Below are 54467 nucleotides of genomic sequence, written 5' to 3' on the forward strand. Positions count from 1 at the left end.
AGGTTCGGCATCAGACGCCGCACCCGCCGCAGGTAGAACATCCCCAGCCGGGGCCCCAGCGGCTTGCCCGCCTGAGCCAGCAGCGAGCCCATCACCACATACCCCGAGATCACGAAGAAGATGTCCACCCCCGTGAAGCCTCCGGGCAGCCATCTCTTGTTCAGGTGGAACACCAGCACCGCCAGCATCGCCGCTCCCCGCAGCGCGTCGATGTCCGGCCGGTAGGCGAAGCCTCCTCCCTTCCCGACGGCTCCGCTCGCTGGGCCGCTCGCCGCCGCGGCGACTCCGGTGCTGGTCACGGCGGGGGCCAGAGCCATCAGCGGCCTCCCGGGACCAGGCCCGCCTGCGCCAGGAACCGCTCGAACGGCTCCGCCAGCGAACGGCTGCCGCTGACGCTCAGGTGGTGGTTGTCGGCGAACAGGGGGGTGCCGTCGGGCCGGCGATCCAGCACCCGGCCATCCGCCCCCACCAGGTAGGGGGTGGGGTCGAACACATGGACATTGGGCAGGCCCGCCTCCGCCGCCTCCAGGGTGGCGCGCACCGTCCGCTGCATCGCCGCCGTCACGGCCGGCTCGGGCGCGCAGCTCACGGCCGGTCCACCGGTGGAGCGGCGACACTCCAGGGGCTTGCGGGCCAGCATCGGACTGTCCACCACCAGCACCAGCTGAATGCCGCGGGCGGCGAGCCGCTGGGCGTAGGCCCGCAGGTTGGCCACGTGGCGCGCCCGGGCCTGGGCGGGGGTGAGGCGGCGGTCGCCGTCCATCACCTGGGCCTCGCTGGGGGTGCCGGCGGGGGTCATATCGCCCACGTAGTAGTTGAGCCAGGAGGAGAGCACCACCACATCGCCGCGCTTGAGGCGCTCCAGGGAGCGCTCCATCTCACCCGCCACGAAATCGCGGCAGGGGCCATAGCTCTTGTTGCCCCAGCTCATCAGCAGGCTGGGATCGGTGAAGCAGGCCATCTGATACGTGAAGCTGATCCGCTGGCCGGTGCGGGCCGTCACCGTATCCAGCATCGGCAGCAGGTGCAGGGCATGGGAATCGCCCAGCAGGAAGATCTCGCCGGCACCGGGACGGCCGGGGCGGCCGCAGCGCTCGAAATCGATGCGGGTGGTGTCGTTGTAGGGCTGTCCGTACACGAGGCTGCAGCCGCTGCCGATGCCCGTGCCGGGGATCTGCAGGTTCTGGATCCGCTCGCTGCGGGGCACGGGATCGCGGTCGGTGCCCCGGAACAGGCGGTCTCGCAGGCCGTTCTGCAGAGCGTCGATGCCGACCCAGAGCCCCGCCACCGCCAGCACCGCCAGAGCTGTCTCCCACCACCACTTCAGTGGATGCCGCCGCACCGGCTGCTCCACCAGCCCGTACGCCGCCACCGCCAGCACCACGCTCCCCACCACCGCCGACCCGTACTGCCACCACGTCTCCATCCCCCACGTCCACCGCAGCAGCACGATCACCGGCCAGTGCCACAGGTACAGCGAATACGACAGCAGTCCGCACGTCAGCAGAAACCGCTCCAGCCACCGACCCGGCAGGAATCTGCCCCCCTCTCCGGGGCCCGCCTGCAGCACCAGCAGCGTCCCCACCACCGCCGGCAGCACACCCGGCACCGGGAACCCCTCCCGCTCCGACGTCATCACCACCGCCCACAGCAGCAGCGCCGCCCCCGCCAGCCGCGGCCAGCGGCCCTGCAGCCAGCTCGCCCCCACCAGCCCCCGCCGCTGCGCCACCAGCAGCAGCGAACCGATCGTCAGTTCCCACAGGCGGCTCGGCATCAGGAAAAACGCCGCCATCGGCGCGCTCTGCGTCCACCACCAGCTCGCCGCAAACGACAGCACGATCAGCGCCGCCAGCAGCGGCACGCTGCGCCGCACCCCGTAGCCGATCCCCACCATCAGCAGCGGATACACCAGGTAGAACTGCTGCTCCACACCCAGCGACCAGGTGTGCAGGAACGGGTTCAGATCCGCATCCCGCGCGAAGTAATCGATCTGGCCCATCAGGAAGTTGTTCGACCACCCGAACAACGCCTTGAGGGCCACGTTGAAATACGGCCCGTTCTCCAGCGGCGGGATCAGCATCGCCACCCCAAGGCTCGTCACCCCCAGGCACACCAGCAGGTTCGGCATCAGACGCCGCACCCGCCGCAGGTAGAACATCCCCAGCCGGGGCCCCAGCGGCTTGCCCGCCTGAGCCAGCAGCGAGCCCATCACCACATACCCCGAGATCACGAAGAAGATGTCCACCCCCGTGAAGCCTCCGGGCAGCCATCTCTTGTTCAGGTGGAACACCAGCACCGCCAGCATCGCCGCTCCCCGCAGCGCGTCGATGTCCGGCCGGTAGGCGAAGCCTCCTCCCTTCCCGACGGCTCCGCTCGCTGGGCCGCTCGCCGCCGCGGCGACTCCGGTGCTGGTCACGGCGGCGATCAAACCGGCCCCCCTGTGTGGAGGGAAATGTACCGACCGGCAGCCGCCGCCGGGTTCAGCCGGCGGTCAGCGCTGCAACCGGGCTGGCCACCAGACCCGCCAGCCACTCCAGCAGGGCCCGGTTGACCTGGTCGGGCACCTCGTCGTGGGGGCAGTGGCCGGCTTCGAGCACCACTTCGGTGGTGCGGGCCGGCGCGTGGCGCTGGAAACTGGCCCGGCGGCCGGCGGCATCGATCCAGGGGTCGCGGATGCCCCAGAGCAGGAGCAGCGGCGCCGTGAGCTCGGCGAACAGTTCGTCGAGGGGCTGGCCGCGGGGGATGTCGAAGACGGTGCGGAAGACGCCGAAGGCGCCGGGGTCGCGGGAGGGGCGCAGGATCGCCTCCACCAGGGCGTCATCGACGTTGGTGCGGTCGATGTAAACCTGATTCAGGGTGCGGCGCACGGTGGCGGGGCGGCGCATGTTCTCGAACAGCAGGCGCTGCAGCACCGGGCTGCGCAGCAGGGCCGCTCCGATGGTGCGGCGGGCGATGGCCCCCCAGCCCCGCGGCGGCGCCTGCTCGTCGCTGAAGGGCCCGGCGGCATTGAGCAGGGCCACGCCGGCGGCCCGCTCGCCGAGGGCGGCCCCGGCGGCGAGGGCGGCGAAACCGCCGAGGGAGTTGCCCACCAGCACGGTGGGACGCCCGATGTGCTCCTCCACGTAGGCGCAGAGCTGGTCGCGCCAGAGGGCACCGCCATAGGAGAGACCGGCGGGCTTGGCGCTGCGGCCGAAGCCGAGCAGATCGATGGCGTGGACCTCATGGGTCCGGGCCAGCACGGGGATGTTGAACCGCCAGTGGTCGGTGGAGGCGCCGAAGCCGTGCACCAGCAGGATCGCCGGCCCGGTGGGCTGCTCTGGAGCCGCCCGCAGGGCATGCACCCGGTGGCCCAGGAACGACCAGGAGGTCTCGGGTGACGAAGCCATGAACGCAGCGGTGGCGCAATGAGGGACGATGCTAGGAAGCGCGGCCAGTGCGCGGCCCTGCCCCCTGCGCCTGCCGCCATGCCCGACGCCTTCAGCCTCTCCGACCTGAGCCCGTTGCTGCCGGGGATCGCCCTGTGGGCCCTGGCCCTCTATCTGCCGCTGAGCGTTCCCCTCGCCCGGCTGGAGCAGGCGCTGGCCGACGCCTCTCTGGAGGAGGGGCTGCAGCAGCTGGTGCTGGTGGGCGGCAGCCTGCTGCTGGCCCTGGCGGTGGGCCTGGGGGTGGAGCTGCTGCTCAGCTGGGCCCTGGGCCCGGGCTGGGCCGGCAGCCTGGGCCTGATCGCCGTGCTTGGCGGCCTGTCGATCGGCCTGGCGGCCCGACGGGACGACGACCGCAGGTCCTGAGGCGGGGCGGGGATCAGGCGGCCTGCTCGGCCGGGGTCTCCGCCGGGTCGGCGGGAACCTCGACGCCGCTGAGGGCCAGCCGCAGCAGCAGGGGCGCCAGGAAGGTGGTGCCGATCACCATCAGCAGGATGGCCGCCTCCAGGGGCGCCGAGAGGATGCCGGCCTGGCTGCCCAGCCCCAGGAAGATCAGGCCCACCTCACCGCGGGGCATCATCCCCAGGCCCACCACCAGACGGTTGGTCTTCTCCCTGCTGAGATAGCTCCAGCCGGCGGCCACCTTGCCGGCGATCGCCACCACCAGCAGGAACAGGGCGACCACCAACCCTTCCCGGTTGTCGGGATTGAGGGGATTCATCACCGACAGGTCGAGGGAACTGCCGATCAGCACGAAGAAGACGGTGGCGAACAGGGCCGCCAGGGGCTTCACCGACTGCTGGATGGCTTCGGTGTGCTTGGAGGCGCTGAGGATCAGACCGGCGGCGAAGGCCCCGAGGGCCGCCTCGAGGCCGATCGCCTCGGCGACGAAGCAGCACAGACCCAGCACCACGAAGCCGGCCACCGCCACCTCCCCCGGTGCCCTGAGCCGGTCGAGGACCCAGTCGAAGACGGGGGCGGCCGTGCGGCTCAGGAACAGGGCCACCGCCACGAACACCGCCGCCGCCAGCACCAGCTTCAGGATCGGACCGGCGGAGAGCACCCCGTCGCCGGCCAGGGCCACCACCACCGCCAGGATGACGATGCCGAAGATGTCGTCGAGCACGGCGGCGCCGATGACGGTCTGGCCCTCCCGGGTGCGGAGGAATCCGAGTTCCCCGAAGACGCTGGCGGTGATGCCGATGCTGGTGGCGGTCATCGAGGCGCCCGCGAACACCGCCGGAAACAGGGGCACATGGAACAGGAGATAGAGCCCCGCCGTGCCCATGGCGAATGGCAGCACCACCCCGGTGAGGGCCACGGTGGTGGCCTGGCGGCCCACGGCCATCAGTTCGTCGAGTTCGCTCTCCAGGCCCGTGAGGAACAGCAGGGCGTAAAGACCGAGCCTGGCGGTGGCCTCCAGGGAGGGGAAGCTCTCGGCATAGATCGTGGCCACGGCCTCCGGGCTGACCCCGGCACAGGCGCCGATCAGCTCGAGCATGCCCTGGTTGAGCTGGGCGTGGACCTCCGGCGGCAGGATCAGGTGCAGACCGGTGACGCCGACCAGAACGCCCGCCAGCAGTTCCCCGAGGATGGTGGGCAGACCGAGCCGCACCATCAGCTCCGCCAGGGCCCGGGCCGCCAGAAAGATGACCAGGTAGCGCCCCACCTGGAGCAGGGTTTCCACCGTCTCGATCTGGGTGTTGCCGACCTCGAGCAGCAGGCTGGGCGCGACCATGAAGGGATGCACGGGCCCTCGGACGCTAGGGGCGTTGGTGTTGATCACGTGTGCCGTTGCTGATCTCCCAACAGGCCGCTCAGGAGGAATGGCAACCACCGCTACGGTCTTGGGACGCACGGCAAGACCTGTGCCCGAGGGACCACCGCGCGCCGACCGCCATGACCGACCAGCAACCCCGCAACCTGAGCCTGCCGACGCCCGGGTGCTTCGCGGACCCCGATCGCAGCGGCCTGACGGCGACGGACGTGTTCGAGGGCATGACCGAGCACCTCTTCTACACGCTCGGCAAGCTGGCCCCCAGCGCCAGCCGCCACGACCTCTACATGGCGCTCAGCTACGCCGTGCGTGACCGGCTGATGACCCGCTACCTGGCGGGCATCGAGGCCATCGGCGCCAACCCCAAGCGGATCGTCGCCTACCTCTCGGCCGAATTCCTGATCGGTCCGCAGCTGGGCAACAACCTGCTGATGCTGGGCATCCAGAAGGAGGCCGCCGAAGCCCTGCGCCAGTTCGGCATCAACGACATCGAGGAGATCCTCGACGTGGAGGAGGAGCCGGGACTGGGCAATGGCGGCCTGGGTCGTCTGGCCGCCTGCTTCCTCGAATCCCTCGCCACCCTCGAGATCCCGGCCACCGGCTACGGCATCCGCTACGAGTTCGGCATCTTCGACCAGCTGATCCGCGACGGCTGGCAGGTGGAGATCACCGACAAGTGGCTCAAGGCCGGCTGGCCCTGGGAGATTCCCCACCCCGACCAGGCCTGTTTCGTGGGGTTCGGTGGCCACACCGAGAGCTACCGCGACCAGCACGGCGCCTACCGGGTGCGCTGGATTCCCGCCGAGCACGCCATCGGCGTCCCGCACGATGTGCCGGTGCTCGGCTACCGGGTGAACACCTGCGACCGGCTGCGCCTCTGGCGCGCCGATGCCACCGAATCCTTCGACTTCTACGCCTTCAACAGCGGCGACTACTACGGCGCCGTGGAGGAGAAGGTGGGCTCCGAGACCCTCTGCAAGGTGCTCTACCCCAACGACGGCACCGCCAAGGGCCGCCAGCTGCGCCTCAAGCAGCAGCACTTCTTCGTCAGCTGCTCGCTGCAGGACATGATCCGCAGCCTCGATGCCCGCGGCATTCCCGTCCAGGAGTTCCCCGAGCACTGGGCCATCCAGCTCAACGACACCCACCCCTCCATCGCCGTCGCCGAGCTGATGCGGCTCCTGCTCGACGACAAGCACCTGGAGTGGGACAGCGCCTGGGCCATCACCACCGCCTGTCTCTCCTACACCAACCACACCCTCCTGCCCGAGGCCCTGGAAAAGTGGGGCCTCGATCTGTTCGGCTCCCTGCTGCCCCGCCACCTCGAACTGATCTTCGAGATCAACCGCCGCTTCCTCCAGCAGGTGCGCCTCAAGTACCCCGGCAACGACGCCGTGCTGCGCCGCCTCTCGATCATCGATGAGGCCGGCGACAAGGCCGTCCGCATGGCCCACCTCGCCACCATCGGCTCCCACCACGTCAACGGGGTCGCCGCCCTCCACAGCGCCCTGGTCAAGCAGGACCTCTTCCCCGAGTTCGCCGCCCTCTGGCCCGAGAAGTTCACCAACGTCACCAACGGCGTCACCCCCCGGCGCTGGGTGGCCCTGGCCAATCCCCAGCTCTCGGCCCTGCTGGATGCCTCGATCGGCGACGGCTGGGTGCGCAACCTGGACGAACTGCGCCAGCTGGAGCGCTACGCCGACGACAGCGGCTTCCTGGAGCACTGGGGAGCCACCAAGCTGTCGGTGAAGCGCCATCTCACCCACTACATCCATCGCCACACGGGCGTCCTGGTGGATCCCGCCTCGATGTTCGACGTGCAGGTGAAGCGCATCCACGAGTACAAGCGCCAGCACCTCAATGCCCTCCAGGTGATCGCCCAGTACCTGCGCATCAAGAACGGCCTGACCGACGGCATGGCGCCCCGCACCGTGATCTTCGGGGGCAAGGCCGCCCCCGGCTACGCCATGGCCAAGCTGATCATCCGTTTCATCAACGGCATCGCCGACGTGGTCAACGCCGACCCCGACATGGACGGCCGCCTGCGCGTCATCTTCCTCGCCGACTACAACGTCAAGCTCGGGGAGCGCGTCTACCCCGCCGCCGACCTCTCCGAGCAGATCTCCACCGCCGGCCTCGAGGCCTCCGGCACCGGCAACATGAAATTCATGATGAACGGCGCCCTCACCATCGGCACCCTCGATGGCGCCAACGTCGAGATCCGTGAGCAGGTGGGCGACGACAACTTCTTCCTGTTCGGCCGCACCACCGAGGGCATCGCCGAACTCAAGGCGCAGGGCTACCGGCCCTGGGAGCTGGTCAGCGCCACCCCGGAGCTGCCGGAGGTGCTGCACCTGATCGAGAGCGGCCACTTCAGCAACGGTGACAAGGAGCTGTTCCGTCCCCTGCTGGAGAACCTCACCGGCCGCGACCCCTTCTTCGTGCTGGCCGACTTCGCCGCCTACCTGAAGGCCCAGCAGGACGTGAGCGACGCCTGGAGCGACCGTCCGCGCTGGAACCGGATGTCGCTGCTGAACACCGCCCGCAGCGGCCTGTTCTCCTCCGATCGCTCGATCCGGGAGTACTGCGAGCGGATCTGGCAGGCGGAGGAGTTCCCCGTGACCATCACCTGCGAGATCGATGAGGCGCCGGCCAAGGGCCGCCGTCTGCCGGCGGCGCCCTGAGGCTGGCCCGGTGAGGCTGGCCTGAGGCGGACCGGGGGGCTTCAGCCGCCCCGGTGATCGGGCAGATCCGGGGTCTGGTGCAGCAGGCGGTTGAGGCGCAGCCGGTCGGCGTTGAGGGGGTCGGGGGCGAGCTCACCGGCCACCTCCCGGAAGGTCTGCTCGACGGGCTCGGGCACCCGCACATCGAAGATGCGCTCCATCAGGGCCTCGATGGAGAAGAGGTGGGCGTTGATGTTCTCCAGGTCGGCCATGGCCTGCTGAATCGCCTCTTGCTCCGCGGGCACCTCGGCACCGGCCTCGGCCGAGGCGGCGTCCGGAGCTGCGGGGGTGGGGGGGGCGTCGCCGTCGCCGTGCTGCTTCTGGAGCTCCTCGAGCACCCGGCCGGCGAGAGTGCGGAACGACTGCAGCGCCGCCCAGTTGAGCTCCTGCTGCTGACGCAGGCTGGGATTTTCTCGGATCAGCCGGTCGTGTTCCCGATAGAACCGCTGGCAATCAGGACATTGGCAGGGCTCTTCTGGCACCGCGTCCCTTCTTTCATTCAATCGTCATCATGGCACCGACCGGGAGCAGAGGGGCAAAGAGCGGCGCAGGAGGGAAACCGCTCAGGCGGCCATCGGGTCCTGATCGGGCTGGTCGCCGTCCTCGTGGAGCAACGGCAGGGGAATCTCGATCGAGCTGACCACCTGGATCACATCGCGCAGGCGCATCGAATCGGCGAACCAGCCCATGGCCTGCTCCACATCGCCTCGACGCTCGGCATCGCCGGCCTGCTCCTCATGGGCATCGGCCAGCAGGGCCAGCCAGCAGAGGCAGCGGGCCTGCACCACCGAGAGATCGAGATCGTCGGGGTGGCTGTGGGCGATGGATTCACTCTCCTGCTGCACCAGCAACCGCAGGCGCAGGTCGTGAAGCTGGGTCATCCACTGCTGACGACTGGGGCCACGCTAGCGGGAGCGTTCATTTTGGGAAGCCCACCAGCGGTAGCGCTCGTTACGGGCACGGCGAAGCGTCAGTTGCCGGCGTAGGCGATGCCCGCCTCCACCTCGGCGATGGCCTGGTTCACCAGGGTGATCGCTTGGTCGCGGTGGCCACCTTTGTTAGGGGTCGCCATCTGCAGGGACGACCGGGCGTTGAACAGCGCATTGAGGGCGTTCTGCATGTTGGGCTGCTGGGCGACGGCGACACCCGAGGCAACGACCGCACCGGCAAGGAAGGCGACGGTGGTGGCCAGCCAGGGGAAAAACCGGGAATACGAGACCATGGCCTTAACAATGTCTCAAGAAAATCTAGGCGGGCCATGGGTCTCCGTACGGCTTCCTGGCCGGGGAACGGGGCTGGCGGGACTCGAACCCACGACCTACGGTTTAGGAAACCGTCGCTCTATCCGGCTGAGCTACAGCCCCCTAGAACCAATTATGTAGTGTGCCGGGATCCGGTACGGCAAGCCGTGGCGCCCCGTGCCCTTGCCAGAGCGGAAGACAGGACCGCGGGCCTAGGCCAACACCCAGCCTCCATCCGCGAACACCTGGCCCGCTCGCATCGAAGGATCCTCCAAGGCTGTCGGTTATGGCAGCGACATCATCAAGAGTTCCGTCGTCGTCTTCCCTACCGGCTTCGCCCGCACTGCTGGCGGCATCAATCGGTTCGACGGATATCCGCACACCTTGATCCCTGCGGTAGAGCCCACCTCGGCTGACTTGATCTCGAGGCTGTTCGTCGACAACCTGCCCAACAACTTCACCCCAGGTTTCAGAGAAACCGTCACCCAGCAGTTCGCGGATGAGTCCGTCCCCGACCCTTTGGCCGTCTTGGGCGCTGCCGCCGCCTTCGGTATCTCCCTTAAGTTGTGTAGCCGTCCCAGAAAGGAGGCCACCCAGGCTTTCTCTGTCATCAGCCTGGTCTGCCTCGGCTTGGGTCTGGCCACGCTGGTGTTCAGTTGCCTACCGGTGCGCCTGATGGAACCGGCCTGGCAGCTGCAGCTCTCCGGCGGATTTACGGCGGCGGGCTTCTCAATCCTCATCGGCACGCTTCTGATCTGCACGGCCGGCGCCTTGCCCACCTCTCCCAAGCCCATTCACGCCAACGTCAAGATGTTGTGTGAAATCTGCACATGAGTGGCGATTCCCTACCTGGTGCTGATACTGGTTGAGCTCGAAGCGGGAATGTAGGTGCTGCAGCAGGAATCGAGCCAGGAGGGCCTGACCCCGGCCGCCTGGAAGACGTTCAAGAGGCAGCTGGAGGCCAGCAGCCACGAGCAGGAGCAGCGCGACTTGCTCGGCAATCTCAACCTGCCCAACAACCTCACCCCCAAGCTCGGCCAGCCCTTCCCCGCGTTCGTGGAACGCTTCATTGTCGCAACGGATTCCCGCTTCCATGCCCCCGCCCACGACACCGACCAGACCAACTCCGGGCGCCTGCAGAGCTTCATCAGCGAAGGGGCGATCAACAATCTCAAGTCGCTACTATTCGCCGTTGAATTCGCGGCCTTGGCCCGAGGGCTTGGGGGTGGGCCCACCCTGCTGGAGGAGGCCCGGGTGTTGTTCGGCAACAAGCCCCGCCGCCGCGGTCGCCTGCCGTGAAGCCCCGGGGGTCGCTGCCTACAGTGGCCCCGGAAAGCAGGCGAGGTGATCGCGATCGGTGCGGTGCGGCCTTCGGGCCGGTGCCGCGGCCGGTTGAGGAAAGTCCGGGCTCCCCAATGGCCAGGCCTGCTGGGTAACGCCCAGTGCGGGTGACCGTGAGGACAGTGCCACAGAAACACACCGCCGATGGCCCGGGCTTGCCCGGCGCACAGGCAAGGGTGCAAAGGTGCGGTAAGAGCGCACCAGCGGCATCGAGAGGTGCCGGCTCGGTAAACCCCGGCTGGGAGCAAGGCCCAGGGACAGCGGTTGGCCATCTTCCCCGTCCCGATTCCCATGCGCCGCTCGAGGCCGCCGGTGACGGCGGTCCCAGACAGATGATCACCCCCCCAGCCGGCGGCGGACCGCCGGCTGGGGAGAACAGAACCCGGCTTACGTCCTGCTTTCCCCCCTTGCCCCGCGATGACTCCCCAGCGCCGCCAGCAGCTTCTGGCCTTTCTGGAGAGCCTCGGCTTGGGCGCCGCCACTGGTCTGATCCCGTCGGATCCGGCCGCTGCGGAGGCGGCCCTCGAGACCCTCGATGAGGCCCTCACCCACAGCTCCACCGGCCTGCCCCGCCACCACGACCGACTGGAGTTCCTCGGCGACGCGGTGCTGCGGCTGGCGGCCGCCGAGTTCCTGCATCGCGAGCACCCGGCCCTGGGTGTGGGCGACACCTCCGCCCTGCGGGCCCAGCTGGTGTCCGACCGCTGGCTGAGCGAGCTGGCCCGCAGCATCGCCCTGGAGCCCGTGCTGCTCATGGGGCCGATGGCCGCTGGCGACCGGGCCGGCCGCTCCACCGTGCTGGCCGAATGCGCCGAGGCCCTGGTGGGCGCCGTCTACACGGTGGGGGGCGGTCCCCAGGGCGGACTGGTGGCCGTGCAGCAGTGGCTGGCCCCCCACTGGCGGGGCAGCGCCGCCGAACTGCTGGCCGACCCGGCACGCCACAACTGGAAGTCGGTGCTGCAGGAGTGGAGCCAGGGCCAGGGGAAGGGCCTGCCCACCTACCACTGCCTGGAGCGCAGCCGGGTGCATGGGGACCCGGAACGCTTCGAATGCCGGGTGGAGGTGGCCGATCTCAGAGGGGAGGGCCGGGGACGCTCCCGCCGGGAGGCGGAGCAGCAGGCGGCCCGGGCGGCCCTGGCGGCCCTCGCCCTCAGGCCTGCTCCAGGGTGCTGAGGGGCACGGTCACGAGCTTGTCCCAGTTGCCGCCCTCGAACAGCACGGCGGCCATCGCCCCGCTGATGCGCTGCACGAAGCCCTGGTAGCCGTTGTAGATGGAGCGGGGATCGCGCACCACCACGGTGGAACCGGGCAGGATCGGGCTGCTGGCCATGGCGGATGCCCCTGGGGGGACCATCAAGTGGCCCCATTATCGATGCCCGGGCGCCCCGGTGGAGCCCCTGACGGGTGCCCGCGGGCACCGCACCGGGCCGTGACGCGATGATGCCCGGCGACGGAAGCGATCAGGCCGTGGCCGACACCAGCGACGAGGGGCCAGGGGCCGACCCGGGCGAGCTCATGGCCGTGGGGAAGGTGGTGGCGGCCCAGGGCATGGGCGGCGACGTGCGCCTGCTGCCCCTGAGCGACTTTCCCGAACGCTTCACCCGGCCCGGTCCCCGCTGGCTGCAGGCCCCCGGTGGCGCCCCCCGGCCGGTGAGGCTGCTGGCCGGCAGGCCCGTGCCGGGCAAAACCCTGTTCGTGCTGCGCCTCGAGGGGATCGGCGACCGCAACGCCGCCGAAGCCCTGGTGGGGCAGCACCTGCTGGTGTCGGCCGCCGACCGGCCCACCCTGGGGCCGGGGGAATTCCACCTCCTCGATCTGGTGGGACTCCAGGTGCGGCTGCTCGAGGATCCCCAGGCGACGATCGGCACCGTGACCGACCTGATCCACGGGGGCAACGATCTGCTGGAGGTGGAGCTCAGCGACGGCGGCCGGCGGCTGCTGATCCCCTTCGTGGAGGCGATCGTGCCGGAGGTGAACCTGGCGGAGGGCTGGATCGGCCTGACGCCGCCGCCCGGACTGCTGGAGCTCTGAAACCGTCCGGGGTGCACCCCGACGCTGACGGCCGGGGCCGGCTCCGGTTGAATGGGCCCGTCTGATGGTCCTGCGGGACAGCTGCCGCCGTGATGGCTACCCCCTCCCTGGTCCCGGTGATTCTCTGCGGCGGCACCGGCACCCGCCTCTGGCCCCTGTCCCGGGCCAGCTATCCGAAGCAGTACTGGCCCCTGGCCGGCAGCAGCGAGGACACCCTCCTGCAGCAGACCCACCAGCGCCTCCAGGGGCTGCCGGACCTGGCGCCGCCGTTGCTGATCTGCAACGAGGACCATCGCTTCATCGTGGCCGAGCAGATGCGCCAGATCGGCGTGGAGCCGGCGGCGATCCTGCTGGAGCCGGTGGGACGCAACACCGCCCCGGCGGTGGCGGTGGCGGCCCTGCAGGCCACCGCCCGGGGTGAGGACCCCCTGCTGCTGATCCTGGCGGCCGATCACGTCATCCGCCGGGCCGCCGACTTCCGCGCCACCGTGGCCGCCGGCATGGCCGCCGCCACCGCCGGCCAGCTGGTCAGCTTCGGCATCGTCCCCACCAGCCCCGAGACGGGCTACGGCTACATCGAGGCCGCCGAACCCCTGGCCGCCACGCCCGTACCGATCGCCCGCTTCGTGGAGAAGCCCGACCGGGCCACCGCCGAGGCCTTCCTGGCCACCGGCCGCTTCACCTGGAACAGCGGCATGTTCCTGTTCCGCGCCAGCGCCATCCTGGCCGAGCTGGATCGTTTCGTGCCAGAGGTGGTGAGCGCCTGCCGCACCGCCCTGGAGCATGACAGCGCCGACCTGGAGTTCCTGCGGCTGGAGCGGGAGGCCTTCGCCAACGGCCCCAGCATCGCCATCGACGTGGCGGTGATGGAGCGGACCGACCGCGGCGTGGTGCTGCCCCTCGATGCCGAGTGGAGCGATGTGGGCAGCTGGGGGGCCCTGTGGGAGACCTCGGAGCAGGACCCGGAAGGGAACGTGCTGCGGGGTCGGGTGATCAGCGAGGGCAGCCGCAACTGCTACCTGCGCAGCGAGCACCGCCTGGTGGTGGGGCTGGGGGTCGAGGATCTGGTGGTGGTCGAGACCGACGACGTGGTGCTCGTGGCCCACCGCGACCGGGCCCAGGAGGTCAAAGGCATCGTCGGCCGGCTGGAGCGGGACGGGGCCCCGGAAAGCCGGGCCCACCGCCGCATCTACCGCCCCTGGGGCCACTACGACGGGGTGGTGGAAGGGGAGCGCTGGCAGGTCAAGAAGATCTCGGTGAAGCCCGGCGCCAGCCTGTCCCTGCAGATGCACCATCACCGGGCCGAGCACTGGGTGGTGGTGCGGGGCACCGCCGTGGTGGAGAAGGACGGGGTGGAGGAGCTGGTGGGCGAGAACCAGAGCACCTACATCCCCCTCGGCGCCCGGCACCGCCTCACCAACCCCGGCAAGATCCCCATGGAGCTGATCGAGGTGCAGAGCGGCCCCTATCTCGGCGAAGACGACATCGTGCGGTTCGACGACCGTTACGGTCGCAGCGACTCCCCTCCTGTGGGCTGAGGGCGTCGTCCTGGGGCGGCGAGCCCGCCGCAGGGGGTCACAGGCCCGGCACCCTCACTCGACGGTGACGCTCTTGGCCAGGTTCCTGGGCTGATCGACGTCCAGGCCCCGGTGGGCGGCGATGTGGTAACTGAGCAGTTGCATCGGGATCACCGTCAGCAGGGGGCTGAGCAGTTCGTCCACCTCCGGCAGGGGCAGCAGCACGTCGAACAGCTCGGTGTCCGGGCAGGCGGGTGCCACGCCGATCAGCTGGGCGTCGCGGGCCTTGGCCTCCTGGGCGTTGGAGAGCACCTTCTCGAAGACGGTGCCCGGCACGGCGATCGACACCACCGGAACGCGGGCGTCGAGCAGGGCGATCGGGCCGTGCTTCATCTCCCCCGCCGGGTAGCCCTCGGCGTGGATGTAGCTGATCTCCTTGAGTTTCAGGGCCCCCTCCATGGCGATCGGGTAGTTGATGCCCCGCCCCAGGAAGATCACGTCCTGGGTATCGGCGAACAGGTGGGCCAGCTCGGCGCAGCAGCGGTCGTGGTCGTCGACCAGGCGCTGCAGCACGGCGGGCAGGGCGCGCAGCTGCTCCGCCAGCTCCCGCAGCTGGGCGGGGGTGCGGCCGCCGCCAAGGGGATGGGCCGTGCCGCCGCGCCGTTCGGCGAAGGCCAGGGCCAGGCCGTAGAAGGCCAGCAGCTGGCCGAGGAAGGTCTTGGTGGCGGCCACCCCCACCTCGATGCCGGCGCCGATGTCGAGCAGGTGGGGCACGAGGCGGCCCAGGGAGCTCTCCGGGCGGTTGGTGATGCCCAGCAGCCGGGGGGCGTAGGCCGGATCGGCGATCAGGAAGCGCCGGTCCTGCTCCATCGCCAGGGCGGCGAGGGTGTCGGCCGTCTCGCCGGACTGGGTGACGCCGATGGTGAGCGTGTGGGGCTCCAGCGGCGGCGGGGCATAGCGGAACTCACTGGCGTAGAACACCGAGGTGGGCAGGCCCGCCAGCTGCTCCAGCAGATGGGCCCCCACCTGGGCCGCATGGCGGCTGGTGCCGCAGGCGAGGATCTGGATCCGCTCCACCCCCTCGTAGACGGACTCGTCGAGGGGCAGGGCCACCAGGGCCCCCTCCGGCAGATGGCGGGCCACCCACAGGGCCACGGTTTCGGGTTGCTCGTGGATCTCCTTGTGCATGAAGTGGCGGAAGCTGCGCTTGTCCGCCACGTGCTCGGTGCCCACCAGCAGCGTCGGGTTGCGCTGCACCCGGGCTCCCTGCCCGTCGTAGAGCTCGATCCCCAGCGGCGTAAGCAGGGCCACCTCGCCGTCCTCCATGGGCAGGATCGTGCGGGTGAAGCCGGCCAGGGCGGGAGTGTCGCTGGCGCAGAGAAACTCCCCCTCCCCCAGGCCGATCAGCAGCGGTGCCTGCCGCCGGGCCACCACCACGGCCCCGGGCACCGCCGCCCAGACCACCGCCAGGGCATAGGCCCCGTGCAGCAGGGGCAGCACGTGCTGCAGGGCCTCCAGCAGCAGCGCCGGTGAGGCACCGGCCCCCTCGGCCTGCCGCTGCCGCAGCCGGCGGGCGATCAGGTGGGGGATCACCTCGGTGTCGGTGTCCGAGCGGAATGCCACCCCCTCGGCCTGCAGCTCCTCCCGGAGGCTGCGGTGGTTCTCGATGATGCCGTTCTGGACCACGGCCAGCTGGCCGCTGCCGTCGAGGTGGGGATGGGCGTTGCGCTCCTCCGGCTTGCCATGGGTGGCCCAGCGGGTGTGGCCGATGCCGCACTGGCCCGGGGCGCCCCGCTCCTCGAAGCGGGCCGTGAGGTTGACCAGCTTGCCCTCGGCCTTGAGGCAGTGCAGGCCGGCCCCGTCAACGGTGGCGATGCCGGCGGAGTCGTAGCCGCGGTACTCCAGCTGGCGCAGGCCCTCCAGCAGCTGGGGGGCCGCCTCCCGCGAGCCGATCAGGGCAACGATGCCGCACATAGAGAGTTAGGCCAAAAAAAAGCCCGGCGCAGGCGCCGGGCATGAGCTTATGGGAGGGATGCGACAGCGCCGGGCTCAGTAGGCCAGGCCCATGGAGCGGCTGGTCTCGTCGCCGAGGTAGACGCGGATGCTCAGGAAGTCGGTGGGGCAGGCGGTTTCGCAGCGCTTGCAGCCGACGCAGTCTTCGGTGCGGGGCGAGGAAGCGATCTGGCCGGCCTTGCAGCCGTCCCAGGGAACCATCTCGAGAACGTCGAGGGGGCAGGCACGGACGCACTGGGTGCAACCGATGCAGGTGTCGTAGATCTTGACGGCGTGGGACATGCCAGGGCCGGGAACGAACGGCGAGGTGCCCAAAGTACCCACACCGTTCCGGCGCAGGGCGACAGCGGCCGCCGGCCGTCACCCTTGTTCATACGCGGAAAGGGCCCGAACGGGGCGACCCGTAGGATGCTGCCTCCCTCACAGCAGCCATGTCCCAGGAAGCGATCTTCGAGAAAGTCCGGTCGATCGTTGCCGAACAGCTCAGCGTGGAGGCTGACGAGGTCAAGCCGGAATCCAATTTCCAGAACGACCTGGGGGCCGATTCCCTCGACACCGTCGAGCTGGTGATGGCCCTGGAGGAAGCCTTCGACATCGAGATCCCCGACGAGTCGGCCGAAGGGATCACCACGGTGGGTGACGCCGTCAAATACATCCAAGAGAAGCAGGCCTGAGGCGTCCATGGTGGAGGGTCTCCGCCGCGTCGTCGTCACCGGCCTCGGCGCGGTCACACCGATCGGCAACAACGTCGCGGATTACTGGGAGGGGCTGATCAGCGGCCGCAATGGGGTGGCGCCGATCACCCTCTTCGATGCCTCCCGCCATGCCTGCCGTTTCGCGGCCGAAGTCAAGGACTTCGACACGGCCGGCTGGCTGGAGCCGAAGGAGTCGAAGCGCTGGGATCGCTTCTGCCAGTTCGGGGTGGTTGCGGCCAAGCAGGCGGTGGCCGATGCCGGCCTGACCATCGACGACGGCAACGCCCAGCGCATCGGGGTCGCCATCGGCTCCGGCGTGGGGGGGCTGCTGATGATGGAAACCCAGGCCCACGTGCTGGCCGACCGCGGTCCCGACCGGGTCAGCCCGTTCTGCGTGCCGATGATGATTCCCAACATGGCCACCGGGCTGGCGGCCATCGCCATCGGCGCCCGGGGGCCCAGCAGCGCCGTGGCCACCGCCTGCGCCGCCGGCTCCAACGCCATCGGCGATGCCTTCCGTCTCATCCAGCTGGGCCTGGCGGACGCCATGGTCTGCGGCGGCGCCGAGTCGGCGATCACCCCCCTGGGGGTGGCCGGCTTCGCCAGCGCCCGGGCCCTGTCGTTCCGCAACGATGATCCGGCGACGGCCAGCCGCCCCTTCGACGCCGAGCGCAACGGCTTCGTGATCGGCGAGGGGGCCGGCGTGCTGGTGCTCGAGAGCCTCGAGCACGCCACGGCCCGGGGCGCCCGGGTGCTGGGGGAGATCGTCGGCTACGGCATGACCTGCGACGCGTACCACTACACCCTCCCGTCTCCCGGCGGCGTGGGGGCGGCGGAGGCCATCCGCCTGGCCCTGGCCGATGCCCGACTGGAGCCGGAGGCGGTGGATTACGTCAATGCCCACGGCACCAGCACCCAGGCCAACGACAGCAACGAGACCGCCGCCATCAAGTCGGCGCTCGGGGCCCACGCCATGACCATCCCGGTCAGTTCCACCAAGTCGATGACCGGCCACCTGCTGGGCGGCAGCGGCGGCATCGAGGCCATCGCCGCGGTGCTGGCGGTGGCCCACAACCTGGTACCGCCTACGATCAACTACAGCACGCCCGATCCCGCCTGCGATCTGGATGTGGTGCCCAACCAGGCCCGGGAACACAACGTCAACGTCGTGCTTTCCAACTCCTTCGGATTCGGCGGCCACAACGTCTGCCTCGCCTTCCGCCGGATGACCTGACCACCCGGCGCGCCAGAGCGCACCGGGCCACCCATCCCAGGAACACCTCTCCTCCTCCCCGTACTCCCCCGTCAAGCCATGGTCGCCGCCCCCACCACCCAGGTCGATCGCCACGTAGAGACGCTCTGCATCAACAGCATCCGCTTCCTGGCGGTCGACGCGATCAACAAGTCCAACTCGGGGCACCCCGGCCTGCCGATGGGCTGCGCACCGATGGCCTTCTCCCTCTGGGACAAGGTGCTGCGCCACAACCCCAAGAATCCGCAGTGGTTCAACCGCGACCGCTTCGTGCTCTCGGCCGGCCACGGCTGCATGCTGCTGTACGCGCTGCTGCACCTCACCGGCTACGACAGCGTGACCCTGGAGGACATCAAGCAGTTCCGCCAGTGGGGCTCCCGCACCCCCGGCCACCCGGAAACCTTCGAGACCCCCGGCGTCGAGGTGACCACCGGGCCCCTGGGGCAGGGCATCTCCAACGCCGTGGGCCTGGCGATCGCCGAAGCCCACCTGGCGGCGAAGTTCAACAAGCCCGACGCCACCATCGTCGACCACTACACCTACGTGCTGATGGGTGACGGCTGCAACCAGGAGGGCGTCGCCAGCGAGGCCGCCTCCCTGGCCGGCCACCTGGGCCTGGGCAAGCTGATCGCCCTCTACGACGACAACCACATCACCATCGACGGCAACACCGGCGTGTCCTTCACCGAGGACGTGCTGAAGCGCTACGAGGCCTACGGCTGGCATGTGCAGCACGTCGAGGACGGCAACACCGACGTGGCGGCCATCACCCGGGCGATCGAGGCGGCCAAGGCGGTCACCGACCGTCCCAGCCTGATCAAGGTCACCACCACCATCGGCTACGGCTCCCCCAACAAGGCCAACACCGCCGGCGTGCACGGGGCCGCCCTCGGGGCCGAGGAGGCCGAGCTCACCCGCCAGCAGCTGGAGTGGAGCTACGGCGCCTTCGAGGTGCCCGAGCCCGCCTATGAGCACTGGCGCCAGGCCATCCAGCGCGGTGCCGCCGCCGAAGCCTCCTGGAACGAGAGCCTGGCCGCCTACCGCAGCCGCTACCCCGCCGAGGCGGCCGAATTCGAGCGGATGCTGCGCGGTGAGCTGCCCGAGGGCTGGGATGCGTCCCTGCCGGTGTTCACCCCCGACGACAAGGGCCTGGCCACCCGCCAGCACTCCTACAACGCCCTCAACGCCTTCGGCCCCAGCCTGCCCGAGCTGATCGGCGGCTCCGCCGACCTCACCCACTCCAACCTCACCGACATCAAGGGCGAGGCCAGCTTCCAGAAGGGCCATGAGGCCAACCGCTACCTCCACTTCGGGGTGCGGGAGCACGCCATGGCGGCCGTGCTCAACGGCATCGCTTACCACAACAGCGGCCTGATCCCCTACGGCGGCACCTTCCTGGTGTTCGCCGGCTACATGATCGGCGCCATGCGCCTGTCGGCCCTCTCCCAGCTGGGCGTGATCTACGTGCTCACCCACGATTCGATCGGCCTGGGCGAAGACGGCCCCACCCACCAGCCGGTGGAGACCCTCGCCAACCTGCGCGCCATCCCCAACCTGCTGGTGATCCGCCCCGGCGACGGCAATGAGACGGTGGGGGCCTACAAGGTCGCCGTCACCAACCGCAAGCGCCCCACGGTGCTGGCCCTGAGCCGCCAGGCCATGGTCAACCAGGCCAATTCCGCCGCCGAGAAGGTGGCCAAGGGTGGCTACATCCTCAACGACTGCAGCGGCACCCCGGACCTGATCCTGATCGGCACCGGCACCGAGCTCGACCTGTGCGTCAAGGCCGCCGCCCAGCTCACCGCCGAAGGCAAGGCGGTGCGGGTGGTGTCGATGCCCTGTGTGGAGCTGTTCGAGGAGCAGGACGCCGCCTACCGCGAGTCGGTGCTGCCCGCCGCCGTGCGCAAGCGTGTGGTGGTGGAGGCCTCCAGCTCCTTCGGCTGGCACAAGTACACCGGCTTCGACGGCGCCAGCGTCTCGATCGACAGCTTCGGTGCCTCGGCCCCCGGCGGCGTCTGCCTCGAGAAGTTCGGCTTCACCGTCGACAACGTGGTGGCCACCGCCAAGGCCCTGGGCTGAGCCCGGCCCGCGGGGGCCGGCTTGAGACCGCCCCCGACCCGCTGTTTCTCATCGTTGCCGGGCCTGCGGGCCCGGCTTTTTCATGGTCGGCCGTCCCCCCTCAGGCGGCCCGGTTGGGCACGTTGTGGCGGCTGCGCTCCACCACCAGGGGCAGGCGCAGGGTGCGCTGGTTGATGAAGCCGATGTATTCGCCCAGGATGCCGAGGGCGAACATCATGGCGCCGGCGAAGAACAACGCCGAGACCGACAGCATGGCCACACCGAACTGGAAGCTGTTCCAGAAGATCAGCTTGCTGACCATCACCACGAACGACAGCAGGATGGAAAGCGCCCCGAGGGACAGGCCGGCGGTGGTGATCAGCCGCATCGGCTTGCGGGAGGAGGTGACGATGCCGAGGACGCCGAAATCCACCAGGAACGACAGCGACGCGGAGCTGCTGCCGCCCTTGCGGTCGGCGCTCACGTAGGGAATGGTGGACCATTTGAAGCCGATGGCGCACACCAGGCCCTTGATGAAGGGATAGGAGTCGATCGACTGGCGCAGGGCCAGGATCACGGAGCGGTCGTAGATGCCGAAACCGGTGGTATCGCGCACCATCGGGTAATCGGAAAGCCAGGAGAGGGTGGCGTAGTAGATCTTCTTGCAGAGGAAGAGGATCGGGCTCTCATGGCTGGAGCGCCGCACGGCGAAGATCACCTGGTCGTCGCCCTTCTTCCAGCCGTTGATCAGCTCCGCCACCAGCTCGGGGGGATCCTGCAGATCCGACATCAGAAACACATTGGCGTCGGCATCGGGCGCGAGCAGGGCATTGGCCGAGGAGCGCACGAAGCCGAAGTTCGAGACATTGCGGATCAGGCCAACGCGGGAATCCCTTGCCGCCAGGCCCTCGATCAGCTGCACCGTGTGGTCGGTGGAGCAGTTATCGGCAAAAACGATCGAGAAAACGTCGTCGGGAAACTGCTCAAGAACCTTGGCGAGCCTCACATAGAGCGCTTCGATATTGGAGGACTCGTTGTAACACGGAATGCAGATGGCGATATGATGCGGCGATCTCGTCATGGGCCAATGTTGTCAAAAAGCATGCTGCAGGCAGTGTATCTTTTAGCTGCCGTTCTTGCGGCATGCCTGGGCCAATTCATCTTGCGGATCCGTCCACCGGCGGAAGGTGTCCGCACCGGCGCGCTCTATCTGGCGGCCTCGCTTGTTTGCTATGGCGCCTCCTTCGGAATCACCGCCCTGGTGCTGCCCGGAGTCGATCGGAAGCTGGCGGTGCTGGTGCTGAGCCTGCAGTATCCGCTGCTGTATGTGTTCTTCTCGCTGAAGGATGCGGCCGCAGTGGCTCCGGCCAACATCCTGGCCATCACCGTGGGCTATGGGATCGTGGCCCTTGGAATGGCAGGCCGCTAGCTGGATCCTGCAAAGGCCACAGGGCTGCTGATCAGCCGGGACACATAGATGGCCGTCTCCCCCCTGGACCTGTTTCCAGGCCGGTCGTGATCGCTCAGGGAAAACTCCAGTGTTTCGCCGGAGCGCACCGCCAGGCCGTCGGCGAAGGGGAAAGGGGCAATGCGGTTGTCCTGCAGTCGTCGTTTGTCCACATCCGTCGAACAGACAGGGGCGGAAGCAGACGGGGACTGAACACAGAGGCGCAGCACTCCATGGTTGACCCGGTTGTTGGTGCCGATCAGCAGACCGACGGCCTCCATCCTCTGATCCTTCTGTGGAACGACGGGAAAGCGCATCGTCTGCCCGATCTTCAACGGCATGGGCTGGAGGTGCTTTGGCAGCACATCACTGGCTTTGGTGTTCATCGGCGTGAAGTGCATCACGCCGGCGCAGAGTCTGTCGATCTGGGGCCGACCCAGCTGGAAGCTCCAGATCGGGCCCGCGAAGATCTGCAGCTCCATCGGCAGCTTGCCGGGCACCCTGCACTGCTGCTCAAGCTGATCGGTGTAGCTGATCGGCGCCTCGCGGCGCGCGACGTTGTTGTGATAGAAGACGATCGAAAGGATCAGCCAGGAGGCCATGATCCTGGAGGCCGTTCCCTGGCGGGTTGTGCGATCGCGCACCAGAAGAACAAAGGCCGTGAGCAGGATCGTGAGGAACAGCACGGTGTTCCAGAAGAAGAAGCGCCCGCCGGCATCCTCCACGGTCAACGCGACGATGGGAGCCCCCCGGCGCACCGCCACCAGCAGGCTGGAGAAGGAGAGCACCATGGTGGAGAACATGGCCAGATAGAGCAGCGCCGGCTGCCGCATCCGGCGACTCACCACCCGCACCGCCAGCACGACAACGGCCACCAGCCCCGCCACCAGCAGCAGTTGCAGCGGCTCCGGCAGCACCCGCAGGTACCAGCCTGGCTTGTAGCCGCCGAACAGGGGACTGACCAGGTGGATGGTGAACCAGTCGAGCAACACATCCGGCCGTGCCAGCAACGTGCTGATCGCCTGGGCGGTGGAGAGCTCGTAGCTGTAGGTGAGCTGGGAGAGATAGAGCTGCACGGAGGAGAGCAGCACCGGCACGGTGAGCCAGACCGGGGCCAGCGAGACACGTCGCCGCTTCAGCAGCACGAAGGCCAGCAGGGGCAGGCCGTAGAGGGCGGCGAAGGGGCCCGTGAACACCGCCACCAGGCCATAGAGGAACAGGAGCAGCTGGAAGCCCGGCCAGAGCCGGATCGGCGGCGCCCCACGGCCCTGCAGCAGGCGCCCATAGACCGCGTAGGCGATCAGGATGAAGCCGAGGGGGAAGAAGATGTAGGCGTTGGGCAGGTTGAGATAGGTTTCCTGGCCATAGGGATAGAAGACATAGGGGATATAGGAGAACCGCAGGATCCTGCCGAAGAACCCCAACCGGATCAGGCCCTCCATGCAGACGAGGGGCAGCAGGTAGCTGGCCCAGGCCACCGCCAGGAAAAACTGCGGGTAGTCCAGCGGCGAGAGGTTGCTGACGGCGAACAGGGCCACCAGGCGCTGAAGCAGGTGGCTGTAGCCGGCGTAGGTCTTGAAGATGGAGTGGACGCCTGAATCAATCGCCGTCTGCAGAAAGATCGATCCGTCTTCCGCATAGAGGAGCGGCTCCAGGGAGATGGAGGGCCGCCTCAGGAAATAGAACAGGGCGCAGAGGCCGATGAAGCCGGCGGAGACGAGGAGGGGGCGCAGCTTCTGCAGGGCAGCGGGCATGGTTCGGTTCACCCTTGCCTCAGCCCATCAGGTGGGTGTCGGTCCAGGCGAGCATGCGGCTGACCCCGTCGCGGCAGGAGATGGCCGGCGACCAGCCGAGCAGGCGCCGGGCCTTGGTGATATCGGCGATGAAGCAGTCCTGGTCGCTGGCGCGGCGGGGGGTGGGGGTGAACACCAGCGGCGGAATGGCCAGCAGCTCGGCGAGCAGGGCGAACAGCTCCAGCAGGCTGAGGGAGTTGGCGGCACCGCCGCCGATGTTGAAGATCTCGCCGGTCATCCGCTGCCGGTGCTCGAAGGCGGCCCGGTAGAGGCGGATCAGGTCGTCGGCGTGGAGCACGTCACGCACCTGCTTGCCGGTGCCGGCGATGGTGAAGGGTTCGGGGGCCAGGCCCGCCTGATGGGCACGCTTCTGCTCGATCGCCTTCTGGCAGAACCAGCCCACCCAGCCCTGGTCGAAGGAAGCGAACTGGCGGCCGCCGAAGATCGAGGAGTGGCGGAACACCACCGTTTTCAGGCCGTAGACCCGGGCCCAGTCGCGCACGTACTGATCCGCCGCCCCCTTGGAGCAGCCGTAGGGGGTGGAGAAGTCCAGCCCCAGGGACTCATCGAGGCCGTCGGGATGGTCGGGAAGGCGGTAGCGGGTGGGGGTCTCCTCGTAGCGGAGCCCTTCGAGATCGCCGTAGACCTTGTTGGTGCTGCTGTAGGCGATCAGGGCCTCCGGGGAGAGGGCCCGGGCGGCCTCAAGCACGGCGAAGGTGCCGAGCACGTTGGTCTGCAGGTCGCGGGCGGGATCGGTCAGGGAGGTGGTCATGGCCACCTGGCCGCCCACATGGCAGATGTAGTCGAAGGGGGCGTGGCGGCGGAACACGGCCAGCACGGCCTCGGCCTCGGCCAGGTCGGCCTGGATGAAATGGAAGCGGCCCGGGGCGGCCTGCTGCTCCAGCCAGGCCAGGTTGGCCGCCGAACCGCGCCGGAACAGGGCATCCACCACGATCACCTCGGCCCCTTCCTGCAGGTAGGAGGCGGCGAGGTTCGATCCCAGAAAGCCGCAACCGCCGGTGATCAGGACCTTCATCGACATCAGGGCAGAGGGGGCGCGGGGAGCCTCAAACCAGCCAGGTCCGGAACGTATCGCTCGATCTGATCGGGGCGGTCGGGAAGCACACCGGGGCGCAATCTACCGGTCGCCCCCAGGCGCTCCCATTCCGCTTCGGCGAAGGCCAGCAGGCTGGTGGCGGCGCCCGAGCCGATGTTCACCACCAGGGGCGCGCCGGCGGCCACATCGGGCCGCGCGCAGGCCGCCAGCAGGTGGTCGGACACCTCGGCGACGGGGATGAAATCGCTGACCTGGCGGCCGGAGGTCATCGGGAAGTCGTCGCCGGAGCGGGCCGCACGGCGCAGGGAGGGCCAGAAGTTGCCCTCGAACTGGCCCTCGCCGTAGGCCGAGAAGATGCGGCCGTAGAACAGCTCCAGCCCCTCGGCGATGGCGAAGGCCCGCAGCAGCTGGAAGGCGGCCGCCTTGCTGGCGCCGTAGGGGCTCAGGGGTTCCAGGGGGGCATCGGGGGGAATGGCATCCAAACGGCGGGCGGCGTTGCCGTACTCGTGGCTGCTGCCGGCCACGACGCAGCGGCGCACGCCCGCTGCCGCTGCCCGCTCCAGCAGCCGCAGGCTGCCGGCCACATTGGCCTGCACCAGCTCCTCCCAGCTGGCGGGCTTGGGACTCACCCCGGCCGAGGCCAGGTGCAGCACCGCCTCCACGCCCTCCAGCGCCGGGGCCTCCAGGCTGGCCAGATCGCCCTGGCACCATTCGGGCTCACCGGGCAGGGGGATCACCGGAGCGGAGGCGGGGCTGCGGCGCAGGGCCCGCACCTGGTGGCCCGCCGCCAGGGCCGCCGCCAGCACATGGGAGCCGATGAAGCCGGTGCCGCCGGTGAGGAACAGCCTCATCGGCTGCGGCAGAAGTCGAGGATCACCTCGATCTCCTTCGCCAGCATCGGAGCGGTGAGGCCGGGGTAGGTGCCCAGGAACAGGGTGTCGACCATGATCGCGTCGGCGCCGGCCAGGTCGCCCACCACCCGCAGGGCGTCGGGGCGGTCGGCGCGCAGCTGCACGAAGGCCGGCTGACGCACCAGGTTGCCGCCGAACAGCATGCGGTTGCCGATGCGGTGGGCATCGAGCTCGCGGGCCAGGTCGGTGCGGCGGAAGGGGGCGTCGGGTTTGACGGAGATCTTGAAGCCGAACCAGGAGCAGTCGCTGCGGCAGCCCGTGGCATCCCAGGAGAAGCCGCCCTGCGGATCCCAGCCGGTGGCGTGGGTGGGCAGGGAGAACTCCAGCACGGACTCGGTGGGCACCAGCCCCTCGCGCAGGGTCTGCCAGTTGCGCTTGCGGGCCTCGATGAACTCGGGGAGGCGGCGCAGCTGCACCCGGCCGATGGCGGCTTGGGGATCGAGCGGTTTGAGGTTGAAGCCGAGGTGGCTGTAGATGTACTTGTGGTCGTAGCCGGCGGGCAGCTCGCCCAGCTGCCAGTCGAAGCGCTTGCCGCAGGTGTCGTCCTTGCCGGAGGGGCACCAGCAGTCGCGGCCCCAGTCGCGGAAGCTCTCGGCCACCACCTTGAGCTTCTGGTCGCGGACGATGTTCACCGCGCCGCCCTCGCCCATGGTGAGGTGGTGGGGCGGATAGAAGCTCTGGGTGCTGATGTCGCCCCAGGTGCCGGTCCAGCGGATGACGCGGTCGGGGCCCTCATCGAGGCCGGGGCTGTTGGTGGTGAAGCCGAGGGATTCGGCCAGCTCCCGGGGCATGGAATAGGAGCACCCCAGGGCGTCGCAGTTGTCTTCGACGAGCCAGAGGTCGTGGGCACGGCAGAAGCGCAGCACCGCCGCCAGATCGAAGGGGTTGCCCAGGGCGTGGGCCATCATCACGGCCTTGGTGACGCCGGGCCGGTAGGCGGCCTCGAGCTGGTCACAGCGGGCGTTGCCGGTGACCGGATCGGCGTCGATGAACACCGGCACGGCGCCCACCTGCAGGATCGGCGCGACGGTGGTGGGGAAGCCGGCCGCCACGGTGATCACCTCATCGCCCGGGCGCAGGCGCCGCTCGGCGGGCAGGCGGTGGGAGGTGAGGGCCGAGATGGCCACCAGGTTGGCGGAGGAGCCGGAATTGACCAGCAGGCTGTGGCGCACCCCGAGGAAGGCCGCCAGCTCGCTCTCCATGGCGGCGCCTTCGGTGCCGAGGGTGAGCCAGAAATCGAGGGTGGTACCCACGGCCGCTTCCACCTCGTCTTCGGTGAAGACGCGGCCGGCGTAGGGGATCGTCTGGCCGTCGGCGTGGGGGGTGCGATCCGGGTCATCGCCGGGGCGATAGGCGGCGTGGGCGCGGCGGGCGTAGTCGCGGGTGAGCCGCAGGATCTCCTGCTTGAGCTGGTCGAGGTCGGCGGTCATGGGGTGGATCGGCCCGGCGGCAGAGGAGCGAGATAGGCGGTGAGGTCGTCGAGGCAGCAGGCCAGCGGGTCGTCGCCCGCCTCGATCACGCGGCGATACCACTGAAGCGTGCGGGCGGTGGTGGTCGCGAAGTCCCAGCGGGGCGACCAGCCGAGGCGGTGGTGGGCCTTGTCGATCACCAGATTCAACAGGCCGGCCTCGTGGGGGGCGCTGGGATCGGAGGCATCGATCCAGGTGCCGGGCCAGTGGACAAGGGCCTGCTCCACCAGCTCCCGCACGGGCCGGTTGGCCTCCAGCTGGGGCCCGAAGTTGAAGGCCTCGGCCATCGCCAGCCCAGCGGAGGGCTCGGCAAGGGCCTCGGCCAGGGCCAGGTAGCCGCCGAGGGGTTCGAGCACGTGCTGCCAGGGGCGGGTGGCGGCGGGGTTGCGCAGGGTGATGGGCTCGCCGGCGCGCAGGGAGCGGACGGTGTCGGGAATGATGCGGTCGGCGGCCCAGTCGCCGCCGCCGATGACGTTGCCGGCCCGGGCGCTGGCGATGCGCAGGTGGGGTGACTGGTGGGGCAGGGGGCCGCAGTAGCTGGCGCGCCATGAGCTGATGGCCAGCTCGGCGGCGGCCTTGCTGCTGCTGTAGGGGTCGTGGCCGCCGAGGGGGTCGTTCTCCCGGTAGCCGTAGAGCCACTCGTTGTTGCGGTACACCTTGTCGGTGGTGATCAGCACCGCGGCGCAGGGATGGGCCAGGGGGCGCAGGGCCTCCATCAGGTGGATGGTGCCCATCACGTTCGTTTCCCAGGTGAGCACCGGCTCGGCGTAGCTGCGGCGCACCAGGGGCTGGGCGGCCAGGTGCAGCACCACCTCCGGCTGGACGGCGGCCACCAGCTCGCGCAGGGCGGCCGGATCACGCAGGTCGCCGATGTGGTGATCGAGGCGGGAGGCGAGGCCCAGCTGGTCGAACAGGGAGGGGTCGGTGTCCGGCGCCAGGGCGAAGCCGGTGACGCGGGCGCCGAGTTCGCAGAGCCAGAGGGCCAGCCAGCTGCCCTTGAAGCCGGTGTGGCCGGTGAGCAGGACGCGCCTGCCCTGCCAGAAGGCGGGGCTGATCATGGTCAGCTCCAGACCTTCCAGGGGGCGCGGCCCTGCTGCCAGAGGTCCTCCAGGCGCTGGCGGTCGCGCAGGGTGTCCATGGGCTGCCAGAAGCCGCGGTGCTTGAAGGAGCTGAGCTGGCCCTGGGTGGCCAGGGCCTTGAGGGGGGCCTGCTCCCAGACGCACTGGTCGCCGTCGACCAGGTCGATCACGGCGGGCTCGAGCACGAAGAAGCCGCCGTTGATCCAGGCGTTATCGCCGTCGGGCTTCTCCTCGAAATCGGCCACCGCATCGCCCTCAAGGTGCAGGGCGCCGTAGCGGCCGGGGGGCTGGACGGCGGTGAGGGTGGCCTGCAGGCCCTCGCGGCGGTGGTGGGCGATCAGGGCGGTGATGTCCACATCGGCAACGCCGTCGCCGTAGGTGAAGCAGAAGGATTCCCCCGGCGGCAGGTAGCTGCGCACCCGGGCCAGCCGGCCGCCGGTGAGGGTGGCATCGCCGGTGTCGACCAGCGTGACCTTCCAGGGTTCGGCCTTCTGGCGGTGCACTTCCATGTGGTTGAGATCCATATGGAAGGTGACATCACTGGTGTGCAGGAAATAGTTGGCGAAGTATTCCTTGATCACATAACCCTTGTAGCCGCAACAGATGATGAAATCGTTGATGCCGTGGTGGCTGTAGATCTTGAGGATGTGCCACAGGATCGGCTTGCCACCGATCTCCACCATCGGCTTGGGCCGCAGGTGGGTCTCCTCCGCGAGTCGGGTGCCCAGTCCACCGGCCAGGATGACGGCTTTCATCAGGCAGCAACGGGCCAGGCAGGCGGCGGCAACCTAGCAAAGGCGCTCCACGGCTCCAGTCCCAGACAGGCCGGGGGCTCCGGTGGCTGCCGGGGGCTCAGGCGGACCGGCGAAACACGACAGTTTCCTAAGCCCCCAGGCAAGCCCAGAAGCCCCTGGCCAGGATGAAAATCGTTTCCAGCACTGGTCTGTGGCCGCGCGAAGCAAGAAGCTGACGCTGGCCGAGGTGAAGGCGCTGATCCAGACGCTCCTGGGCCAGCCGGAGCTGGGCGAGGCCGATCTGCTCTCCTTCGCGCAGACGATCAACGGGGGAGCGTTCAAGGATCCGCCGCCACCGAAGCCCAAGCCCCCCACCGCCACCGAGATCAAGAGCAAGGTGCTGGCGCATTTCAGGTGCAAGACCGTCACCCAGCTGCGCAAGGACAAGAACTTCCAGCTGTCGATGACGGGCGAAGAGGTGGCGCTGAAAACCAAGGACGACTGGCTGGTGCTCTACCGGCGCTTCATCGGCATTCCGGCCAATGAGAGAAACCTTGAGGACGGACCCACCGTGATCAACGGCATCGACGTGCTGCAGCACTTCCGGCCCTGGGTGGTGTTCGGCCTCGACCCGAAGACCGCCACCGCCGATGAGGTGCGCGAAGCGTTCCGAAGGCTGATCCAGCAGCACCACCCAGACCACGGCGGCGATCCCCGCGTGGCGGAACGCCTGCAGACGATGAAGGACTCGATCCTCCCCCTCCTGCATTCAAGCCATGCGTGATCTACTGACGGCCAAGGAAACGGCAGGGATTCTCCGGAAACGCGTCAACAGCCTCTATAAGATCGTGGAGGCGTTTGACGCCAACGCTGATGACGAATGGGAGTTGGTAGAGGGCGAGCATTTCGAGTACGCCGGTCCCCCTGTGCCTGGAGACAACGGCCGGCGGCCACGACATTTCACTGAGGAGGGCGTGGAGGCCCTGGCCCGTTACATCGAGGCCACAGAGAAAACGGGGGTGCTCGGCTGGTTCCGCAAGCGGCTGCTTAAGGAGACTCAAAAGCGACAGCTACTCCTAGTATCAAGACGGATCACCCAGGAGTTCATCGAGGCCGGCGGCACACTGGAGATCCGTGGGGATCTGGCCTTTGTGAGCCGGAAAACCACCGTGGGCATCCTGCAGACCAACTACCTGGGGCTGAATAACTCCTGGAACCGGCTGCGCACCGCCGGCACGGAAGAGGGGGAGGAAGCCCTGGAGATCGGGAAAGACTTCATGCAAAGTGACGAGCGCCAGGTGCTGATCAGCCAACGGGGGATCGCCCGCGTTGCCCGCGATATGCGGACCAACAGCCGCATCACCAAGACGCGCCAAGCCTGGATCGAAGCGGTAGGAGAGGTAGTGGAGTCCTGTTTCAAGTCCGAGATCCGCCACCTCACCGACGGTGTGGACCGAGCGAAAAAGCGAGCCAAGGCAGCTGCGAGCCATCGTTGCGAGATTACAGGTGAATACTCAAAGGCCTACCGAAAGATCGACCTCGATGGACACCATCTATTCGACCGCCAAAGTCGCCCCGATTTGGCGGACTTGCCCGAGAACATTCTCGTGTTGGTTCCTGAACTACACCGGGAGTTCCATAGCTGGAAAAGTGGACCCTGCAGCCCAAAAGATGTGCTGGTATTCATTGACACCGTCCGGGCAGATCTGTTCGATCCGGTAAATTCACGCCACATGAAGCGACTCAGGACGCTGACTCACCGGCTTCAGCGGTTCCAAAGTGACCAAGAGGCACAAAAGATTAGGTATCACCGGAAGTGAAAGATTTCCTGCATATTACTTCGGTGGATGGCCATTCTTTTGCTTTCCTCGCACATAGACAGCCTTGTTTCTTCGCTCCGTCTCGAACAAGTCAATCGCCTCAAAAAGGCCACTGAGCTTGGCATAGCCATAGTTGCGAGGGTCAAACGACGTTTGATTGGCGATGTGCGCACCCACTGGAGATAGATTCGACCAGCCATCATCATCGGCAGCACTGGATACTGCGCTCCGCAACAAATTGATGAGTCTAGTATCTTGCTTCAACTCCTTGCCGGACTTCTTGATGCTCATTGATGGCATAGAAGCTTCAGCAGAAATCGTCGTCTGATCGATCGTCTCTAGGTACAAAAAAGTCGAGCAGGCGTAAACAAAAGGTAATGGTGTCTTTTTCTCACCAAAGCCATAGACTTTCAAGCCGCTGGTGAGGATTCTCATGACCAGCGGAGTAAAGTCACTGTCGCTCGAAACAATCGCAAAGGCATCCAGCTTTTGGGTATACAGTAAGTCCATGGCATCGATAATCATGGCTGCGTCAGTGGCATTCTTGCCCTTGGTGAGGTCAAACTGCTGAACTGGGCAAATCGCATACTCCTGCAAGCACTCTTCCCAGGATTTCAAGGTTGGGTTCTTCCAATTTCCATAGGCCTTGCGAATATTGGCAATTCCATATTTTGCAATTTCGGAGATAATGGCTGAGATTTTGGCGGCTGGCGCATTGTCTGCGTCAATGAGCAACGCGATCTTGGATTCAGTAGTCTGCATCACTTTCGTGCGCTGGAGGCCAATCGCTTTTAGGCACTCTATTCATGCCAGCCTCTGCTGGCACGGCATTAATCCGAACTCGTCAACGCCGTGGTAAGCGGCGTTCAGCATGGAGCGGCTGATCGGACGAACAAAGCGTAGCCATGCCGAGTAGATGCGTAGTGCTGAAGGTCCGAGTGAGCCGCAGGCAAACGACTTGACCACATTGTTAGCCTTTATCGGCAGACGAAAATCTCAAACGCCCACTCCAGCTCTTCTTGCCCACAATTACTTTCGAACAAACAGCCTCAATCTCATCGATCACGCTTTGTATTCTCGGTTCAATCGGATCTTCTTCGCCCCCAACTCCCCAGAAGATTTCTTCGAACTCCACGATTTGATTGAAGTGCTTATCGCGGTCCGCCTTCGTTCGAAAATGATCTCGGGGCCAAAGGCGAGCCAGCATACGTGCGGCCTGAAAAAGATCATTCTCAATATTTCGAAGATCTTCGAACGGCTTCGCTTGTTCTTTCCCAATAAGCGCCATGAATCGATATCGCATGGCGTGGATCTTATTGAACAGCTCGCTATTCCTTTCGTACCGAACAAAGATCAAGCTCGCATTCCGCCTGGCGGTGAACACATTCTCAGGCTCTCCTTCTCCTCGCTCGATAGCATCTAGTTCGCCACTGAAGCTCACCGGATGGCGCATGCCTGCAATTGCGTCGCGAGCCTCATAGAAGAGAGCAAGAGCATCTTCTGCCAACTCAATTTGGCGCTTGCCACGGTGCTCACGCCTCCAAGAGTTGATACCGTAGATTGCGGCCCAGATACCCACAAGTATAGATATCTGCTCAATAAACTTGACAAATTGTTCCATACTCTTCTTCGAAACTAACTAGTTCTTTTGCGGTTCCGTGAACCAGAATCAGCGGGGAGGCCCATTCCCCATAAACCAGCTGAGTTGCAAGCAAACAGTCGCTTAACTCCTTCGCCTCCAATGACAATCTAACCAGTAAGGCAAACCGCTGCCTTGGATAACGTGTCCGCGAACCACTTTTGTCCTCAGCCACAGCAGAGCGAGAAGTGTGAAACCTCAGGGATGCCCCATCGGCAACCCCTCAGCTTTCCCGCAGGCCGCCGAGCAGGTTGGCAACCTGGGGCAGGACTTGTCTTCTTCAGCAGTTGCTTGGCCAGGCCGGAGCGGCTGCCGGAGAGGCAATGCATCACCTCATCAGAGCTCACGTCCACCAGCATTTGGACCTCGCGGCGGTCGACCACCCAGGCCACCATCGGCGATGCGGATCGGATGAGAGAGATGCAGGTTCTCCGTGGAGCCCAAGAAGTCGCGCTCGCCTGCCTTGCCCCCGAGACTGCCACCGTCCCTCAGCCCAGAAGCCCCGCCAGCGCGTCGCCGCACTCCTCATGGGCGCCCAGGCGGCCCGGCAGGTGCTCCACCCGATTGGCCACGGCCGCCAGGGCCCGCATCTGGGCCAGCGACTTCGGCGGCGACTGATCGGCCACCACCACCGTCAGGGGCGTCTCCAGGCCCCGGGCCGCCCGCAGCCAGCCCTCGGGGTCGCCGTAGGGATCCAGGCCGCCGGTGACGAAGGCGGCGCTGGCGAAGCGGGCGCCGGGCTGGCGGGCGATGCGCTGCCGCTCGCTGATCCCCTGCGGCGTCAGTCCCGGGCCGGCCACATCCACATGGCGCCGGCTCATCCAGACGAGCACGCTTCGGGTGGTGTTGAGCCGGTAGAGGAGCGGGCCCAGCACCGGCGCCTCCACCAGGCCCCGTAGCAGCGGGAAGGCCCGGCTGTGGCGGCCGGCCATGGTGGGGAAGGGCCCCCGCCAGGTGGGGGCCACCAGCCACCTTTCCCGGAAGGCCAGGCCATGGCGCTCCGAGGCCAACAGGGCGATGCCGGCGGCGTGGCCGGCGGCGATCAGGCCGCAGTCGGCCGGGCAGACCTCACGCCGGAGATCGGCCAGGAACCGGGCGAGGAGCTCGGCGTCGTAGGCCAGGGGCGGCCGGTCGCTGTCGCCGAAGCCCGGCCAGTCGACGCGGATCCAGCGGGGGCGCCGGGAAGGATCCGGCTGCCGTGCGTCGATGGACGCGCAGAAGGGCTGCCACTCCCTCTGGCTGGAGATCGTGCTCAGGGCAGGCAGGAGCAGCCACGCGGGTCCGGAGCCGCTGCCGTCGCTGACGGCGATGCCGATCTCCCGACCGGCGTGCCGCCAGAGCCAGCGGCTGCAGCGTTGGGGATCGGCGCTGGCGACGGCAGGGGACACGGCCAAATCGGGCATCTGAGTACATGTATACAATCCATCCAGCGATCCCCGAGCGTCGATGGCCGCCAAGCGCTGCACCTCCAGCCGCGAGGGCAAGGTGCTGCTCTCCTGCTGGATCAGCGAAGACCTGCGCATGGAGCTCGATCGGATCTGGGCCGCCCAGGGGCTGCGTCCCCACGGCCGCACCCAGCAGGGGATGGAGCGGATGATCGCCTCCTACCTCGCCTCCCAGCAGGAGGCCTGAGCCCGTGGGAGGCGCTGGCCAGGGGGCGACGTTCTAAGCCTTGTCGAGCCCCAGCGCGGTCCGGCGTTCCACCATGGAATCCTGCAGGGCTTTCACCGTTGCCGGCGATCGCACGGCCTCGATCGACCGAATCTTGATGTGCCGCAGCCGGGCGCCCGTTCCCTCCAGGGTTGGATGCGAATCGGCAATGCTGGCGCCGTGATAGAAGCCGAGGTTGGCATAGCTCTTCTGGGGCATGATGTACGCATAGGCTTCCGACATCTTCTTCTCCCCGAAGCCATAGGCCACCGATGGCTCACCCGGGCGAGGCACCTCGACGCTGTCCGGATGGAGTTCCTCGATGAGCGCTCTCAGGGCCTGGCAGATCAAACGCACATCCTGCGGCGCCGATGCCAGAACATCCTCAAACGTGCCCAGCCTGTTGATGCTTTTCACAGGAGCTCCAGGCCCAGCAGGACGATCACCTGATGGGCCATGGGCCGCGCCCCCGGCTCAGACCGCCGCCGGCTCGCCTTTGGCCTTCTTCTGTTCGGCCAGCACCTGCTCCAGACCCTCGATGTCCTCGTCGGTGATCTTGGTCTGCATCGGGCAGTGCTTGGGACCGCACATCGAGCAGAACTCGGCCTGCTTGTAGATGTCGGCGGGCAGGGTTTCGTCGTGGTACTCGCGGGCCCGCTCCGGATCCAGGCTGAGATCGAACTGCTTGTTCCAGTCGAAGGCGTAACGGGCCCGGCTCAGCTCGTCGTCGCGGTCGCGGGCGCCGGGGCGGTGGCGGGCGATGTCGGCGGCATGGGCGGCGATCTTGTAGGCGATCAGGCCCTCGCGCACGTCTTCGGCGTTGGGCAGGCCCAGGTGTTCCTTCGGCGTCACGTAGCAGAGCATCGCCGTGCCGTGCCAGCCGGCCAGGGCGGCGCCGATGGCGCTGGTGATGTGGTCGTAGCCGGGGGCGATGTCCGTCACCAGCGGACCGAGCACGTAGAAGGGGGCCTCGCTGCACTCCTCCATCTGCTTCTTGACGTTGAACTCGATCTGGTCCATCGGCACATGGCCCGGACCCTCCACCATCACCTGCACATCGTGCTTCCAGGCGCGGCGGGTGAGTTCACCCAGGGTCTTCAGTTCCGCCAGCTGGGCCGCATCCGACGCATCGTGCTGGCAGCCCGGCCGGAGCGAATCCCCCAGGGAGAAGCTGCAGTCGTAGCGCTTGAAGATCTCGCAGATGTCCTCGAAGCGGGTGAACAGCGGGTTCTGGCGGTGGTGGTACAGCATCCACTGGGCCAGGATGCCGCCGCCGCGGCTGACGATGCCGGTGAGCCGGCCCTTCACCAGCGGCAGGTGCTCGATCAGCAGGCCCGCATGGATCGTCTGGTAGTCGACGCCCTGCTGGCAGTGCTTCTCGATCACATGCAGGAAGTCGTCCTCATCGAGCTTCTCGATCATCCCATGCACGCTCTCCAGCGCCTGGTACACGGGCACCGTGCCGATCGGCACCGTGGAGGCGTTGATGATCGCCGTGCGCACCTCATCGAGGTTCACCCCGCCGGTAGAGAGGTCCATCACCGTGTCGGCGCCGTACTTCACCGCCAGCTTCAGCTTCGCCACCTCCTCGTCGAGATCGGAGGCGTTGGGGGAGGCGCCGATGTTGGCGTTCACCTTGCACCTGGACGCAATGCCGATCGCCATCGGCTCCAGGTTCGGGTGCTCGATATTGGCCGGGATGATCATGCGGCCGCGGGCCACCTCCTCCATCACCAGCGACTCGGGCAGGTTCTCCCGCTTCGCCACGTAGGCCATCTCCTCGGTCACCACCCCCTGGCGGGCGTAGTGGAGCTGGGTGACGTTGGCTTGACCACGACGCTTCTGGATCCAGGCGCTGCGCATGACGGGCTCCGGCAAAGGGGCGGGGGCGCGGCCTGAGATTGGTTTCACGATCCTGTTCCACTTCCCTGCGCCGGCATGACCCGGATCAGGTTCGGAGGGTGTGATCTCAGCCCTGGGCGAAGCGATCGGTGGATCCTGCGCCGGGCACCCCTAGTGACGCCCGAAAGCTAGCAAGGCAGATCGGGGATGGGGCCAGGGCGGAAAGGGGGGAGGGTCAAGGTTGAACGGGGACAGGGCTCCGCAACCATGAATCCTGGCTCTGTACAGGCTGTACAGGTCCGGGAATCGGCGCGGCCGTCAGCCCTGCAGGCCGTCCAGGGCCACGGCCGTCACCCGGTGGTCGCCATCGCCCTGCAAGGCCGCCAGGACCTCGCGGGCCTGGGCCGCCTCCGGCCCCCGGCCCTCGCGCACCAGGCGCCCGAGGATCTCGGCCCCGCCGGCCCGCACCGTGCCGTCGCCATCGGCCACCGCCTCCCGGGCCAGCTCCAGCAGCCAGGCCGGAGGCATGTCCTCCTGCTCGGCCAGGGCCGAGAGGATGCTGCAGCGCACCAGCCACTGGTCGTCGGCCACGAAGGCATCCCGCAGCAGGGGCCAGGCCCGCTCCACCCCGTAGCTGGCCAGGGCGTTGGCCGCCTCGGCGCGCACGTTGGCGTCCTCGTCCTGGCGCACGGACCTCTCCAGGGCCGCCCAGCCCGCTTCGCTGCGCTTCACGCCCAGCCCGGCGCAGGCCAGCGAGCGGATCACGAAGGTGGTCTGCTCCAGCCCCAGCAGCAGCAGCGGGATCGCCGCCTCCGGCTCCACCCCCCGCAGCCCCGCCAGGGCTGGCATGGCCCGGCTCGGATCGCCCGAGGCGATCGCCTGCCGCGCCGCTTCCAGATCGGGGGTGGCGTCACTCACGGGGATCAGGGCGGGGATCCTTCACCTTGGCGCAGCGCGCCGCAGGCTGGGGGTCCCTGGCGCAGGGCCCGCAGCAGCTCGGCCCGGCGCCGCCGCCGCCGGATCCAGCTGGTGGTGAGTAGGCCGGCGCCGATCACCAGGGCGGGCACCGCCGGCAGCCGGTCGGTCCCGTGGCGGGTGAGCAGCACCAGCAGGGCCAGCAGGATCAGCAGCGGCGAGGAGAGCGCCAGCAGCGCCGCCCGGAAGCGGGAGGGCCGACGGCCGCTCAAACCGGCTGCTCCATCCAGCGCAGCAGGCTGAGGGTGAGCACCTTGATGCCCACCTCCAGGCAGCCCTCATCCGGATCGAAGCTGTTGCTGTGCAGGGGCGTGCAGCCCCCCGGCCCGGCCACCCCCAGGCGGAACATGGTGCCGCGGGTGCCCTCCAGCAGCTGGGCGAAGTCCTCGGCCCCCAGCGACGGCTGCTCCAGCCACTGCACCCGGGAGCGGCCCAGCAGCGCCACGGCCGCATCGGCCACCAGCCGGGTGAGCTCCGGGTCGTTGTGCACCGGCGGCGAGATGCAGCGGTAATGCACCCGGGCCTCACCGCCATGGCCCTGGCAGAGCGCATGGACCGTGTCCTCGATCCAGCCCGGCAGCTGGGCGTGCACCTCCAGATCCAGGCAGCGCACCGTGCCCAGCAGCCGCACGTGGTCGGCGATCACGTTGAAGGCCTTGCCCCCTTCGATCAGCCCGAAGCTGACCACCACCGGATGCAGCGGGTCGAGCCGCCGGCTGATCGCCTCCTGCAGCCCGCTCACCACCCGGGCGGCGATCCAGATCGCGTCGGTGCTCTGGTGCGGGCGGGCGCCGTGGCCCCCTTCCCCCAGCACCTCCACCTCCAGCTCCCCCGCCGCGGCCGTGAGGCTGCCGCTGCGCACCCCCACCGTGCCCACCTCCAGGCTCGGAAACACGTGCACGCCGAACAGGGCCTGCACCCCCTCCATCGCCCCGTCGGCCCGCATCCAGGCCGCCCCCTCGGCCGTCTCCTCCGCCGGCTGGAACAGCAGCCGCACCCGGGCCGTGAGCCGATCCGCCATCCCGGCCAGCAGCCGCGCCACCCCCAGACCCACGGTGGTGTGGATGTCGTGGCCGCAGGCATGCATCAGGCCCTGGCGGCTGGAGGCATAGGGCAGCTCGGTGCGCTCCTCGATCGGCAGGGCATCCATGTCGGCGCGCAGGGCCACCAGCGGCGCCCCCACCGGCCCCAGCTCGGCCACCACCCCGGTGCGGCCCACCCCTTCCCGCACCTCCCAGCCCCAGCGCCGCAGCTCCCCGGCCACCAGGGCGGCGGTCTGCTGTTCGTGGCCGCTCAGCTCGGGGTGGCGGTGGATGTGGCGGCGGATCTGGATCAGCTCCGGCAGCAGCGACTGCAGGGTGTCCTCCAGCCCCAGGGCGTCCCAGGTGGCATCAGCCGGGGCGATGGGGGAGACGGACAGCGGGGTCATGGGCGGAGGGGGAGGCCGAGGGGTCGAAGCCGGTTCAGGGGGCCAGGGCCAGGAACTGGGCCAGAGCCTGCACGGGCACGGGCGGCCAGCGCCGTATCTGCAACAGCCATTCTTCCTGCCGGTAGCGGGGATCGAGCCCGGAGGCCGCGGCCCAGTGGCTCTCCGCCTCACCCCGGGCCCCCCGCCGCCACAGCAGCGCCGTCAGGCCGGCGCGGGCATCGGCGAACAGGGGATAGCGGCGGATCAGATCGCGCAGCTGCTTCTCCGCCACCGCGGTGTCCCCCAGCTGGAAGGCGGCCAGGGCGGCGCTGGAGCGGGCCATGGCGAAGCCCGGCCGGGCGGCGGCGGCCGCCTCGAAACAGGCGCGGGCCGCCGGCCAGTCGCCCCGGGAGCCCTCCACGTTGCCCAGGTTGTAGAGGGCGGAGGCATCCTGGGGATTCCGCTCCAGGATCCAGGCGTAGTCGGCGGCGGCCTCCGGCCAGAGGCCCAGGGCCTCCTCGGCGGTGCCGCGGTTGAGGTGGGGGTCGGCGCTGGCGGGCTCCAGGGCGATGGCCCGGTCCTGGTCAGCGATCGCCGCCCGGGCATCCCCCAGGGCCAGCTGCACGTTGCCGCGGTTGCTCCAGGCCGAAGCGTCTTCAGGCGCCAGCGCCACCACCCGGTCCCACAGGGGCAGGGCCTCGCCGAAGTGCCCCTCGCGGCTGGCGGCCAGGGCCTGCTCGAACAGGGCCGGCAGCGACGCCGCCCCCACCGCTGCTCCCGCCCCTGGGCCGCCATCGGCCCGCAGGGCCGGCGGCCAGGCCAGCAGCCCCACCAGCAGCACCAGCAGGGGCAGCACCGCCGCAGCGCGCCGTCTCATGCCGCCACCGCGGACGCACCGTCGAGGTGGGCGCGGCCGGCGGGGGTGACGACCCGCCCCCGGGGCGTGCGCTGCAGGAAGCCCAGCTGCAGCAGGTAGGGCTCCACCACCGCTTCGAGGGTGGCGGGATCCTCCCCCAGCCCCGCCGCCAGGGTTTCCAGCCCCACCGGCCCGCCGCCGTAGGCCTCCAGCATCAGGCCCAGCAGGCGCCGGTCGCTGGCATCCAGGCCCCGCCCGTCCACCCGGTGCAGGGACAGGGCCTCCTCCACCAGTGCCGCATCGATCCGCCCGTGCCCCCCCACCGCCGCCACATCCCGCACCCGGCGCAGCAGCCGGTTGGCGATGCGGGGCGTGCCCCGGCAGCGGCGGGCCACCTCCTGGGCGGCGCAGGGCTGCAGGGACAGCTGCAGCAGGCCGGCGGCCCGCTGCACGATCGCCTCGAGGTCATCGAGGCCGTAGAACTCCAGCCGCTGGATCAGACCGAAGCGATCCCGCAGCGGCGAACTCAGCGAGCCGGCACGGGTGGTGGCCCCCACCAGGGTGAAGGGGGCCACCTCCAGGCTGCGGGTGCGGGCCGTGGTGCCCTTGCCGACGGTGAGGTCGAGGCGGAAGTCCTCCATGGCCGGATACAGGATCTCCTCGGCCACCCGGTTGAGGCGGTGGATCTCATCGATGAACAGCACCTCGCGGGGCTGCAGGTTCACCAGCAGGCCGACGATGTCGCGCGGGCGCTCCAGGGCCGGGGCGCTGGTGATCCGGCAGCGCACCCCCAGCTCCTCGGCCAGCACCAGGGCCATGGTGGTCTTGCCGAGGCCGGGGGGGCCGTAGAGCAGCACGTGGTCGAGGGCCTCCTGGCGGCGGCGGGTGGCCTCCACGGCGATGCGCAGCACCTGCTTGAGCTCGCTCTGGCCGATGTAGTCATCCAGCCGGCGGGGCCGCAGGCCGTCCTCCCGCACGGGGGGCTCCTCCTCGGGCCGGGCGACGGGATCCACCAGCCGTTCCGGCGCCGCCCCGGCTCGCTGGGCCGGGGGGCCGCCTGCGGCCGTTCCTCCCGAAGAGATGATCGCCATAGCTGGAGGGTACCGGCTGCTGCCTAGGGTCGGGGAGCACCCAGGTGATCAGGAACGCGGCGATGGCGAAGGGGCCCGGCAGGAAGGGCGGTGGCGCCAAGGGCGCCGATCCGGCCAACCGGCTGCTGGCCGACAACCGCCTGGCCCGCCACCAGTACGAGATTCTCGAAACCCTCGAGACCGGCATCGAGCTGCTCGGCACCGAGGTGAAATCGATCCGGGCCGGTCAGGTGAACCTGCGCGACGGCTTCTGCCTGATCCGCAACGGCGAGATGCAGCTCCACAACGTCCACATCTCCCCCCACAGCCACGCCGGCAAGTTCTTCAACCACGAGCCGCTGCGGGTGCGCAAACTGCTGGCCCACCGCCGCGAGATCGACAAGCTGCGCGTCGCCCTCGACCAGAAGGGCCTCACCCTGATCCCCCTCAACCTGCACCTCAAGGGCTCCTGGATCAAGATCACCATCGGCCTGGGCAAGGGCCGCAAGCTGCACGACAAGCGCGCGGACGAGAAGAACAAGCAGATCGCCAAGGAGACCCGGGCCGCCGTCGCCCGGCTCTGAAGCCCGGGTTCAGTTGCTGGGCGGTGCGGGCGGCGCCGGTGGGCTGGCGGGGGCCGGGGACGCCGGGGCGGCGGGGGCCGGCGGGGTCCCGGGGGTGGCCGGGGCCGGGGCGGGCGCGCTGTCCTGGGGCTCCTCGGGGGCCGGGGGCGCCTCCGGCGCCGGCGGCGGCGTGGGGGCCGGCGGATCGGCCCGCAGCGACAGGCGGATCAGGGCCGGAGCGACGCCGTCGTTGGTGAGCAGCAGCTGCACCGGCGAGCTCTTCTGGCCATCGATGGTGACCACCCGCAGGGGGCCCCTCGGCTCCAGCTGCGTTCCCCCGGCCGAGTAGACGCTCATCTGCAGCAGCGGCGAGCCGCTGACGCCGAGGGCGAGGCCATGGCCGGCGGGGAGGTGGATCGGGAACAGGCGCGCCCCGCTGGCCGGCACCTCCGCCGACAGCACCTGGGCGGTGCCGGAGGGGGCCTCGATCGGCTCGATCCTGAGGTTCTCCAGCGTCAGTTCGGCGGCGGCATACCAGATCTGGCGGAAGGGTTCCGGCGGCACCGCCTGGGAGGCCCGGCTCGGCAGCAGGTTCTGGACGCTGGCCGACACCAGCTCCCGCAGCACCGCCGGGCTCAGCCCCTGGCGCACGAAGGCGCCCTGCCGCTGCTCCCAGTCGCTGGCGCTGAAGCTGCCCAGCCGGCGGCGCAGGGGCAGGGGCAGCTGCTCCACCCGGGCCAGCCATTCCTCGGCCAGTTCGTTCCACACCCGCCGCAGCGGGGCGTCCTCCAGGGAGTCGGAGGGCAGCCGGCCGTTGCGTTCGGGGTACTGGGCCAGCAGGGCCGCGTCCACCAGGCTCAGGAACCAGGCCCGGTCCACCTGCATCGCCCGCAGGCGGTTGAGCAGCTGCTGGCGCTGGTCCACCTCCGACGGGGGCAGGCTGCTGGGGAGCTCGCTCTGGCCGCCGGGGGCCGGGGCGGCCACCTTGCCGCGGCTCAGCCACCACCAGCCCACCGCCGTGCCGACGACCGCCGAGAGCACCAGGGCGATCAGCACCGGCCAGAAGCCCCCCTCGGCCTCCTCCTCCCGCTCCTCATGGCGGCGCCGCACGCTGTCGATGACGGGAACGGGGGCCGGCGGCGGGGGCACGGTGGCGGCCGTGCGCGGCGGCAGCTGGGGCTCCGCCCGCTCCACGGCCGGCCGGCGGGGCGCTGCCGCGACGTCCGCCGCGATGGCCGCGGCGATCGCCGCCTCGGCGGCGGCAGGGGCTGGTGGCGGTGGCGGCGGCGCGGCCGGGGCAGCCTCGGGCACCAGCACCACCGTGCGGTCGGCCCGCGGCACCGGCCCCATGCTGTCGGGCATCACCGGGGACTGGAACGCCACCAGGGCCTGGCCGGCGGAGGCGAAGCGTTCGTCGGGGTGGCGGCTCAGCAGGCGCTGCAGCTGGCGCAGCAGCTCCGGCTCGTTCTCCAGGGCCGCCGGCCAGCGCCACTGCATCGTGGCCGGATCGAGCAGGCGCTCCGGCCCGTCGCCGCTCAGCAGCACCAGGGACACCACCCCCAGGGCGTGCAGATCCATCCAGGGCTGGGCGGGCTCGCCCCGGGCCAGCTCCGGCGGCGCGTAGCCCGGGGTGGCCCCCAGCAGCCGTTCGCCGCTGGGGCCGCCGGCGCTGCCCCGCACCAGGCCGAAATCCAGCGGCACCGGCAGGCCGTCGCTGTCGCGGCGCAGCAGGTTGGCGGGGCTCAGGTCCCCGTGCAGCAGATCCTGGCTGTGCAGGGCGGCGAGCACCGGCAGCAGCTGGCGCAGCAGCAGCAGCACCTCCCCCGCCCCGAACACCAGCTGGCGCTCGGCGCGCAGCTCCAGCAGCTGCTGGTAGGTGCGGCCCGCCTGCCACTCCCGCACCAGCCAGAGCTGGCCGCCTTCCTCGATCACGGCGCCGATGCGGGGCACCTGGGGGTGGAGCACCCCCTGCAGCCGCGACCACAGCTCCCGGGCCCGGACCTGGTCCTGCTCCGGCCCGATGCGGCGCAGGGCCACGGGCGCATCGGCGGCCAGCTGGTCGCTCGCCTGCCACAGGTCCCCCTGGGGCCCGCCCGCCTCCGCCCCGAGACGGCGCTCCAGCCGGTAGCGGCCGCCGATCACCTGGCCCTGGGCTGCGGTCATGGGATCAGGGCCGCGCCGGTGCGCTGGGGCTGCTCGAGGCCGCGGCCCGCCAGCCACTCCCGGTCGTAGAGGCGGGAGCGGTAGCGATCGCCGCTGTCACACAGCACGGTGACGATGCGATGGCCGGGCCCCAGCCGCCGGGCCGTCTCCACCGCCGCCGCCACGTTGATCCCCACCGAACCCCCCATGAACAGGCCCTCCTGCCACAGCAGGCCATAGATCGTGCGCAGGGCCATGGGGTCATCGATGCGCACCGCGTCGTCGATCGGCGCCCCCTCCAGGTTGGCGGTGACACGGCTGTTGCCGATGCCCTCGGTGATCGAGTTCCCCTCGCTCTTCAGGGTGCCGTCGGTGGCCCAGCTGTAGAGGGCGCTGCCGCAGGGATCGGCCAGGACGCAGCGGACCCTGGGATCCTGCTCCTTGAGATAGAGGGCCACCCCGGCGTAGGTGCCGCCGGTGCCGGTGGCGGCCACCCAGGCATCCAGCCGGCCCCCGGTCTGCTGCCAGATCTCCGGGCCGGTGCTGCCGTAGTGGGCCCGCCGGTTGGCGAGGTTGTCGAACTGGTTGGCCCAGACGGCGCCGGGGGTCTCCTCGGCGATGCGGCCTGAGAGGCGCACATAGTTGGCCGGGTCGCTGTAGGGCACGGCCGGCACCGTGCGCACCTCGGCGCCCAGGCTGCGCAGCAGGCCGATCTTCTCCGCCGACTGGGTCTCGGGGATGACGATCAGGCAGCGGTAGCCGCGGGCATTGCAGAGGTGGGTGAGGCCGATGCCGGTGTTGCCGGCGGTCCCCTCCACCACCGTGCCCCCCGGCTTGAGCAGGCCGCTGGCCTCCGCTTCCTGGAGGATGCCCAGGGCGGCCCTGTCCTTCACCGACCCGCCGGGGTTCATGAATTCCGCCTTGCCCAGGATCTCGCAGCCGGTGAGGGCGCTGAGGGCATGGAGCCGGATGAGCGGTGTCCCGCCGACCGCCCCGCTGAAGCCCTCGGTGATCCCGGTGCTCATGCCGTCGCTGTGGGCTCCCATGCGGCTGGCCTTCTCCATCGCTGCGTGGCCGGATCGTAGGGAACATCCCTATGGTCGGCCCCAGAGATCGGCAGGACCATGGGCTCCAGGGCACACGCGCCGGCGGACATCTCCTGTCTCCTGCAACGTCTCCAGGCGGTCCGCCGGCACAGCGAACAGCTGATCGAGGGACTGGAGCCGGAAGACCTCTGTCTCCAGGGCATGGCCGATGCCAGCCCCGCCAAATGGCACCTGGGGCACACCACCTGGTTCTTCGAGACCTTCCTGCTGGAGCCCCACCTGCCGGGCCACGCGACGCCCGATCGCCGCTGGGGCCATCTCTTCAACTCCTATTACGAGGCGGTCGGCAGCCGCCACCCCCGCCCCGAACGGGGCCTGCTCACCCGGCCGGCCATCGGCGAGGTGCTCGCCTGGCGCCGGCGGGTCGACGCCGGGCTGGAGACGCTGCTGCTGGAGCTGGATCGCCAGCCGGCCGAGGCGGCCGGCCCCCTGCTGGAGCTGGTCGAGCTGGGGCTGCAGCACGAGCAGCAGCACCAGGAACTGCTGCTGATGGATCTGCTCGACGGCTTCAGCCGCAATCCCCTGGAACCCGCCTACGGCGACGAACCCCCCGGCGCCGGGGCAGCGGAGATCACCGGCGGCTGGCGCTCCCACCCCGGCGGGCTGGTGGAGATCGGCCACGCCGGCGGTGGCTTCCACTTCGACAACGAAGCCCCCCGGCACCGCCAGTGGCTGGAGCCCTTCAGCCTCGCCGAAACCCTGGTGTCCAACGAGGCCTACGCCGCCTTCATCGCCGATGACGGCTACCGGCGGCCGGAGTTGTGGATGAGCGAGGGCTGGGCGCTGGTGCAGCAGCGCGGCTGGAGCGCACCGCGCTACTGGCGCGGGGCGTGGGAATTCTCCCTGGCGGGCCGCCGGCCGCGCCATCCTCAGGCCCCCGTGCGGCACCTCAGCTGGTTCGAGGCCGACGCCTTCGCCCGCTGGAGCGGCGGCCGGCTGCCCAGCGAAGCCGAATGGGAGCTGGTGGTGGCGGAGGCGGCCGAGCCGGGTGGCCGCCCCCTGCCCCAGGCCTTCGGCGCCCTGTGGCAATGGACCGCCAGCCCCTACCGGCCCTACCCGGGGTTCCACCCCGCCGCCGGCGCCGTCGGCGAATACAACGGCAAGTTCATGACCTCCCAGTTCGTGCTCCGCGGCAGCTGCTTTCTCACCCCGGCGGGCCACGCCCGCCCCACCTACCGCAACTTCTTCGCCCCCCACTGCCGCTGGATGGCCGCCGGAGTGCGGCTGGCCCGCGATGGCGCTGACGACGGCACCGGCACTCCATGCTGATCGACCTCCATCCCGAGCCGGCCGACATGGCCCGGCTGGTGATCGACGGCATGGCCCGCCACCCCAAGCAGCTGCCGGCCTGGCTGCTGTACGACGCCGAGGGCTCCCGGCTGTTCGAGGCCATCTGCGAGCAGCCGGAATACGGCCTCACCCGCACCGAGACGGCCCTGCTGGAGGCGAAGGCGCCCGAGCTGGCCGCCGCCCTCGGACCCGGGGTGGTGGTGGAATTCGGCGCCGGCAGCGCCCGCAAGGTGAGCCCCCTGCTCGCCGCCCTGGAGCCCGCCGCCTACGTCGCCCTCGACATCAGCGCCGACCACCTGGCCCCCGCCTGCCGGGCCCTGCAGCAACGCCATCCCCACCTGCCGGTGCTCGGCATCTGCTGCGACTACAGCCGCCTGGAGCAGCTGCCCGACCACCCCGCCCTGAAGGGCCACGGCCGGCTGGGCTTCTACCCGGGCAGCTCGATCGGCAACTTCGATCCCGCCGGCGCCCGGGACCTGCTGCGCCAGTTCCGCCGGCTGCTGGGGCCGGGCAGCCGCCTGTTGATCGGCATCGACCAGCCCAAGGCGGTGGAGCGGCTGGAGGCGGCCTACAACGACGCCGCCGGCTGGTCGGAGGCCTTCGCCCGCAACCTGCTGACCCGGCTGAACCGTGATCTGGACGGCGATTTCCACCCCGATGACTTCGACTACCGGGCCTGGTGGGACGCCGGCCGGTCCCGCATCGCCATGGCCCTGGTGAGCCGCCGGGAGCTCACCGTGCAGCTGGCCGGCCGGCCCTGGCCGTTCGCCGCCGGCGAGGCCCTGATCACCGAGTACAGCCACAAGTACGACCCCGGGGCCTTCCTTGCCCTGGCCGCCGGCGCCGGCTGGGTGGGGGCGGGCCGCTGGAGCGATGCCGCCGGCGATTTCGCCCTGCACCTGCTGGTGCAGGCAGACTCGGAGCAGCACCGGAGCGAGCCATGAGCAGGGAGGAGCAGCGCCAGTCCATGCGCGGGGTGCGCGAGGGGCTGATCGAGGAACTCGAGGACCTCTACCGCCGGGCCTTCGACCGCATCGGCGAACAGGACCTGGGGGAGGGGGCCATCGCCCGGCTCACCCAGCTGCTGCTGCGCTCCCGGGAGGCGGCCATCACCCCCCTGCAGGAGGAGATCGAGGCGCCCCTGATCACCCGCGCCCCCGGCGAACCGGTGTCATGAGCAGCAGCTGGCTGGAGGAACTGGAGGCGCGGCTGGACCAGCAGCTGGAGGGCTTCCTGCGCACCAACCCCCAGCAGGAGGAGCTGCTGCGGGAACAGGCCGCCCGCGACCGGCAGCGGCAGCTGCTGGCCGAACGGGTGCGCCTGCGCCAGCAGGCCGAGGAGCAGCGCAAGCAACTGCTGAAGCTGGCCGAGGAGATCCGCCAGTGGCAGGAACGGATCGGCCGGGCCCGGGCCGCCGGCGCCGAGGATCTGGCCGGCCGGGCCGAGCAGCATGTGAGCGGGCTGATGGACCAGGGCCGCCACCGCTGGCGCGCCCTGGCGGATCTGGGCCAGCGCTTCGCCGGCGTGGAGCAGGAGCTGGCCGAGCTCACCAGCCGGCCCCGCCCCGGCGCCGCCCCCACCCCCGACCTGGAGGCCGACTGGGCCCGGTTCGAGGCCCAGCAGGAGCTGCAGGAGCTGAAGCGCCGCAGCCAGCGCTGAACCCCGCCGCCCCATGGGTTTCCTGCTCTCGAAACTGCTGCCGCTCGGCCTCTACCCCCTCGGCCTGGCCCTGCTGCTCCAGATCGCCGGCCTGCTGGGCGGCCAGCGCCGCTTCGGCCCGGTGCTCTCCGGGGTGGGCATCGCCCTGCTCTGGCTGGCGGCCACCCCCCTGCTGAGCCGGCAGCTGGTGTGGAGCCTGGAGGAGCGGGCCGCCAGGCTGACGCCATCGCCGGTCCCCAGCGCCGATGCGGTGCTGGTGCTGGGCGGCGGCCTGCGGCCGGCCCTGCCGCCGCGCCAGGGGGTGGAGGTGAACGAGGCCGGCGACCGGCTGCTGCGGGCCGTGGCCCTGATGCGGGAGGGCAAGGCCCCCTGGCTGCTGGTGACCGGCGGCAAGGTCACCTTCATGGCCAACGATCCGGCCGCCGGTGAGGCCCGGCTGGCCAAGGCCCTGGCCACCAGCCTGGGGGTGGCGGCCGATCGGATCGTCAGCAGCGAAGAGGGACGCAACACCGGCGAGGAGGCCGGCGCCCTGGTGCGGGTGGCCCGCCAGCGGGGCTGGACGTCCCTGCTGCTGGTCACGAGCGCCACCCACCTGCCCCGTTCCCTGGCCACCCTGCGCCGTGCCGCTCCGGACCTGCGGATCATCCCGGTGGCCTGCGACTTCCAGCTGCCCGACCGGCGTTCCTTCGGCACGCCCACCCTGGCGGGCACCCTGATGGGGGTGCTGCCCAGCGCCGAAGCCCTGGTGCTCACCACCACGGCCATGCGCGAACATCTCGGCCTGCTGGCCTACCGGCTGCGGGGCTGGATCTGAGCGGAGCCGTGAGACGGGCTACTTCTTGGGGGCCGGCGGCACCAGGCTCACGCCCTCGGGCGGCGGAGTGGGGTCGGGATCGGCGATGAGCATGTGCTGGAGAACGATCTCCGGACGTTCACTGTCCCGCCAGCGGATGCGATAGGCGGGCATCTTGGTGCCCCGGCTGGTGGTCTGCTCCACGGGCTCCATGACCCAGCCACGGCGGGATCGCCCCTGGGGATTGCGCTTCACCACCGCATCGGCGTGTTGAAAGCGAAAACCGACGCGCTCACCACTCATACCAGAGCCCCGAGGGGGAGAAGGCCTACTGGGGCCATTATCCCACTGCGTCGGTTCAGGTCTTTTCGCGGGCCTCCGGGCGCAGCAGGGGGAAGGCGATCACATCCCGGATCGAGGGGCTGTCGGTGAGCAGCATGGCAAGGCGATCGATGCCGATGCCAAGGCCGCCGGTGGGGGGCATGCCCACCTCCAGGGCGTGGAGGAAATCCTCGTCCACCGTCTGGGCTTCCGGGTCCCCCGCCTGGCGGCGCAACTGCTGCAGCTCGAGCCTGGCGCGCTGATCGAGGGGGTCGATCAGTTCGCTGAAGGCGTTGGCCGTCTCCCGCCCGACGATGAACAGCTCGAAGCGCTCCACCAGCCCCGGTTTGCTGCGGTGGGCCCGGGCCAGGGGCGAATTCTCCACCGGGTAGTCCATCACGAAGGTGGGCTGCACCAGGGTGGTCTCCACCGCCTGCTCGAAGGCCTCCACCAGCAGCCGGCCCACGCTGTCGGCCGCCTCGGGGGCCGCCAGGCCGGCGGCCTCCATCGCCGCCACCGCCTCGGCGCGATCGCCGAAGCCGCTGAAATCCAGGCCGGTGGCCTGCTGCACCAGCTCGTGCATGGTGACCCGCCGCCAGGGCGGGGTCAGGTCGATCTCGGTGCCCTGGTAGGTGATGCGGGTGTCCCCGCAGACCTCCCGGCAGGCCGTCGCCAGCAGCTGCTCGGTGAGATCCATCATCGTGTGGTAGTCGGCGAAGGCCTGGTAAATCTCCACCGAGGTGAACTCGGGGTTGTGGCGGGTGCTCACCCCCTCGTTGCGGAAGATGCGCCCCAGCTCGTAGACCCGCTCGAAGCCGCCCACCACCAGCCGCTTGAGGTGCAGCTCGGTGGCGATGCGCAGGGTGAGGGGCAGGTCGAGGGCGTTGTGGTGGGTGGCGAAGGGGCGGGCGTCGGCGCCGCCGGCCTCCGTCTGCAGCACGGGCGTCTCGATCTCGAGGAAGCCGCGCTCGTCCAGCCAGCGGCGCATGGCGCTCACCAGCCGGGCCCGGCGCCGGAAGGTCTCGCGGGTGTGGGGCGAGACGATCAGATCCAGGTAGCGCTGGCGGTAGCGCTTCTCCACGTCCGCCAGGCCATGCCACTTGTCGGGCAGGGGCTGGAGCGCCTTGGAGAGCATCACCCAGTCGGTCACCTTCACCGACAGCTCGCCCCGGTCGGTGCGGCGCAGGCTGCCATGCACCCCGATCCAGTCACCGCCATCCACCAGGGAGGTGATCTGGGCGAAGGCCTCGGGTTCCTCCGGGTGGGCCGCCAGCAGGGCGGCCTTCTCGATGAACAGCTGGATCGGGCCGGATTCGTCGGCGATGGTGAAGAAGGCCAGCTTGCCCATCACCCGCCGGGTCATCACCCGACCGGCCACCGCGACGTCAACAGCCCGCTCCTCGCCGTTGGCCAGGTCGGCGTGGGCCTGCTGCAGCTCGGCGGTGCGGTGGCTGGGGGCGAAGCCGAGCGCATAGGGGGCCCGTCCCAGGGCCTCCAGGGTGCGGGCTTTCTCCAGACGGGTCTCACGCAGATCCGACAAGGCAGGCAGGGTGATGGGAAGGATCGCAGCCATCCTGCAGGATCAGCCGGCGGCGACCTCGCCGGGGACTCAGCCGGCGGCGGCCAGAGTTCCCTCGCCCATGCGCTGGGAGGCGTAGCCCGTGCCCCGCACCGTGAGAATCAGCTCCGGGTTGCGGGGGTCGGGCTCGAGCTTGCCGCGCAGCCGCGCCACGTAGACATCCACCACCCGCAGGTCGGCGGCCCGCCGCGGCGGGTAGCCCCAGAGCTGCTCGAGGATCTCGGCCCGGGGCACCACCCGGCCGGGTTCGCGGAACAGCAGCTCCAGCAGGCTGAATTCGGTGTAGGTGAGGGCGATGCGCTGGCCCTCGCGGGTCACCTGGCGGCGGTTGGTGTCGACCACCAGATCCCCCACCCGCAGCACGCCGGATCCCGTGGGCAGCTCCCGCGGCTCGCTGGTGGCGGCCCCCCGGCCCATGCGGCGCAGGATGGTGGAGATGCGGGCCTCCAGCTCCTTGGGGCTGAAGGGCTTGGGGAGGTAGTCGTCGGCCCCCAGATCCAGGCCCGCCACCCGCTCGGCGATGGCATCGAGGGCGGAGAGGAAGATGATCGGCACGCAGGATTCGGCCCGCAGCCGCCGGCAGACGGCGAAGCCGTCCAGCTTCGGCAGCATGACGTCAAGGACCACCAGATCGGGCTGCTCCTTGTGGAACAGCGCCAGGGCCTCCTCACCGTCCTCGGCGCACAGCACCCGGTAGCCGGCCAGCTGCAGGCGCATTAGCAGCACCCGGCGCACGGCGGCTTCGTCGTCGACGACCAGCAGGGTGGCGATCGGCTGGGTGGGCTGCTGGTCAGCCGGGGTGGGGGAGGCGGGCTGCTGAACGGCGGAAGCCCCACCGGAGGAGTCCTGCAGATCAGCCCCGTCAGTGAAGGGCGAAGCCGGCGACGCAGAGGACGCAGAGGATGCAGAGGATGCGACCGAGGGCGTGGGCATCGCTCCTGTCCGACCGGATGAAGAATCGCAACCATAACGCGACGCCGTTTCGGGCCGTGAACACGGAATCGGCTCCGGCAGCTGGCCTCTGGCCCGTTCTCCACATTTCTTCAGGGTGCCCGGCCCGGCGGCCGCGGCCTCAGGGCCAGCGGGCCTCGGCGTAGCTGTTCCACTGCCGCTCGGCCTCGGCCAGGGCCGCATCGCTGTCGAGCTGCCCCAGCATCGCCCGCTGCAGCTGGGTGTAGAGGATCGCCTGGAGTCGCTTCACCCCCGGGGTCGCCGGCACCAGCACCCGCGCCGCGGCCAGGGTCTCGATCGACAGCAGCCGGGCGCTGTGGACCAGGCGCTCCTGCCCGCCGGTGGGCACCGCCGCCCGCAGCCGCCCCTCCAGGCTGGCCAGGGCTCCACGGGAGGAGGGCAGCACCCGGGCCTCCTCGGCGAAGGCCAGCTGGTTGGCGGCATCGCTGAGGAACAGGGCGAAGCTCAGCGCCTCCGGGGCCATGGCGCTCTGGCGCGGCACCACCAGGTTCATCACCGCCACGTTGGCCTCGCCGCTGGCCCCGGTCAGGGGCGGGAAGGGGGCGGAGGTGGCGGCGATGCCGGGGGCGTTGGTCTGCAGGTTGCGCAGGAAATCCGGGCCGCTGGCCACCTGGGCCAGATCTCCGGCCTGATAGAGCTCGATCGCCCGCCGGTAGCCCTGGCTCACCACCTCCCGCGGCAGCAGGCCGCGGCGGTAGAGATCGCTCCAGAAGGCGAAGGCCCGGCGACCGGCGGGGCTGTTGAAGGCCGCCCGCTGGCGGTCGTCGAGCAGCCGCACCCCCATCTGCACCAGCGCCTCCATCAGCTCGCCGGAGTCGTCGGGGACCACGGTCACGAACAGGGCGTAGCGGCCGGTGCGGCGCCGGACCGCCTCGGCGTAGGCGGGCACCTCCTCCCAGCGGCGCGGCGGGGCGGCCAGGCCGGCCTTCTGCAGCAGCCGGCGGTTGGCGATCGTCACCCGGGCCGTCAGGTACCAGGGGATGCCGAACTGTTCGCCCCCCTGCTGGCCGGAGGTCCAGATGCCGGCCAGGTAGCGCTCGGCGGCATCGGCGGGCAGCAGGGGCGTGAGGTCCCGCAGCCCCCCCTTGCTGGCCAGGTTGGCGGCGAAGTTGGGGTTGAGGTTGACCAGATCCGGCGCGGTGCGGGCAAACACCGATGCCAGCAGCTTGCGTTCCACCGACCCCCAGGGCACGTCGGTCCAGCGCACCGTCACGCCGGGATGGGCCCGCTCCCAGGCGGCGATCACCCGCCCCATGTAGGCGTTGAAGCGGGGCGCCAGATCCAGGGTCCAGACGTTGAGCAGCTTGCCCCGGCCGGGGGCGGGCGGCCGGGCACAGGCCCCGGCGGCGAGGGCGAGGGCGAACGGGGCGGCCAGCAGCCGCAGGGCCTGGCGGCGGGGCAGGCGGGACGGCCGGCTGGAGCGGGGGGACATCCTGGCCATGGCCTAGCGGCGCCAGCCGGAGCCCAGTTGCCGCCAGAGCAGCAGTTGCAGGGAGCAGAGCATCGGTGCGAGCAGGGCCGTGATCAGGGTCTGGGCAAGCAGAACCCGCAGGCCGGATCCCGCCAGATCATCCCAGCGCCAGCCCGGCAGGGCCAGCAGGGCCGGATTCACCCCCTGCTCCCGGGCGCTGCGGCTGGCCAGCGGTCCCGCCTGCTGGAGCACGTCCCGGGTGCCGACCCAGTCGAGGACGCCCCACTGCAGCATCAGGGTGAGGCCCAGCACGGCCGTGCCGATCAGGGCGAGCAGGCCGAGGCTGAAGCTGCGCTGGATCGGCGCCGCCCGCCGTCCCATCCGCCCCCACCACCAGCCCAGCAGCAGCAGGGCGGGAATCTGGGTGACACCGCCGGGATGGAGGGCATCCAGCAGCAGGCCCAGGGCCAGGCCGGCGCAGGCCCCCGAGAAGGGCCCGTCGCTGAGCGCCCAGGGCAGCAGCCACAGCACCGCCCAGCAGGGACCGACGCCGTCGAGGGCCAGCCAGCCCGGCGAGGCCAGGGCCAGCAGCGGCACCAGCAGGACCGTGGCGGCGAGCAGGGGCTGCCGGGTGAGCAGGTCCATCAGCGCACCTGCACCTGCACCCAGTCGAGGGCCGACACCGGCGCGATCAGCTGCACCACCGCCTCCGGCGCCGGATCGGCATTGGCGTCCATGGTCTGGATCACGCCCACCGGCAGGTTGGGGGGCACCAGGGTGCTGGCCGGGGAGGTCACCACCACGTCACCGGGGCGGGCCTGGGGATCCTTCTCCAGAAAGCGCAGCAGGGGCCGGGCGGTGCCGATGCCGGTGAGCAGGCCGTGGTGCTGGGTGCGCCCCACCCAGACCCCGACCCGGCTGCTGGGGTCGGTGAGCAGGGTGACGGTGGCGGTGCTGGGGGTGACGCTCCCCACCAGACCGACCAGGCCGCCGGGGCCGAGCACCGCCTGGCCGGCCCGGATGCCGCTGAGGGCCCCCTGGCCGAGCAGCAGCTGGCGCCACCAGCCGGATCCCTCCCGGGAGATCACCGGCGCCGTCACCCGGTTGGGATTCTTCTGCTGCAGCTCCAGGAGCGAGCGCAGCCGCTGGTTGTCCCGCTCCAGCTGGGCCAGCCGGGCGCCGTCCTCCACCCGGCGGGCCGAGCGCAGCCATTCGGCCTGGGCGGTCCCCGGCCAGAAGGGCCGGCTGAGGAAGGCGTAGGCGTCGGTGAGCATGGCCCCCTTGCTCAGACGCACGGCCACGAGCGCCAGCAGCACCAGCAGCCAGGGCAGGAGGCGTCGCAGGGAGGAGCCGTCGACGAAGCGGAGCCAGCGCCATGCCGGCATCGGACTCAGGCCGTCTGACGGGCGAATTCGGGGGTGTCGAGCACGCGCTCCAGCCGGCTGTAGTCCTCCAGGACCATGCCGCAGCCGTTGACCACGCAGAGCAGGGGGTCTTCGGCCACATGGGTGAGGATGCCGGTCTCGTGGCTGATCAGGTCGCAGATGCCCCGCACAAGGGCACCGCCGCCGGCGAGCATGATCCCCCGGTCGACGATGTCGGCCGCCAGCTCGGGAGGGGTGCGCTCCAGGGTGCGCTTGACCGCCTCGACGATCACGTTGAGCGGTTCGGCCATGGCCTCGCGGATGTCGCCGGCCCGGATGTTGATCGTGCGCGGCAGGCCGGAGAGCAGGTGCAGACCCCGCACGTCCATGGAGGTCTCGTCGTGGCCGTCGTCGGGGAAGGCGGAGCCGATGCGGATCTTGATGTCCTCGGCGGTGCGCTCGCCCACCACCAGGTTGTGGACCTTCTTGAGGTACACACTGATGGCGTCGCTGAGCTCGTCGCCGGCCACCCGCACCGACTCGCTCAGCACGGTGCCGCCCAGGCTGAGCACGGCCACCTCGGTGGTGCCGCCGCCGATGTCGACGATCATCGTGCCCACCGGATCGGTGACCGGCAGACCGGCGCCGATGGCGGCCGCCACCGGCTCATCGATCAGGTGCACCTGCCGGGCCCCGGCCAGGCCGGCCTGGTGCACGGCCCGGCGCTCGACGCCGGTGACGCCGCTGGGGATGCCGATCACCAGCCGCGGAGCGATCACGCCCCGGCCTTCATTGCCCTTCTGGATGAAGCTCTTGATCATCTGCTCGGCGGCGTCGAAGTCGGCGATGACGCCGTCGCGCAGGGGCCGGATCGCCCGGATGTTGCCGGGGGTGCGGCCGAGCATCAGCTTGGCCTCCTCGCCCACCGCCAGGGGGGTGCCCCGCTCCAGGTCGATGGCCACCACCGACGGCTCCTGCAGCACGATCCCCTTGCCCGAGACGTACATCAGCGTGTTGGCCGTCCCCAGGTCGATGCCGATGTCGCGGGAGAACTGGAAACGGCGGAAAAACACGGGCAAGGCCTCTGGCAGCGGTCAATCATAGGTGGGGCATTTCCGGAGCCCCCCCGGGGAACCGGCGGGTGTGACAACCGGGACGAAGGGTGGAACGGAAAGGGGGAGGCCCCCGATCGGGGTGCCGCATCATTGATCCATTCGTTCCAGGAGCACGCCATGGGCGTCAATTCCATCACCCTCGTCGGCCGGGCCGGCCGCGACCCGGAGGTCCGCTACTTCGAATCCGGCAGCATGGTCGCCAACCTCACCCTGGCGGTGAACCGCCGCAGCCGCGACGACGAGCCCGACTGGTTCAACCTGGAGATCTGGGGCAAGCAGGCCCAGGTGGCCGCCGACTACGTCCGCAAGGGTGCCCTGATCGGCATCATCGG

General features: G+C 69.7%; 57 protein-coding genes, 1 tRNA gene, 1 other RNA gene and 1 riboswitch (1 of these 60 running past the window's edge). Of the genes, 22 read left to right on the forward strand and 37 right to left on the reverse strand.

Annotated elements, in window-relative coordinates; translation table 11 throughout:
• The 3 genes from L107_RS16355 to L107_RS07480 form a co-directional block, all read right to left on the reverse strand.
• Positions 1–317 (reverse strand): acyltransferase (locus tag L107_RS16355; RefSeq protein ID WP_201295787.1); only part of this gene is annotated, 317 nt, incomplete at its 3' end.
• Entirely contained in the window at positions 317–2416 is a 2100-nt protein-coding gene (locus tag L107_RS07475) for an acyltransferase family protein (RefSeq protein ID WP_236550570.1), read from the reverse strand. The genes L107_RS07475 and L107_RS16355, both read right to left, overlap by 1 nt.
• Positions 2417–2480: 64 nt before the next feature.
• Positions 2481–3386 carry an alpha/beta fold hydrolase gene (locus L107_RS07480; protein WP_159817559.1) on the reverse strand — a complete coding sequence of 302 codons (906 nt, stop codon included), beginning with the start codon at positions 3384–3386 and terminating at the stop codon, positions 2481–2483.
• Between the two features lie 78 nt (positions 3387–3464).
• Between L107_RS07480 and L107_RS07485 the strand changes: the two genes are divergently transcribed.
• Positions 3465–3788: a hypothetical protein gene (locus L107_RS07485; RefSeq protein WP_106223034.1), complete on the forward strand. Its 324-nt coding sequence runs from the start codon at positions 3465–3467 to the stop codon at positions 3786–3788.
• A 13-nt stretch (positions 3789–3801) separates the two neighbouring features.
• On the opposite strand, the gene L107_RS07490 is transcribed toward L107_RS07485, so the two are convergent.
• Positions 3802–5160 (reverse strand): cation:proton antiporter, encoded by a 1359-nt coding sequence (locus L107_RS07490; protein WP_159817561.1) that lies wholly within the window; start codon positions 5158–5160, stop codon positions 3802–3804.
• A gap of 161 nt (positions 5161–5321) precedes the next feature.
• On the opposite strand from L107_RS07490, the gene L107_RS07495 reads away from it, so the two are divergent.
• Positions 5322–7883: a glycogen/starch/alpha-glucan phosphorylase gene (locus L107_RS07495; protein ID WP_159817563.1), complete on the forward strand. Its 2562-nt coding sequence runs from the start codon at positions 5322–5324 to the stop codon at positions 7881–7883.
• Between the two features lie 41 nt (positions 7884–7924).
• Here the strand turns inward: L107_RS07495 and L107_RS07500 are convergent, their stop codons facing one another.
• The 4 genes from L107_RS07500 to L107_RS07515 all read right to left on the reverse strand — a co-directional run bounded on the left by L107_RS07500 (position 7925) and on the right by L107_RS07515 (position 9286).
• Positions 7925–8404, reverse strand: a complete 480-nt coding sequence (locus L107_RS07500; protein WP_159817565.1) for a hypothetical protein — start codon at positions 8402–8404, stop codon at positions 7925–7927.
• A gap of 81 nt (positions 8405–8485) precedes the next feature.
• Positions 8486–8803 (reverse strand): hypothetical protein, encoded by a 318-nt coding sequence (locus tag L107_RS07505; RefSeq protein WP_159817567.1) that lies wholly within the window; start codon positions 8801–8803, stop codon positions 8486–8488.
• 89 nt (positions 8804–8892) lie between these two features.
• Positions 8893–9144 carry a hypothetical protein gene (locus L107_RS07510; RefSeq protein WP_159817569.1) on the reverse strand — a complete coding sequence of 84 codons (252 nt, stop codon included), beginning with the start codon at positions 9142–9144 and terminating at the stop codon, positions 8893–8895.
• Positions 9145–9212: 68 nt separating this feature from the next.
• Positions 9213–9286: transfer RNA gene (locus L107_RS07515), tRNA-Arg, on the reverse strand.
• A 294-nt stretch (positions 9287–9580) separates the two neighbouring features.
• Here L107_RS07515 and L107_RS07520 point away from each other — a divergent pair.
• The 4 genes from L107_RS07520 to rnc all read left to right on the forward strand — a co-directional run bounded on the left by L107_RS07520 (position 9581) and on the right by rnc (position 11677).
• Positions 9581–9997 (forward strand): hypothetical protein, encoded by a 417-nt coding sequence (locus L107_RS07520; RefSeq protein ID WP_159817571.1) that lies wholly within the window; start codon positions 9581–9583, stop codon positions 9995–9997.
• A gap of 54 nt (positions 9998–10051) precedes the next feature.
• Complete coding sequence (locus L107_RS07525) at positions 10052–10462, forward strand: hypothetical protein (RefSeq protein WP_159817573.1); 411 nt, start codon at positions 10052–10054, stop codon at positions 10460–10462.
• Between the two features lie 32 nt (positions 10463–10494).
• An RNA gene (rnpB, locus tag L107_RS07530) (RNase P RNA component class A) lies at positions 10495–10910 on the forward strand.
• Between the two features lie 11 nt (positions 10911–10921).
• Positions 10922–11677: a ribonuclease III gene (rnc, locus tag L107_RS07535; RefSeq protein WP_159817575.1), complete on the forward strand. Its 756-nt coding sequence runs from the start codon at positions 10922–10924 to the stop codon at positions 11675–11677.
• Here rnc and L107_RS07540 read toward each other — a convergent pair.
• The gene (locus tag L107_RS07540; RefSeq protein ID WP_015109734.1) at positions 11655–11834 is read right to left on the reverse strand and encodes an NAD(P)H dehydrogenase subunit NdhS; all 180 of its coding nucleotides are present in this window, start codon (positions 11832–11834) and stop codon (positions 11655–11657) included. The genes rnc and L107_RS07540 overlap by 23 nt on opposite strands.
• 107 nt (positions 11835–11941) lie before the next feature.
• Here L107_RS07540 and rimM point away from each other — a divergent pair, with 107 nt between their 5' ends.
• Complete coding sequence (rimM, locus tag L107_RS07545; RefSeq protein WP_370515460.1) at positions 11942–12535, forward strand: ribosome maturation factor RimM; 594 nt, start codon at positions 11942–11944, stop codon at positions 12533–12535.
• 92 nt (positions 12536–12627) lie between these two features.
• Positions 12628–14073, forward strand: a complete 1446-nt coding sequence (locus L107_RS07550; protein WP_159817577.1) for a mannose-1-phosphate guanylyltransferase/mannose-6-phosphate isomerase — start codon at positions 12628–12630, stop codon at positions 14071–14073.
• Between the two features lie 54 nt (positions 14074–14127).
• Here L107_RS07550 and glmS read toward each other — a convergent pair whose 3' ends face one another.
• Entirely contained in the window at positions 14128–16026 is a 1899-nt protein-coding gene (gene glmS, locus L107_RS07555) for a glutamine--fructose-6-phosphate transaminase (isomerizing) (protein ID WP_159817579.1), read from the reverse strand.
• 75 nt (positions 16027–16101) lie between these two features.
• A complete protein-coding gene (gene psaC / locus L107_RS07560) occupies positions 16102–16347 on the reverse strand; it encodes a photosystem I iron-sulfur center protein PsaC (RefSeq protein WP_007099573.1) in 246 nt (81 codons plus the stop codon).
• A 149-nt stretch (positions 16348–16496) separates the two neighbouring features.
• Here psaC and acpP point away from each other — a divergent pair, with 149 nt between their 5' ends.
• The 3 genes from acpP (at position 16497) to tkt (ending at position 20091) form a co-directional block, all read left to right on the forward strand.
• The gene (gene acpP, locus L107_RS07565; protein WP_035833476.1) at positions 16497–16739 is read left to right on the forward strand and encodes an acyl carrier protein; all 243 of its coding nucleotides are present in this window, start codon (positions 16497–16499) and stop codon (positions 16737–16739) included.
• A gap of 7 nt (positions 16740–16746) precedes the next feature.
• Positions 16747–17994: a beta-ketoacyl-ACP synthase II gene (fabF, locus tag L107_RS07570; RefSeq protein WP_159817581.1), complete on the forward strand. Its 1248-nt coding sequence runs from the start codon at positions 16747–16749 to the stop codon at positions 17992–17994.
• A 78-nt stretch (positions 17995–18072) separates the two neighbouring features.
• Entirely contained in the window at positions 18073–20091 is a 2019-nt protein-coding gene (gene tkt / locus L107_RS07575) for a transketolase (protein ID WP_159817583.1), read from the forward strand.
• A 100-nt stretch (positions 20092–20191) separates the two neighbouring features.
• Here the strand turns inward: tkt and L107_RS07580 are convergent, their stop codons facing one another.
• On the reverse strand, positions 20192–21151 hold the full coding sequence (locus L107_RS07580) for a glycosyltransferase family 2 protein (RefSeq protein ID WP_159817585.1): 960 nt from the start codon (positions 21149–21151) through the stop codon (positions 20192–20194).
• A gap of 21 nt (positions 21152–21172) precedes the next feature.
• Between L107_RS07580 and L107_RS07585 the strand changes: the two genes are divergently transcribed.
• Positions 21173–21499: a hypothetical protein gene (locus L107_RS07585; protein WP_159817587.1), complete on the forward strand. Its 327-nt coding sequence runs from the start codon at positions 21173–21175 to the stop codon at positions 21497–21499.
• On the opposite strand, the gene L107_RS07590 is transcribed toward L107_RS07585, so the two are convergent.
• From L107_RS07590 to rfbF, 6 genes are read right to left on the reverse strand one after another with little or no spacing between them, the layout of a single operon-like run.
• On the reverse strand, positions 21496–23271 hold the full coding sequence (locus L107_RS07590; RefSeq protein WP_159817589.1) for a hypothetical protein: 1776 nt from the start codon (positions 23269–23271) through the stop codon (positions 21496–21498). The two genes, L107_RS07585 and L107_RS07590, sit on opposite strands and share 4 nt — an antisense overlap.
• Positions 23272–23290: 19 nt before the next feature.
• Positions 23291–24352: an SDR family NAD(P)-dependent oxidoreductase gene (locus L107_RS07595; protein WP_236550571.1), complete on the reverse strand. Its 1062-nt coding sequence runs from the start codon at positions 24350–24352 to the stop codon at positions 23291–23293.
• On the reverse strand, positions 24352–25218 hold the full coding sequence (locus tag L107_RS07600; protein ID WP_159817591.1) for an NAD(P)-dependent oxidoreductase: 867 nt from the start codon (positions 25216–25218) through the stop codon (positions 24352–24354). The genes L107_RS07595 and L107_RS07600 overlap by 1 nt, the downstream gene beginning before the upstream one ends.
• Positions 25215–26708 (reverse strand): lipopolysaccharide biosynthesis protein RfbH, encoded by a 1494-nt coding sequence (gene rfbH, locus L107_RS07605; protein WP_159817593.1) that lies wholly within the window; start codon positions 26706–26708, stop codon positions 25215–25217. Before rfbH ends, L107_RS07600 begins: the two co-directional genes overlap by 4 nt.
• Positions 26705–27805: a CDP-glucose 4,6-dehydratase gene (gene rfbG, locus L107_RS07610; RefSeq protein ID WP_201295837.1), complete on the reverse strand. Its 1101-nt coding sequence runs from the start codon at positions 27803–27805 to the stop codon at positions 26705–26707. Before rfbG ends, rfbH begins: the two co-directional genes overlap by 4 nt.
• Before the next feature lie 2 nt (positions 27806–27807).
• Positions 27808–28581, reverse strand: a complete 774-nt coding sequence (rfbF, locus tag L107_RS07615; protein ID WP_159817594.1) for a glucose-1-phosphate cytidylyltransferase — start codon at positions 28579–28581, stop codon at positions 27808–27810.
• Positions 28582–28771: 190 nt separating this feature from the next.
• Here rfbF and L107_RS07620 point away from each other — a divergent pair, with 190 nt between their 5' ends.
• Positions 28772–29344 carry a J domain-containing protein gene (locus L107_RS07620; protein WP_159817596.1) on the forward strand — a complete coding sequence of 191 codons (573 nt, stop codon included), beginning with the start codon at positions 28772–28774 and terminating at the stop codon, positions 29342–29344.
• Entirely contained in the window at positions 29337–30380 is a 1044-nt protein-coding gene (locus tag L107_RS07625; protein WP_159817598.1) for a hypothetical protein, read from the forward strand. Before L107_RS07620 ends, L107_RS07625 begins: the two co-directional genes overlap by 8 nt.
• Before the next feature lie 15 nt (positions 30381–30395).
• On the opposite strand, the gene L107_RS07630 is transcribed toward L107_RS07625, so the two are convergent.
• From L107_RS07630 to L107_RS07640, 3 genes are all read right to left on the reverse strand, one after another.
• Positions 30396–31142 (reverse strand): NYN domain-containing protein, encoded by a 747-nt coding sequence (locus L107_RS07630; protein WP_159817600.1) that lies wholly within the window; start codon positions 31140–31142, stop codon positions 30396–30398.
• 208 nt (positions 31143–31350) lie between these two features.
• The gene (locus L107_RS07635; RefSeq protein ID WP_159817602.1) at positions 31351–32001 is read right to left on the reverse strand and encodes a hypothetical protein; all 651 of its coding nucleotides are present in this window, start codon (positions 31999–32001) and stop codon (positions 31351–31353) included.
• 506 nt (positions 32002–32507) lie between these two features.
• On the reverse strand, positions 32508–33407 hold the full coding sequence (locus L107_RS07640) for an alpha/beta fold hydrolase (RefSeq protein WP_159817604.1): 900 nt from the start codon (positions 33405–33407) through the stop codon (positions 32508–32510).
• A 58-nt stretch (positions 33408–33465) separates the two neighbouring features.
• On the opposite strand from L107_RS07640, the gene L107_RS07645 reads away from it, so the two are divergent.
• Positions 33466–33651 (forward strand): hypothetical protein, encoded by a 186-nt coding sequence (locus L107_RS07645; RefSeq protein WP_159817606.1) that lies wholly within the window; start codon positions 33466–33468, stop codon positions 33649–33651.
• A gap of 33 nt (positions 33652–33684) precedes the next feature.
• Here the strand turns inward: L107_RS07645 and L107_RS07650 are convergent, their stop codons facing one another.
• From L107_RS07650 to ruvB, 7 genes are all read right to left on the reverse strand, one after another.
• Complete coding sequence (locus tag L107_RS07650; RefSeq protein WP_159817608.1) at positions 33685–34086, reverse strand: DUF1801 domain-containing protein; 402 nt, start codon at positions 34084–34086, stop codon at positions 33685–33687.
• Positions 34087–34143: 57 nt separating this feature from the next.
• Complete coding sequence (gene thiC, locus L107_RS07655; protein WP_159818076.1) at positions 34144–35532, reverse strand: phosphomethylpyrimidine synthase ThiC; 1389 nt, start codon at positions 35530–35532, stop codon at positions 34144–34146.
• A 45-nt stretch (positions 35533–35577) separates the two neighbouring features.
• Positions 35578–35694: riboswitch (TPP riboswitch) on the reverse strand.
• Between the two features lie 135 nt (positions 35695–35829).
• On the reverse strand, positions 35830–36435 hold the full coding sequence (locus tag L107_RS07660; protein ID WP_370515462.1) for a HEAT repeat domain-containing protein: 606 nt from the start codon (positions 36433–36435) through the stop codon (positions 35830–35832).
• Positions 36435–36698 (reverse strand): DUF3188 domain-containing protein, encoded by a 264-nt coding sequence (locus tag L107_RS07665; RefSeq protein ID WP_159817612.1) that lies wholly within the window; start codon positions 36696–36698, stop codon positions 36435–36437. Before L107_RS07665 ends, L107_RS07660 begins: the two co-directional genes overlap by 1 nt.
• A complete protein-coding gene (locus tag L107_RS07670; RefSeq protein ID WP_159817614.1) occupies positions 36695–37915 on the reverse strand; it encodes an amidohydrolase in 1221 nt (406 codons plus the stop codon). Before L107_RS07670 ends, L107_RS07665 begins: the two co-directional genes overlap by 4 nt.
• Before the next feature lie 34 nt (positions 37916–37949).
• Positions 37950–38771, reverse strand: a complete 822-nt coding sequence (locus tag L107_RS07675; RefSeq protein WP_201295838.1) for a tetratricopeptide repeat protein — start codon at positions 38769–38771, stop codon at positions 37950–37952.
• Positions 38768–39841 carry a Holliday junction branch migration DNA helicase RuvB gene (ruvB, locus tag L107_RS07680; protein WP_159817616.1) on the reverse strand — a complete coding sequence of 358 codons (1074 nt, stop codon included), beginning with the start codon at positions 39839–39841 and terminating at the stop codon, positions 38768–38770. Before ruvB ends, L107_RS07675 begins: the two co-directional genes overlap by 4 nt.
• Before the next feature lie 62 nt (positions 39842–39903).
• Here ruvB and smpB point away from each other — a divergent pair, with 62 nt between their 5' ends.
• Positions 39904–40404 carry an SsrA-binding protein SmpB gene (smpB, locus tag L107_RS07685; RefSeq protein WP_159817618.1) on the forward strand — a complete coding sequence of 167 codons (501 nt, stop codon included), beginning with the start codon at positions 39904–39906 and terminating at the stop codon, positions 40402–40404.
• 9 nt (positions 40405–40413) lie between these two features.
• On the opposite strand, the gene L107_RS07690 is transcribed toward smpB, so the two are convergent.
• A complete protein-coding gene (locus tag L107_RS07690) occupies positions 40414–42546 on the reverse strand; it encodes a serine/threonine protein kinase (RefSeq protein ID WP_159817620.1) in 2133 nt (710 codons plus the stop codon).
• Complete coding sequence (locus tag L107_RS07695) at positions 42543–43589, reverse strand: cysteine synthase A (protein WP_370515434.1); 1047 nt, start codon at positions 43587–43589, stop codon at positions 42543–42545. The genes L107_RS07690 and L107_RS07695 overlap by 4 nt, the downstream gene beginning before the upstream one ends.
• A 60-nt stretch (positions 43590–43649) precedes the next feature.
• Between L107_RS07695 and egtB the strand changes: the two genes are divergently transcribed.
• The 5 genes from egtB to L107_RS07720 are packed head-to-tail and all read left to right on the forward strand — an operon-like array spanning position 43650 to position 47394.
• Positions 43650–44900, forward strand: coding sequence for an ergothioneine biosynthesis protein EgtB (egtB, locus tag L107_RS07700; RefSeq protein ID WP_159817622.1), 1251 nt, complete (start codon positions 43650–43652; stop codon positions 44898–44900).
• Positions 44894–45865, forward strand: coding sequence for an L-histidine N(alpha)-methyltransferase (egtD, locus tag L107_RS07705; protein WP_159817624.1), 972 nt, complete (start codon positions 44894–44896; stop codon positions 45863–45865). Before egtB ends, egtD begins: the two co-directional genes overlap by 7 nt.
• The gene (locus tag L107_RS07710; RefSeq protein ID WP_159817626.1) at positions 45862–46098 is read left to right on the forward strand and encodes a hercynine metabolism small protein; all 237 of its coding nucleotides are present in this window, start codon (positions 45862–45864) and stop codon (positions 46096–46098) included. The genes egtD and L107_RS07710 overlap by 4 nt, the downstream gene beginning before the upstream one ends.
• Positions 46095–46580 carry a hercynine metabolism protein gene (locus tag L107_RS07715; RefSeq protein ID WP_159817628.1) on the forward strand — a complete coding sequence of 162 codons (486 nt, stop codon included), beginning with the start codon at positions 46095–46097 and terminating at the stop codon, positions 46578–46580. The genes L107_RS07710 and L107_RS07715 overlap by 4 nt, the downstream gene beginning before the upstream one ends.
• Before the next feature lie 13 nt (positions 46581–46593).
• On the forward strand, positions 46594–47394 hold the full coding sequence (locus L107_RS07720) for a YdcF family protein (RefSeq protein WP_159817630.1): 801 nt from the start codon (positions 46594–46596) through the stop codon (positions 47392–47394).
• A gap of 18 nt (positions 47395–47412) precedes the next feature.
• On the opposite strand, the gene L107_RS07725 is transcribed toward L107_RS07720, so the two are convergent.
• The 7 genes from L107_RS07725 to L107_RS07755 form a co-directional block, all read right to left on the reverse strand.
• Positions 47413–47676, reverse strand: coding sequence for a hypothetical protein (locus L107_RS07725; protein WP_035832975.1), 264 nt, complete (start codon positions 47674–47676; stop codon positions 47413–47415).
• 55 nt (positions 47677–47731) lie between these two features.
• Entirely contained in the window at positions 47732–49234 is a 1503-nt protein-coding gene (lysS, locus tag L107_RS07730) for a lysine--tRNA ligase (RefSeq protein WP_159817632.1), read from the reverse strand.
• A 69-nt stretch (positions 49235–49303) separates the two neighbouring features.
• Entirely contained in the window at positions 49304–50206 is a 903-nt protein-coding gene (gene rpaB, locus L107_RS07735) for a response regulator transcription factor RpaB (protein WP_159817634.1), read from the reverse strand.
• Between the two features lie 139 nt (positions 50207–50345).
• Positions 50346–51686 (reverse strand): sugar ABC transporter substrate-binding protein, encoded by a 1341-nt coding sequence (locus tag L107_RS07740; protein WP_159817636.1) that lies wholly within the window; start codon positions 51684–51686, stop codon positions 50346–50348.
• Positions 51687–51689: 3 nt separating this feature from the next.
• Positions 51690–52301, reverse strand: coding sequence for a rod shape-determining protein MreD (locus L107_RS07745; RefSeq protein WP_159817638.1), 612 nt, complete (start codon positions 52299–52301; stop codon positions 51690–51692).
• Positions 52301–53041, reverse strand: coding sequence for a rod shape-determining protein MreC (gene mreC, locus L107_RS07750; RefSeq protein ID WP_015109777.1), 741 nt, complete (start codon positions 53039–53041; stop codon positions 52301–52303). The genes L107_RS07745 and mreC overlap by 1 nt, the downstream gene beginning before the upstream one ends.
• Before the next feature lie 5 nt (positions 53042–53046).
• A complete protein-coding gene (locus L107_RS07755) occupies positions 53047–54093 on the reverse strand; it encodes a rod shape-determining protein (protein ID WP_043327022.1) in 1047 nt (348 codons plus the stop codon).
• 159 nt (positions 54094–54252) lie between these two features.
• Here L107_RS07755 and L107_RS07760 point away from each other — a divergent pair, with 159 nt between their 5' ends.
• Positions 54253–54467, forward strand: the 5' portion of a protein-coding gene (locus tag L107_RS07760) for a single-stranded DNA-binding protein (protein ID WP_015109779.1). The gene runs 181 nt beyond the window's last position; only the first 215 of its 396 coding nucleotides appear in the window; it begins with the start codon at positions 54253–54255; its stop codon lies off the right edge, out of view.

This window comes from Cyanobium sp. Copco_Reservoir_LC18, assembly GCF_009834675.1.
GTDB classification, from domain to species: Bacteria; Cyanobacteriota; Cyanobacteriia; order PCC-6307; family Cyanobiaceae; genus Cyanobium; species Cyanobium minutissimum.

Coding starts and splice junctions, on each gene's coding strand:
- smpB (WP_159817618.1), top strand. CDS start 39,904: ATGGCGAAGGGGCCCGGCAGGAAGGGCGGTGGCGCCAAGGGCGCCGAT.
- L107_RS07600 (WP_159817591.1), bottom strand. CDS start 25,218: ATGAGGCTGTTCCTCACCGGCGGCACCGGCTTCATCGGCTCCCATGTG.
- L107_RS07490 (WP_159817561.1), bottom strand. CDS start 5,160: ATGGTCGCGCCCAGCCTGCTGCTCGAGGTCGGCAACACCCAGATCGAG.
- L107_RS07590 (WP_159817589.1), bottom strand. CDS start 23,271: ATGCCCGCTGCCCTGCAGAAGCTGCGCCCCCTCCTCGTCTCCGCCGGC.
- glmS (WP_159817579.1), bottom strand. CDS start 16,026: ATGTGCGGCATCGTTGCCCTGATCGGCTCGCGGGAGGCGGCCCCCCAG.
- acpP (WP_035833476.1), top strand. CDS start 16,497: ATGTCCCAGGAAGCGATCTTCGAGAAAGTCCGGTCGATCGTTGCCGAA.
- egtB (WP_159817622.1), top strand. CDS start 43,650: ATGGGCTCCAGGGCACACGCGCCGGCGGACATCTCCTGTCTCCTGCAA.
- rfbH (WP_159817593.1), bottom strand. CDS start 26,708: ATGACCGCCGACCTCGACCAGCTCAAGCAGGAGATCCTGCGGCTCACC.
- L107_RS07540 (WP_015109734.1), bottom strand. CDS start 11,834: ATGGCCAGCAGCCCGATCCTGCCCGGTTCCACCGTGGTGGTGCGCGAT.
- L107_RS07645 (WP_159817606.1), top strand. CDS start 33,466: ATGGCCGCCAAGCGCTGCACCTCCAGCCGCGAGGGCAAGGTGCTGCTC.
- L107_RS07495 (WP_159817563.1), top strand. CDS start 5,322: ATGACCGACCAGCAACCCCGCAACCTGAGCCTGCCGACGCCCGGGTGC.
- egtD (WP_159817624.1), top strand. CDS start 44,894: ATGCTGATCGACCTCCATCCCGAGCCGGCCGACATGGCCCGGCTGGTG.
- mreC (WP_015109777.1), bottom strand. CDS start 53,041: ATGCCGGCATGGCGCTGGCTCCGCTTCGTCGACGGCTCCTCCCTGCGA.
- rpaB (WP_159817634.1), bottom strand. CDS start 50,206: ATGCCCACGCCCTCGGTCGCATCCTCTGCATCCTCTGCGTCCTCTGCG.
- rfbG (WP_201295837.1), bottom strand. CDS start 27,805: ATGATCAGCCCCGCCTTCTGGCAGGGCAGGCGCGTCCTGCTCACCGGC.
- L107_RS07505 (WP_159817567.1), bottom strand. CDS start 8,803: ATGACCCAGCTTCACGACCTGCGCCTGCGGTTGCTGGTGCAGCAGGAG.
- L107_RS07695 (WP_370515434.1), bottom strand. CDS start 43,589: ATGGAGAAGGCCAGCCGCATGGGAGCCCACAGCGACGGCATGAGCACC.
- L107_RS07480 (WP_159817559.1), bottom strand. CDS start 3,386: ATGGCTTCGTCACCCGAGACCTCCTGGTCGTTCCTGGGCCACCGGGTG.
- thiC (WP_159818076.1), bottom strand. CDS start 35,532: ATGCGCAGCGCCTGGATCCAGAAGCGTCGTGGTCAAGCCAACGTCACC.
- L107_RS07585 (WP_159817587.1), top strand. CDS start 21,173: ATGCTGCAGGCAGTGTATCTTTTAGCTGCCGTTCTTGCGGCATGCCTG.
- rimM (WP_370515460.1), top strand. CDS start 11,942: ATGATGCCCGGCGACGGAAGCGATCAGGCCGTGGCCGACACCAGCGAC.
- L107_RS07725 (WP_035832975.1), bottom strand. CDS start 47,676: ATGAGTGGTGAGCGCGTCGGTTTTCGCTTTCAACACGCCGATGCGGTG.
- L107_RS07710 (WP_159817626.1), top strand. CDS start 45,862: ATGAGCAGGGAGGAGCAGCGCCAGTCCATGCGCGGGGTGCGCGAGGGG.
- L107_RS07670 (WP_159817614.1), bottom strand. CDS start 37,915: ATGACCCCGCTGTCCGTCTCCCCCATCGCCCCGGCTGATGCCACCTGG.
- L107_RS07625 (WP_159817598.1), top strand. CDS start 29,337: ATGCGTGATCTACTGACGGCCAAGGAAACGGCAGGGATTCTCCGGAAA.
- L107_RS07550 (WP_159817577.1), top strand. CDS start 12,628: ATGGCTACCCCCTCCCTGGTCCCGGTGATTCTCTGCGGCGGCACCGGC.
- psaC (WP_007099573.1), bottom strand. CDS start 16,347: ATGTCCCACGCCGTCAAGATCTACGACACCTGCATCGGTTGCACCCAG.
- L107_RS07720 (WP_159817630.1), top strand. CDS start 46,594: ATGGGTTTCCTGCTCTCGAAACTGCTGCCGCTCGGCCTCTACCCCCTC.
- L107_RS07485 (WP_106223034.1), top strand. CDS start 3,465: ATGCCCGACGCCTTCAGCCTCTCCGACCTGAGCCCGTTGCTGCCGGGG.
- tkt (WP_159817583.1), top strand. CDS start 18,073: ATGGTCGCCGCCCCCACCACCCAGGTCGATCGCCACGTAGAGACGCTC.
- L107_RS07715 (WP_159817628.1), top strand. CDS start 46,095: ATGAGCAGCAGCTGGCTGGAGGAACTGGAGGCGCGGCTGGACCAGCAG.
- fabF (WP_159817581.1), top strand. CDS start 16,747: ATGGTGGAGGGTCTCCGCCGCGTCGTCGTCACCGGCCTCGGCGCGGTC.
- L107_RS07510 (WP_159817569.1), bottom strand. CDS start 9,144: ATGGTCTCGTATTCCCGGTTTTTCCCCTGGCTGGCCACCACCGTCGCC.
- L107_RS07740 (WP_159817636.1), bottom strand. CDS start 51,686: ATGGCCAGGATGTCCCCCCGCTCCAGCCGGCCGTCCCGCCTGCCCCGC.
- ruvB (WP_159817616.1), bottom strand. CDS start 39,841: ATGGCGATCATCTCTTCGGGAGGAACGGCCGCAGGCGGCCCCCCGGCC.
- L107_RS07630 (WP_159817600.1), bottom strand. CDS start 31,142: ATGCAGACTACTGAATCCAAGATCGCGTTGCTCATTGACGCAGACAAT.
- L107_RS07690 (WP_159817620.1), bottom strand. CDS start 42,546: ATGACCGCAGCCCAGGGCCAGGTGATCGGCGGCCGCTACCGGCTGGAG.
- rnc (WP_159817575.1), top strand. CDS start 10,922: ATGACTCCCCAGCGCCGCCAGCAGCTTCTGGCCTTTCTGGAGAGCCTC.
- L107_RS07580 (WP_159817585.1), bottom strand. CDS start 21,151: ATGACGAGATCGCCGCATCATATCGCCATCTGCATTCCGTGTTACAAC.
- L107_RS07745 (WP_159817638.1), bottom strand. CDS start 52,301: ATGGACCTGCTCACCCGGCAGCCCCTGCTCGCCGCCACGGTCCTGCTG.
- rfbF (WP_159817594.1), bottom strand. CDS start 28,581: ATGAAAGCCGTCATCCTGGCCGGTGGACTGGGCACCCGACTCGCGGAG.
- L107_RS07635 (WP_159817602.1), bottom strand. CDS start 32,001: ATGGAACAATTTGTCAAGTTTATTGAGCAGATATCTATACTTGTGGGT.
- L107_RS07595 (WP_236550571.1), bottom strand. CDS start 24,352: ATGTCGATGAAGGTCCTGATCACCGGCGGTTGCGGCTTTCTGGGATCG.
- L107_RS07675 (WP_201295838.1), bottom strand. CDS start 38,771: ATGAGACGGCGCGCTGCGGCGGTGCTGCCCCTGCTGGTGCTGCTGGTG.